The sequence below is a fragment of the Neoluteolibacter marinus genome (assembly GCF_014904755.1).
GTDB lineage: Bacteria > Verrucomicrobiota > Verrucomicrobiia > Verrucomicrobiales > Akkermansiaceae > Haloferula > Haloferula marina.
In genome coordinates this window covers 1-57411 of record NZ_JACZFQ010000033.1, presented here as the reverse complement: position 1 = coordinate 57411, position 57411 = coordinate 1, and the positions used below count along the sequence as shown (strand labels likewise).

At 65.6% G+C, this 57411-nt stretch carries 49 protein-coding genes and 1 tRNA gene (1 of these 50 only partly in view); 31 read left to right on the top strand and 19 right to left on the bottom strand.

Going from position 1 to position 57411, the window contains the following annotated elements:
• Positions 1–1589 carry the 3' portion of a PAS domain-containing protein gene (locus IG178_RS08570; protein ID WP_193212123.1) on the top strand. 625 nt of this gene lie to the left of the window's left edge, so 1589 of the gene's 2214 nt are visible here — the last part of the coding sequence; its start codon lies beyond the left edge, outside the window; it ends in the stop codon at positions 1587–1589.
• 94 nt (positions 1590–1683) lie between these two features.
• Positions 1684–2124 carry a response regulator gene (locus IG178_RS08565; RefSeq protein ID WP_193212122.1) on the top strand — a complete coding sequence of 147 codons (441 nt, stop codon included), beginning with the start codon at positions 1684–1686 and terminating at the stop codon, positions 2122–2124.
• An 89-nt stretch (positions 2125–2213) separates the two neighbouring features.
• Here the strand turns inward: IG178_RS08565 and IG178_RS08560 are convergent, their stop codons facing one another.
• Positions 2214–2924, bottom strand: coding sequence for a hypothetical protein (locus IG178_RS08560; protein ID WP_193212121.1), 711 nt, complete (start codon positions 2922–2924; stop codon positions 2214–2216).
• 129 nt (positions 2925–3053) lie between these two features.
• On the opposite strand from IG178_RS08560, the gene IG178_RS08555 reads away from it, so the two are divergent.
• The 5 genes from IG178_RS08555 to IG178_RS08535 all read left to right on the top strand — a co-directional run bounded on the left by IG178_RS08555 (position 3054) and on the right by IG178_RS08535 (position 8781).
• Positions 3054–5093, top strand: a complete 2040-nt coding sequence (locus IG178_RS08555; protein WP_193212120.1) for a hypothetical protein — start codon at positions 3054–3056, stop codon at positions 5091–5093.
• Between the two features lie 46 nt (positions 5094–5139).
• Positions 5140–6117: a hypothetical protein gene (locus IG178_RS08550; RefSeq protein WP_193212119.1), complete on the top strand. Its 978-nt coding sequence runs from the start codon at positions 5140–5142 to the stop codon at positions 6115–6117.
• A 66-nt stretch (positions 6118–6183) separates the two neighbouring features.
• Positions 6184–7251, top strand: coding sequence for an HD domain-containing protein (locus IG178_RS08545; RefSeq protein WP_193212118.1), 1068 nt, complete (start codon positions 6184–6186; stop codon positions 7249–7251).
• Positions 7252–7302: 51 nt separating this feature from the next.
• The gene (recO, locus tag IG178_RS08540) at positions 7303–7881 is read left to right on the top strand and encodes a DNA repair protein RecO (protein WP_193212117.1); all 579 of its coding nucleotides are present in this window, start codon (positions 7303–7305) and stop codon (positions 7879–7881) included.
• 9 nt (positions 7882–7890) lie between these two features.
• On the top strand, positions 7891–8781 hold the full coding sequence (locus tag IG178_RS08535; protein ID WP_193212116.1) for a tetratricopeptide repeat protein: 891 nt from the start codon (positions 7891–7893) through the stop codon (positions 8779–8781).
• On the opposite strand, the gene IG178_RS08530 is transcribed toward IG178_RS08535, so the two are convergent.
• Positions 8782–9585 (bottom strand): hypothetical protein, encoded by an 804-nt coding sequence (locus tag IG178_RS08530; RefSeq protein ID WP_193212115.1) that lies wholly within the window; start codon positions 9583–9585, stop codon positions 8782–8784.
• A 138-nt stretch (positions 9586–9723) separates the two neighbouring features.
• Here IG178_RS08530 and IG178_RS08525 point away from each other — a divergent pair, with 138 nt between their 5' ends.
• Positions 9724–10596: a cation diffusion facilitator family transporter gene (locus IG178_RS08525; protein ID WP_193212114.1), complete on the top strand. Its 873-nt coding sequence runs from the start codon at positions 9724–9726 to the stop codon at positions 10594–10596.
• On the opposite strand, the gene IG178_RS08520 is transcribed toward IG178_RS08525, so the two are convergent.
• The gene (locus IG178_RS08520; RefSeq protein WP_193212113.1) at positions 10597–11253 is read right to left on the bottom strand and encodes a dioxygenase family protein; all 657 of its coding nucleotides are present in this window, start codon (positions 11251–11253) and stop codon (positions 10597–10599) included.
• Positions 11254–11335: 82 nt separating this feature from the next.
• Between IG178_RS08520 and IG178_RS08515 the strand changes: the two genes are divergently transcribed.
• A complete protein-coding gene (locus IG178_RS08515; protein WP_193212112.1) occupies positions 11336–11800 on the top strand; it encodes a very short patch repair endonuclease in 465 nt (154 codons plus the stop codon).
• A gap of 21 nt (positions 11801–11821) precedes the next feature.
• Here the strand turns inward: IG178_RS08515 and IG178_RS08510 are convergent, their stop codons facing one another.
• Positions 11822–12571, bottom strand: a complete 750-nt coding sequence (locus IG178_RS08510) for a rhomboid family intramembrane serine protease (protein WP_193212111.1) — start codon at positions 12569–12571, stop codon at positions 11822–11824.
• Between the two features lie 42 nt (positions 12572–12613).
• Entirely contained in the window at positions 12614–15352 is a 2739-nt protein-coding gene (locus IG178_RS08505; RefSeq protein WP_193212110.1) for an RCC1 domain-containing protein, read from the bottom strand.
• A 513-nt stretch (positions 15353–15865) separates the two neighbouring features.
• Between IG178_RS08505 and IG178_RS08500 the strand changes: the two genes are divergently transcribed.
• On the top strand, positions 15866–16570 hold the full coding sequence (locus IG178_RS08500) for a hypothetical protein (protein ID WP_193212109.1): 705 nt from the start codon (positions 15866–15868) through the stop codon (positions 16568–16570).
• 17 nt (positions 16571–16587) lie between these two features.
• Here IG178_RS08500 and IG178_RS08495 read toward each other — a convergent pair whose 3' ends face one another.
• Positions 16588–17406 carry a hypothetical protein gene (locus tag IG178_RS08495; RefSeq protein ID WP_193212108.1) on the bottom strand — a complete coding sequence of 273 codons (819 nt, stop codon included), beginning with the start codon at positions 17404–17406 and terminating at the stop codon, positions 16588–16590.
• A gap of 256 nt (positions 17407–17662) precedes the next feature.
• On the opposite strand from IG178_RS08495, the gene IG178_RS08490 reads away from it, so the two are divergent.
• Positions 17663–18172, top strand: coding sequence for a gamma carbonic anhydrase family protein (locus tag IG178_RS08490; RefSeq protein ID WP_193212107.1), 510 nt, complete (start codon positions 17663–17665; stop codon positions 18170–18172).
• Between the two features lie 8 nt (positions 18173–18180).
• Here the strand turns inward: IG178_RS08490 and dinB are convergent, their stop codons facing one another.
• Positions 18181–19215 carry a DNA polymerase IV gene (gene dinB / locus IG178_RS08485; RefSeq protein WP_193212106.1) on the bottom strand — a complete coding sequence of 345 codons (1035 nt, stop codon included), beginning with the start codon at positions 19213–19215 and terminating at the stop codon, positions 18181–18183.
• Between the two features lie 36 nt (positions 19216–19251).
• Positions 19252–20235 (bottom strand): metallophosphoesterase, encoded by a 984-nt coding sequence (locus IG178_RS08480; RefSeq protein ID WP_193212144.1) that lies wholly within the window; start codon positions 20233–20235, stop codon positions 19252–19254.
• A gap of 99 nt (positions 20236–20334) precedes the next feature.
• Here IG178_RS08480 and IG178_RS08475 point away from each other — a divergent pair, with 99 nt between their 5' ends.
• Genes IG178_RS08475 through IG178_RS08455 form a run of 5 tightly spaced genes read left to right on the top strand, consistent with a single transcriptional unit; the run spans position 20335 to position 24023 of the window.
• A complete protein-coding gene (locus tag IG178_RS08475) occupies positions 20335–20793 on the top strand; it encodes a bifunctional nuclease domain-containing protein (protein ID WP_193212105.1) in 459 nt (152 codons plus the stop codon).
• Positions 20794–20847: 54 nt separating this feature from the next.
• Positions 20848–22059, top strand: coding sequence for a M29 family metallopeptidase (locus tag IG178_RS08470; RefSeq protein WP_193212104.1), 1212 nt, complete (start codon positions 20848–20850; stop codon positions 22057–22059).
• Positions 22052–22450, top strand: a complete 399-nt coding sequence (locus IG178_RS08465; protein WP_193212103.1) for a cupin domain-containing protein — start codon at positions 22052–22054, stop codon at positions 22448–22450. The genes IG178_RS08470 and IG178_RS08465 overlap by 8 nt, the downstream gene beginning before the upstream one ends.
• Positions 22447–23175, top strand: a complete 729-nt coding sequence (locus IG178_RS08460; RefSeq protein ID WP_193212102.1) for a methyltransferase domain-containing protein — start codon at positions 22447–22449, stop codon at positions 23173–23175. The genes IG178_RS08465 and IG178_RS08460 overlap by 4 nt, the downstream gene beginning before the upstream one ends.
• Positions 23160–24023, top strand: coding sequence for a S1 family peptidase (locus tag IG178_RS08455; RefSeq protein ID WP_193212101.1), 864 nt, complete (start codon positions 23160–23162; stop codon positions 24021–24023). Before IG178_RS08460 ends, IG178_RS08455 begins: the two co-directional genes overlap by 16 nt.
• Before the next feature lie 2 nt (positions 24024–24025).
• Here the strand turns inward: IG178_RS08455 and tsaB are convergent, their stop codons facing one another.
• Entirely contained in the window at positions 24026–24709 is a 684-nt protein-coding gene (gene tsaB / locus IG178_RS08450; protein WP_193212100.1) for a tRNA (adenosine(37)-N6)-threonylcarbamoyltransferase complex dimerization subunit type 1 TsaB, read from the bottom strand.
• A gap of 168 nt (positions 24710–24877) precedes the next feature.
• On the opposite strand from tsaB, the gene IG178_RS08445 reads away from it, so the two are divergent.
• The 3 genes from IG178_RS08445 to IG178_RS08435 all read left to right on the top strand — a co-directional run bounded on the left by IG178_RS08445 (position 24878) and on the right by IG178_RS08435 (position 26996).
• Positions 24878–26008: a citrate/2-methylcitrate synthase gene (locus IG178_RS08445; RefSeq protein WP_193212099.1), complete on the top strand. Its 1131-nt coding sequence runs from the start codon at positions 24878–24880 to the stop codon at positions 26006–26008.
• A 61-nt stretch (positions 26009–26069) separates the two neighbouring features.
• Entirely contained in the window at positions 26070–26582 is a 513-nt protein-coding gene (locus IG178_RS08440) for a type II secretion system protein GspG (protein WP_193212098.1), read from the top strand.
• An 18-nt stretch (positions 26583–26600) separates the two neighbouring features.
• The gene (locus tag IG178_RS08435) at positions 26601–26996 is read left to right on the top strand and encodes a type II secretion system protein GspG (RefSeq protein ID WP_193212097.1); all 396 of its coding nucleotides are present in this window, start codon (positions 26601–26603) and stop codon (positions 26994–26996) included.
• 746 nt (positions 26997–27742) lie between these two features.
• On the opposite strand, the gene queG is transcribed toward IG178_RS08435, so the two are convergent.
• Complete coding sequence (gene queG, locus IG178_RS08430; protein WP_193212096.1) at positions 27743–28759, bottom strand: tRNA epoxyqueuosine(34) reductase QueG; 1017 nt, start codon at positions 28757–28759, stop codon at positions 27743–27745.
• A gap of 86 nt (positions 28760–28845) precedes the next feature.
• On the opposite strand from queG, the gene IG178_RS08425 reads away from it, so the two are divergent.
• Complete coding sequence (locus IG178_RS08425) at positions 28846–29757, top strand: endonuclease/exonuclease/phosphatase family protein (RefSeq protein WP_193212095.1); 912 nt, start codon at positions 28846–28848, stop codon at positions 29755–29757.
• A 7-nt stretch (positions 29758–29764) separates the two neighbouring features.
• Here IG178_RS08425 and IG178_RS08420 read toward each other — a convergent pair whose 3' ends face one another.
• Entirely contained in the window at positions 29765–30316 is a 552-nt protein-coding gene (locus IG178_RS08420; RefSeq protein ID WP_193212094.1) for a shikimate kinase, read from the bottom strand.
• A gap of 99 nt (positions 30317–30415) precedes the next feature.
• On the opposite strand from IG178_RS08420, the gene IG178_RS08415 reads away from it, so the two are divergent.
• From IG178_RS08415 to bioA, 6 genes are all read left to right on the top strand, one after another.
• Positions 30416–31450 (top strand): L-threonylcarbamoyladenylate synthase, encoded by a 1035-nt coding sequence (locus IG178_RS08415; RefSeq protein ID WP_343225950.1) that lies wholly within the window; start codon positions 30416–30418, stop codon positions 31448–31450.
• 46 nt (positions 31451–31496) lie between these two features.
• Entirely contained in the window at positions 31497–32129 is a 633-nt protein-coding gene (locus IG178_RS08410; RefSeq protein ID WP_193212093.1) for a hypothetical protein, read from the top strand.
• Entirely contained in the window at positions 32126–32659 is a 534-nt protein-coding gene (locus tag IG178_RS08405; RefSeq protein ID WP_193212092.1) for a type IV pilin protein, read from the top strand. The genes IG178_RS08410 and IG178_RS08405 overlap by 4 nt, the downstream gene beginning before the upstream one ends.
• A gap of 9 nt (positions 32660–32668) precedes the next feature.
• Positions 32669–33559, top strand: coding sequence for an ABC transporter ATP-binding protein (locus IG178_RS08400; RefSeq protein ID WP_193212091.1), 891 nt, complete (start codon positions 32669–32671; stop codon positions 33557–33559).
• Complete coding sequence (locus IG178_RS08395) at positions 33556–34404, top strand: ABC transporter permease (RefSeq protein WP_193212090.1); 849 nt, start codon at positions 33556–33558, stop codon at positions 34402–34404. Before IG178_RS08400 ends, IG178_RS08395 begins: the two co-directional genes overlap by 4 nt.
• A gap of 209 nt (positions 34405–34613) precedes the next feature.
• Positions 34614–35897 carry an adenosylmethionine--8-amino-7-oxononanoate transaminase gene (gene bioA, locus IG178_RS08390; protein ID WP_193212089.1) on the top strand — a complete coding sequence of 428 codons (1284 nt, stop codon included), beginning with the start codon at positions 34614–34616 and terminating at the stop codon, positions 35895–35897.
• A gap of 54 nt (positions 35898–35951) precedes the next feature.
• On the opposite strand, the gene IG178_RS08385 is transcribed toward bioA, so the two are convergent.
• On the bottom strand, positions 35952–36611 hold the full coding sequence (locus IG178_RS08385) for an outer membrane protein (protein ID WP_193212088.1): 660 nt from the start codon (positions 36609–36611) through the stop codon (positions 35952–35954).
• Between the two features lie 66 nt (positions 36612–36677).
• On the bottom strand, positions 36678–39164 hold the full coding sequence (mutS, locus tag IG178_RS08380) for a DNA mismatch repair protein MutS (protein WP_343225949.1): 2487 nt from the start codon (positions 39162–39164) through the stop codon (positions 36678–36680).
• 79 nt (positions 39165–39243) lie between these two features.
• On the opposite strand from mutS, the gene IG178_RS08375 reads away from it, so the two are divergent.
• Positions 39244–39663 (top strand): cytochrome b562, encoded by a 420-nt coding sequence (locus IG178_RS08375; RefSeq protein ID WP_193212087.1) that lies wholly within the window; start codon positions 39244–39246, stop codon positions 39661–39663.
• A gap of 71 nt (positions 39664–39734) precedes the next feature.
• Here IG178_RS08375 and IG178_RS08370 read toward each other — a convergent pair whose 3' ends face one another.
• The 6 genes from IG178_RS08370 to IG178_RS08345 form a co-directional block, all read right to left on the bottom strand.
• The gene (locus tag IG178_RS08370) at positions 39735–40391 is read right to left on the bottom strand and encodes a L,D-transpeptidase family protein (protein ID WP_193212086.1); all 657 of its coding nucleotides are present in this window, start codon (positions 40389–40391) and stop codon (positions 39735–39737) included.
• A 60-nt stretch (positions 40392–40451) separates the two neighbouring features.
• The gene (locus IG178_RS08365; protein ID WP_193212085.1) at positions 40452–41795 is read right to left on the bottom strand and encodes a tetratricopeptide repeat protein; all 1344 of its coding nucleotides are present in this window, start codon (positions 41793–41795) and stop codon (positions 40452–40454) included.
• 51 nt (positions 41796–41846) lie between these two features.
• Positions 41847–43364, bottom strand: a complete 1518-nt coding sequence (locus tag IG178_RS08360) for a tetratricopeptide repeat-containing sulfotransferase family protein (RefSeq protein ID WP_193212084.1) — start codon at positions 43362–43364, stop codon at positions 41847–41849.
• Between the two features lie 177 nt (positions 43365–43541).
• On the bottom strand, positions 43542–47408 hold the full coding sequence (locus tag IG178_RS08355; RefSeq protein WP_193212083.1) for a beta strand repeat-containing protein: 3867 nt from the start codon (positions 47406–47408) through the stop codon (positions 43542–43544).
• Between the two features lie 714 nt (positions 47409–48122).
• Positions 48123–49181 carry a M42 family metallopeptidase gene (locus IG178_RS08350; protein ID WP_193212082.1) on the bottom strand — a complete coding sequence of 353 codons (1059 nt, stop codon included), beginning with the start codon at positions 49179–49181 and terminating at the stop codon, positions 48123–48125.
• A gap of 53 nt (positions 49182–49234) precedes the next feature.
• On the bottom strand, positions 49235–50677 hold the full coding sequence (locus tag IG178_RS08345; protein WP_226895167.1) for a sulfatase family protein: 1443 nt from the start codon (positions 50675–50677) through the stop codon (positions 49235–49237).
• 208 nt (positions 50678–50885) lie between these two features.
• Between IG178_RS08345 and IG178_RS08340 the strand changes: the two genes are divergently transcribed.
• The 4 genes from IG178_RS08340 (at position 50886) to IG178_RS08325 (ending at position 57331) form a co-directional block, all read left to right on the top strand.
• Positions 50886–52361: a prenyltransferase/squalene oxidase repeat-containing protein gene (locus IG178_RS08340; RefSeq protein ID WP_193212081.1), complete on the top strand. Its 1476-nt coding sequence runs from the start codon at positions 50886–50888 to the stop codon at positions 52359–52361.
• 78 nt (positions 52362–52439) lie between these two features.
• On the top strand, positions 52440–53204 hold the full coding sequence (locus tag IG178_RS08335) for an SDR family NAD(P)-dependent oxidoreductase (RefSeq protein WP_193212080.1): 765 nt from the start codon (positions 52440–52442) through the stop codon (positions 53202–53204).
• 100 nt (positions 53205–53304) lie between these two features.
• Positions 53305–53389 (top strand) — tRNA-Tyr (locus IG178_RS08330).
• 144 nt (positions 53390–53533) lie between these two features.
• Positions 53534–57331: a DUF4132 domain-containing protein gene (locus IG178_RS08325; protein WP_193212079.1), complete on the top strand. Its 3798-nt coding sequence runs from the start codon at positions 53534–53536 to the stop codon at positions 57329–57331.
• Positions 57332–57411: the final 80 nt, after the last annotated feature.

Genomic DNA, 57411 nt, shown 5'->3' with positions numbered 1-57411 from the left:
TCAGCGAGCTGGTCGATGCCAAACACGACCTCGAGCGCGAGCGCAACATGCTGCGGTCGCTGATCGACGCCTTCCCCGACAAGATCTTCGCCCGCGACCTCGAGCGCCATTACCTGATCGTCAACAAGTCGATGGCCGAGTGGGTCGGTGCCAAGTCGAAGGAGGAAATGATCGGCAAGACCCCCGGCGATTATTTCCCCGACCTCGTCGTGAGGGCAGGCAAGGCGGAAGACACGAGGATGATCGAAACCGGCGAACCGGTGCTGCACCGCGAGTGGGACCTCGAGCTGAAACCCGGCGACCTGCGCCATTTCATCACCACCAAGGTCCCGCTGCGCGACGCGGGCGGCAAGATGTGGGGGATCGTCGGCATGGACCGCGACGTCACCGACCAGCGCCGGGCGCAGGAGAAGGCGGTGCAGGCGGAACGGCGGATGCAGGAGATGATCGACAACAGCCCCGCGGTCATCGCGATGAAGGATCTGCAGGGGCGTTTCCTGATGGTGAACCGGGGTTTCGAGGACCTGTTCGGGCTCGACCGCAAGGACATCCTCGGCTTCACCGACCACGAGATCATCGCCGACAAGGCGGCCGCCAAGAAGTTCCGCGAGCACGACATGATGGTCGCCGAGCGCGGCCAGTCGCTGCAGATGGACGAGGAGCTCTTCGTCGACAACGTCCCCCACACCTACATGTCGGTGAAATTCCCGCTGCGCGACCTGGACGGCGAGATCAAGGCGGTCGGAACCATCGCCACCGACATCACCGACCGCAAGGCCGCCGAGCGGGCGATCCACCGCATGAACGAGGACCTGATGAAGGCCAACGAGGACCTCAAGCGGGCCCAGGAGCAACTGATCCAGGCGGAGAAGATGGAATCGGTCGGCCGCCTCGCCGCCGGGGTCGCCCACGAGGTCAAGAACCCGCTGGCGATGATCGGCATGGGCATCGAGCTGCTCGCCCGCCGCGTGCCGGCCGATGACACCCAGGCCCAGGACACGGTGGAGCGGATGAAGCGCGGCATCGATCGCGCCAAGAAGATCGTCAAGGGCCTCGTCGACTACTCGTCGGCCCGCCAGCTGTCGATGGAGCCGCGCGACCTGGCGGAAGTCATCGGGGACGCGATCACGCTGGTCGAGTACCCGCTGAAGGAGGCCCGGGTGAAATTGATCACCGACCTGCCCGACGACCTGCCCGCGGTCAACGTCGACGCAACGAAGCTCGAGCAGGTGCTGGTCAACCTGATGATCAATGCGATGCACGCCATGCCGGACGGCGGCACGCTGACCGTGCGCGCCTTCGGCAGCACGCTGAGCGGGATCCGCCGCGACGAGGGTGTCCGCACCGCCGGCCACCTGCGGGAAGGCGACCGGGTGGTGCGGATCGAGGTCGATGACACCGGCAGCGGCATCGACGAGGCCCACATGTCGAAGCTCTTCGATCCCTTCTTCACCACCAAGGCCACCGGCACCGGCACCGGCCTCGGGCTCGCCGTCTGCCGCAAGATCGTCGAGCTCCACAACGGCATGCTCGAACTCGAGAACCGCCCCGAAGGCGGCGTCCGCGCGGCGATCACCCTGAAGGCCTGATGCGGACCAGGGCGACCCGGCGTTCCCTGCCAAGCCGTGTCAGCACATTTCCATTCCTTGATGTGGACCGCCAATCCGGTTAGGTTTCAGGATCATGGAAACCACCCGCATTCTGATCATCGACGACGAGCCGGACTTCACCGCCCTGCTCAAGGCCAACCTCGAGGAAGTGGGCAATTTCGAGGTGAGGGAAATCAACGACTCGTCGCAGGCGCTCAACGCCGCCCTCGAGTTTCATCCGGAACTTTGCATCATCGACGTCGTCATGCCCGGCATGGATGGCGGCGACGTGGTCGCCCAGTTCCGCGCCGAGCCGGCCCTGAAGGACACCGCGATCCTGATGCTCACCGCCCTGGTCGAGGAGAATCCCGACACCTCCGACGGCGAAACCCAGACCGGCGGTCTGCCCTTCGTCAGCAAGACCTCGGAGTTCGGCACCATCCTCAGTTGCATCGAGAAGCACCTCGAGGAACATCGGGCCGCCACCGACAAGGAGGAGCCGGCCCGCCCGGTCGAAACCTGGGACCTCGGCTGATGCTCCCCGCGACCCGCTGAGCGTGCCGGCCTCCTCGATCACCCATACGCCCCGCTTCAGGCTCCTCCCTTTTGAGCGGATCGGCCGCCTCAACTGATCAACAACAGGCGCGGCGGCAAGCCGGGCAGGTTGTCGGGCGCGCGGTGCACGCACGGCGGCACCGGACAGCCGGGATAGGCCACGGCGATCCGCCACAAATTCCCCAGCCCCAGACCGATCGGCTTGGCCTGCGGCGCCGCGGCGTAGTGGAGGTCGTAGCAAAGCTCGGCGAGGTACTCCGCGAAGCCCTCGTCATCGTCGCCATCGTATTCCTCCAGCAGGGCCGCCCGGGTGGCGGGGATGTCGATGTGACGGCGTGCCTCCTCGTTGCGAAGGATCTCACTGGCCGGTCCGTGGTAGGTGCAGAGATAGGTGTCCGCTTCCACGGTCGCACGGTCGGCATGGAATGAATAAACGTCCGTCCGCACCACACCCGGCTCGTCGTCGCGGAGATAGTTGCGGATGCAATTGAGCTCCGGCATCAGCCCGCAATGCTCCAGCATCTTCATGTCCTTGAGCATGATGCCAACCGCCGCCTTGCCCGCGGCACCCACCGGCAGGGCCCGCAGCGTCGACTCGTCGAGGGAGGTGATGCCTTCCCCCGCGGCCAGCGCTTCCACCACCTCGCCGAAATCGCCGGCGAGGGGGCGCTCCCAACACAAGGCATTGACCCCGTCCGCAAAGGGGGTGTTGACGAGTTCATCGAAGCTTCCCACCCGCCGGATGCGGGGGTAGTCGGCGGGCAAGCAAAGGCGCGTCATCGGCAAGGCCGCACGAGTAGCCGGCCCCGGCCCCGGCGGCGAGAGCGAATCGGACGGACTCCCGCCCGCCCGCGGACCGGTGAGAATCTCATCGTGGTCACGCGACCCATCCTGCTAGAAGGCACGGCGATGACCCCTGAAGTCGAACGGTTCCTGGAATCGGCCACCCGGCCGCTGGAAGCGCATCCCGCGCTGCGCGACGAGGCGAAGGGGGAGCTGATGGCCCGCGTCAGCCACGGCGCCGTCCCGCTGGAAATGCTGGACCTGTCCGATCCGCTGGCTCGCCTCGAAGCCGCCGGGGCGCGCAGGCGGTGGATCCGCCGGACGGCCTTGCTGGCATCCTTCGCGGCGACCGCCGTGGCGCTGGTGGCGGGCGTCGCGCTGCAGGCCCGCGATGTCTACGTCGCCGGCCAGGCGAACCGGACGTCGAACATGATCCGCTACGGCGGGTACCCCGGCTACAGCCACGGCCGGCCCTTGGATCCTCTCCTGGAATCTCGCCTCCGGCAGCTGGCTCCCGGATTGCCACTGGCGCTCCGGGGAGAAGACGAACCCGCCACCTGGTTGGAGCGGCACCCGGACGACGTGGAGATGCTGCAGGAGCACGTGAGCCGGCAGCTCTTGTCGTCCTCCAACTCGTATCGCAACACCAAGCCGGATCCCCTTGCTCCGGCGGATCAGGCCGCCATCTCGCGGTTGGATGCGGACAATTCCGTCTGGCCCCTGATCGAAATGATCCCGCACCTCGCCCAGGCCACCGGATCCAGCTCCACCCGATTCTACGGGACCACTCCTTCGAGCAAGATCACGGACCCTGACGAGCTGAAAAAGGCCACGGAGCTCTTCTCCAAGGCCGCGGCATGCAGTCGCTATTGTGATCACTCACTTGCCCTGAAACGGCGGATCGTCGCGGCATTTCCCCGAAGCAACACCATCGCCGACGACCTTCTGGTCTCGGGCATGGCCCGACAGGTCTCACCGGTGTTCATGGAGTATTCCAATGATCTCGGCCACCTGATCTACCATGAGAGCCTCCGGCTGACCGATGATCACGACAAGGAAGGACTGATCCGGCTCAAATCCGACTGGGAACAGCTGGCGCGCCTGATCATCGCGGCAGGTGCCCGCGGCGAGGCGGATCTCCTCGACATGATCCAACATCTCGGATCGTGCGCCAATCATCTTGCCGACGCCTTCAGCCGCCTGGGCATGCCCGGGGAAAAGGCCGAAATGGAGACATGGATCACGAGACTCAACGCCACGCGTCCTCCGGGAAACGGGCTCTCCGAGGCGGAGATCGCCGTGGCCGGAGGAGCCCGGCTCGACCGACATCGCGGCGAATTGGCCGGCGTTTCCATGGCCGAGATCATCCCGTCGCTGAAAACCGAGCACGCTTGGTTCGACCATGTCCTTGCCCTGATCCCCGCCTTCATCGCGCTGGTCGCCGCAACCTTGGTTGGATTCGAAGCCTGCCGCCGGTCGAGGATCGTGAAAGGCATGGCCCGCGGCCTGATGCCGCTGTTCCGGTGGTCCGACCACCTGTGGCTCGGCGCGCTTGGCATCGTCCTGCCCTGGCTCTGGTGGTTCGCGGTCACCCGGCTCAGCCCGCTCGGCCTGAGGGACCTGAATTTCGACGACGAATGGACGGCAATCCCGATGATGATCCAGCCCGCCGCCGGATTCCTCCTCGGCCTCACCCTGCTGCTGCAAACCGCGCGCTGGCGCTGGGCTCGGCGCGGTGGTTTCCTCGGGCTGAACCCGCCGCTGGCCTGGTTCGGCTGGCTGGCCGCGGGCCTGGCCGGTGCCGCGCTGCCCGCCGCCGGCACGATCCGCTACCACGGGCTCAACGACGAGCAAAGCGCCTACTTCATGATCGGGGTGAGCGGCATGGCGGGCTGCACCTTGCTGTGGCTGCTGTGGGGAGTGGTGATGAACCTGTTCACGCCCCGGGCCAGCGCCCTGAGGCCGAATCTGGCCATGCGGTCCGCCCTGCCATGGACCCTGGTCGGCCTGCTGACCCTGCTCGCCAGCGCCGGCATCTCCAAGGCGGTCGAGCGGTATTGGTTCGCCCACGACCCTCTCCTGCCGACCTGGACCAGCACGACCCACCAGAACGCCCTCGAGGAAAGGGCGGTGAAGACCCTTGTGTCGGAAATGAAAGGTTTATGATTGGGTCGCCCCCGCCGATGATTCCATCCCCACGCCAAGCCGCCCCATGATGGTTCCCGAATTCTGGGCCGAAGGCCGGGCCCGGCACCGAACTTCCGAGCGGCAGGTTACCGTGAAACGCTTCGGCTGGTCGGACGCGAGCCAGGACGAAGCCCAGGCCATGGCCGAAGAGCGCGCGAACGAAGCGCTGCAGCGCATCCTGGCGGGAGAACCGCTGCCGAAGAACGAACCCAAGATGCCCTACAACGGTGCCGACGGCGTGCCGATCCGGGAAGAAATCCTGGCGCGGCACGGCGACACCATCATCACCCGCAACAGCTACGGGGCTCGCTGCCTGAACACGCCAGATGTGCTGTTCGTGGATGTGGATCTCGCGACCGGCATGTCGATTCGCTATCACCTGTTCAGCTGGTCCCTGATGATCCTGCTCGGCATTGCCTTCGGATGGTTCCACGGTTCGATCACCCGAGGTTTGCAAGCGTTTGGAATCGCATGGATCGCCCGGGCACTCCTCGGGGAGCCCATGGCAAAGCTCCACGCCAGACTCACGGGGAGCCCCCGCGCGCGGATCATGAGGCGAATTGCCGCGTTTTCCGACGGCCATCCGGATTGGCATCTGCATATCTACGAAACCCCCGCCGGTTACCGGATTCTGGCCCTGCATGACGTCTTCGATCCCACGGATGACCGGGTCGCCGACTGCTTCAAAGCCCTCGGAGCGGACCCGACCTATGCCCGGATGTGCCGGAACCAGCGCTGCTTCCGCGCCCGGGTCAGCCCCAAACCCTGGCGGGTCGGATTCGCCCGTCATCTGCGTCCGCGTCCGGGTGTCTGGCCGATCGATCCGGCACGCATCCCCGATCGCGAGGAATGGGTCGCGGAGTACGAAAGGCGCTCGGTGGGCCATGCGGCCTGCCGCTTCATCTCACGGGTTGGGAGTGAGCGTTGCCATCCCGCGGCCGAAGCAGTGCGGACTCTTCACGACGATCTGTCCGGGGCAAACAGCGGCCTCCCGATCGCGTGATCCCATTGCCGCGATCTTCGCCTCATCCGTTCGTGACAGCGGCAGGCATTCGGTGATCCTGCGGGGGTGAAGTTTTTGACCATTTCCGACCTCAAGGAACAGGCTGGCGAGCAGGCGGTCGCGGTGTCGGTCGACTGCGAACTGCAGTCGCGCAGCCAGCGCCAGACCAAGGGCGGCAAACCCTACCTGGTGCTGACCTTCGCGGACGCGACCGGCAGCTTCAACCTGAACGCCTGGTCGGATGCACCGATGTTCGAAGCCGCGTCGGGCATGACCGACGGCACCGTCCTGAGGCTGCACGCCGAGTGGACCCAGAACCAGTATGGCCTCAATGCCGGCAACATCGCCTGGGAGCAGCTGGACGGCGACGCTCTGGAAGATTTTTACGCCGGCGACGCCAAGACCGCCGAGAAACAACGCCGGGACTGGGAGGCCATCCGGACCTTCTGCACCTCATTGAAGGACCCGCGCCTGCACGCGCTGGCGGACCACTTCATCCAGGACCTCGGCGCCAAGTTCCGGCGCGCCGCAGCGGCACGGAAGAACCACCACGCGCGCCGCGGCGGGCTGGTCGAACACGTCGCCCAGATGATGCGGACCGCGGACGTCGTTTGCTCCGCCTATCCCCAGTTGAACCGCGATCTGCTGATCACCGGCGTGCTGTTCCACGACTGCGGCAAGCTTTGGGAAAACCAGTACGCGGAGAAAGGATTCGCGCAGGGCTTCTCGGTCCACGGCGAAATGTTGGGCCACATCCCGCTGGGGATCGAGCTGGTGAACAAGCTGTGGCGCGACGTCGCCGAGGGCCCGGCGGCGAAGGGCTGGCTCACCTTGGAACCGGCCAGCGAAACCGTGCGGCTGCACCTGCTGCACCTGGTTGCCAGCCACCACGGCGAGTATCAATTCGGCTCGCCGACCCTGCCGCGGACGCCGGAAGCCATCGCGCTGCACCACATCGACAACCTCGACGCGAAACTCGAGATGATGAAGGACGCCTACGCCCAAGCCAACCAGCTCGCCGACGGCATCTACGAGAAGCAGTTCCCCCTGCCCGCCAACCTGGTCGAACCGCTGCCGGCGTTCGATGCACCCCCGGCGATCGCAAAATCCTCGGGCACGGGAGAGCTATTCTAACAGAAACCGGCATATCTTTCCCCCGCGGCGAGCCCACGTTCGCACCTCACCATGGACCACGGCCACGGCACTCTGATCCGGCTGACCAAGCTGACCGACACCAGCTGGATCGTCCACTGGTTCACGGCTGCGCACGGGCTGATCAAGACGGTGGCGAAAGGGGCGCGGAACCCGAAGAGCCCGTTCGCCGGCAAGCTGGACCTGTTTTTCGATGCCGAGATCACCTTCGCGCGGTCCCGTAGCGGCGAATTGCACGGCCTGCGCGAGGTCTCGGTCACCAGCACCCGCGAGTCGATCCGATGTGATTACAATGCAATCCTTTTGTCCGGATACTGGTGTCGCCTGCTGGAACTGGCGGTCGAGCTCGACCATCCCGAACCGGAGTTGTGCGATTTGCTGCAACGGGGCCTCGATCACGTCGCCGCCGAGGGCGCTTCGGTCCGCGCCTTGCAATTCTTTGAACAAGAGTTAGCTAGAAATCTTGGCATTGCCCGCGAACGGCGTCACGCGGCGCCCGCGCTGCGGGAAGTGCTCGGCGGATTGCCGCCGCAACGCGCCCAACTGCTGGAAAGGCTGTCGTCTCCGAGGATTTTCCCGATTGCAGAATCTGAAAGCGGTGATTTAAAGTAAATACAAGCCATGGACTCTCCAACCACCACCTTGATCCACATCCTTCGCAATCGCGTCAACGAGCTCGTCGCCAATGGTGATCTCGACGAGGCGGTGCACGCCGCCACGGCTGCCGTTCTCAAGGCGCAGCAGACGTTGACCAGCGACCTCGACAGCATCGACGAGTTCGCCAGCTCGCTCGAGGTGCGCGGCGACGTCTATCGCCAGCTCGGCCGCCTCGAGGAAGCCCGCGACGACTACAAGCAGGCGATCGACCAGCTTGATTCCCGCCCCGACCGCTGCCTTCAGCTCGGCCGCCTGCACGCCGGCTACGGGTCCGTGCACGACCAGCTCGGCAATTCGGAGCGCGCCGCCGAACTGTGGGACCAGGCGATCCACTATTTCGAAACCGCCGAGCCGCCGGCCCGCCTCGACATTGCCGCCATGTCCAACAACCTGGCCTACCTGAAGAAGGCCGCGGGCGACGTCGAGGGTGCCGAAGCCCAGTTCCTCAAGGCACTCGAGATCCTCCATCAGGAGCTCGGCCAGGACCACGAGGAAACCGCAGCGGTCTCCAACAACATCGGCGCGCTCTATCAGTCCGCCGGCTTCTACGAGCAGGCCCGCGAGATGCACATGCTCGCGCTGGACGCCCGCCGCAAGCTCTTCGGCGACACGCATCCGGACTCCGCGCAGTCGCACAACAACCTCGCCCTGGCGATGCTCGCCACGGGCGACAAGGCGTGGGCCCGCCGCCACTTCGAGAAGGCGCTGGTCAGCTTCGAATCGCTTGGCATCGAATACGCCGAGGACATCGAGGCCGTGGCCGACAACTACATCGCCTTCCTCCGCGAGGAAGGGGACGACGCCCGCGCCGACGAAATCGAAGCCCGCGTCCGCGGGGCAGCCCCGGCGGTCTGATCACGACCCGCCGGTCGCAACAGCAGCCCGAGCTGGCATCTTGACCGGGAATTTTTCCCCGGCCAACCAGCGTTCCAGCACCCGCTTGTCGGCCGTCAGTAGTCCTTGCACCCGGTAGTTCGACCGGCGCAGCACCTCGGCTCCCGCGCGGTCTTCATCGACCACGCACCATGGCCGGGAGCCCGAGGAATGGACGAAGCGGAATCCATCCGGTCGCGTCACCAGGAAGGCAACATGGCTGTCCAGGCCGATGATGCGGATGCCCGGTTCGGAACTTTCGATCTCCGCGGCGAAGGTGTCGTAAGGGACGCCGACTCGCAGCACGAGTGACTCCCGCGGCAAAAAGGTCCGCAGGATGTTTTGCGACGGCTGCTGGGCCAGCTTGTAGCGATTCACCTCGAAGCCCGCGTCGCGCAGCACGGTGGCGACGAAGTAGCCGCAGGCGATCTTGCCTCCGCCCGGCCCCTCCGCGGTGCCGTTGAAATCCCAGGGCGTGCCCAGCCAGCAGCGCATCATTTCCGGCATCACCGCTTCCAGGAAGTTGCGCGCTTCGGCCAGCACCCGGTCCTTTTCCGCGGAAGTTCGCGCCGCCGCGTGTTTCGCCGATAGTTCCTTGCGCCAGCGCTGCACTTCCGATTTCAACTTCGCGTAACGCTCAGGATCGGGCGCGGGCGACGACGCCTTGCCCGTCCAAAGCGGCCGCGAGAGCATCCGCCACCGCGCCGCCAAGGGGCCGCGGAAACACCAACCGGTCGCGGCCGCCACGGCCAGAAGGAGGAATGCGGGAAGAAGGAGTCGTTTCACGTGGCGTTCCGCAGTGAACCATCCGCGGGCGCGCCCACGAAGGGCAAATTCCCGCCCAACATCGGGATTGCCTCGCGGGAAGAAAATACCACGCTCCCGTGCGTGGGCGAAAAGCTTCCAGGGGATCAAGCGCGGGCGATGAACTTGTCGCTGGTGGTCGCCGTGGTGCTGCTGATCGTCAAGGTGGTCGCCGCGGCGCTGACCGGCTCGTCGGCGATCTATTCCGATGCCGCGGAATCGGTGACCCACGTCGTCGCCGTGGCCTTCGCCGCCTGGGCCTTGCGGCTTTCCCACAAGCCCTCGGACGACACCCACCACTTCGGCCATGACAAGGTGGCGTTCATTTCGTCCGGCTTCGAAGGAGCGATGATCAGCGCCGCCGCCCTGCTGATCGTCTACCAGGCCGTCCAACAGGTCCTCACCGGCGTCACCATCGCCAGCATGGGGCTGGGCATGATCCTCACCGCCGCGGCCGGGGCCGTGAACCTCGCTCTCGGCCTCACCTTGCTGCAGGTCGGCAAGAAACGCCGCAACCCGATCCTCCGCGCCAACGGCGAGCACGTGCTGGCGGACGTCTGGACCAGCGGTGGCGTGCTGGCCGCACTGGCGCTGGTCCATTTCACCGGTTGGAAGTGGTGGGACCCGATCTTCGCCGTGCTGGCCGGGGCCAAGCTGCTGTGGACCGGCGCGCGGCTGATGCGCGAGAGCTTCGGCGGCCTGATGGACGAGGCCGACCTGACCGTCGAACAGGAACTTCGCGACTGCCTCGACGAGGAATGCGCGCCGCGCGGCCTGACTTACCACAACCTGCGCCACCGGCACTCCGGGCGCTTCCACTGGGTGGAGTTCCACCTGGTCTTCCCCGACGCCTGCGGGCTGAGTGAGGCGCACGAAACCGCGACCCGGCTCGAAGGCAAGGTGGCCGCCCTGTTAGGTCCGGATGCACGGGTGATCTCCCACCTCGAACCGCGTTCGGCGGAGCACCTCGAGGAGCGCTGGGAGGTGAAGTGATCAGGCCGCGGGCGTGAAGCCCATGACGATGTCGAAACGGGCGGCCAGTTCGCCGGTCTTGACCCCGGGCAGCGGCGCGAAGTCCACGATCACCGAGGCGCGCTGTCTCTCGTCGCGGATGCCGCGGATCACGCCATCGCTTTCGTTCTGCTTCTCGCCCTTGATGTAGCACTGGGTCGTCCACTTCTCGCGACCCTTCATCTTCACCGCGAAGTGGATGTGCGGCGTGCGCCCGGGATAGGCGACCGGTTTGATCGTGCGGAAGTAGTACTCGCCGGTCGAGCCGGTCATGAAGCGGCCGAAGCCTTGGAAGTTGGCGTCGCGCTTCGCGGCACCGTTGCTTCCCTTGTGGAGATAGACGCCGTGGTGGTCGACCTGCCAGATCTCGACCAGGGCGTTGCGGATCGGCTCTCCCTTGATGTCGGTGACCCGGCCGCTGAGATGAGTGACCTCACCGAGCGCCGGGGTCAGGCCGTCGTTGAGGATGAGCAGGTCGTTGTCGGTGTCGAGCGGCAGGTCGACGGGATAAAACGGCCCTTCCGTCTGCTTCGGGGTCAGCGTCAACGCTTCGGCAAAGGCCCCCGGCACCCACAGCCCGGCGGCGCCAAGGGCGAAGTTCCGGACAAATCGGCGGCGGGACGAAGGCGGGAGATTCATGGGATCAAGCTGCCTCCGTGAAACCGCGGCGGCGAGCAAAAGTCTCGTTGCCCGGCGGCCGATCGGCGACGCTATTGCCCGCATGGCCGACATCTGGACCCCGCAGAAGCGCTCCGAGGTGATGTCGCGGATCCGCGGCGGCGACACCAAGCCGGAGTTGCTCGTGCGGTCGATGCTGCACCGTCTCGGCTACCGCTTCACCGTCCACGGGCCGCGCAACAAGTCGTTGCCCGGACGCCCCGACCTGGTGCTGCCCCGCTACCAGGTGGTGATCTTCGTCCACGGTTGCTTCTGGCACGGCCATGACAACTGCCCGGACTTCAAGATGCCAAACTCCCGGCGGGACTGGTGGGAGGCCAAGATCGAGGGCAACCGCCGGCGCGACGCCCGGGTGGAGAAGGAACTCTGCGAGCTCGGTTGGCACGTCGTCACGCTGTGGGCCTGCGCGGTGAAGAATCGCTCTGCCCGCGAATGGCTGGAGTCCCGGCTCCCGGCCTTGATCGGCGGAACGCCCGGCCACCTCTCGTCGAAGGTGGCGGAACCCTGACCTCCATCCTGGTCCCGGTCATCACCAGTACCGGCGCGACGCCGGGTCATGCTGGTACTGGCGTCGGAACACGCTGTCGGGTTCCGACTTCATCCTGGCCCGGGCCACCAGACCCATCGCCACGCCGGCGACGAACCCGCCGATGTGCGCCGCATAGGCAACCCCGCCGCCCCCGGTTTCATCGGTCACGGCGATCGAGCCGGCTCCATTGATGAACTGCATCAGGGCCCACATCCCGATCACGAACACCGCGGGCAAGGAGACGATGCGGAAGAAGAACACCGCGTTCACCCGGTTGCGCGGGAACAACACCAGATAGGCTCCGAGCACCCCGGAGATCGCCCCCGACGCGCCGAGATTCGGGATCACCGAGCCCGGATCGGTGGCGATCTGCGCGAAGGTCGCGACGATGCCGCTGACCAGATAGAAGACGAGGAACTTCAGGCCGCCGAAGCGGTGCTCCACGTTGTCGCCGAAGATCCACAGGTAGAGCATGTTGCCGCCGAGGTGGGCCCAGCCGCCGTGCATGAACATCGCGGAGAACACCGTCAGGAAGATCGGCGACGGTCCCGGCGTCTGCGGGATTCCTCGTACTTCCCCGACCAGATCCCGGCCGCTGGTGATTTCCGCCGGAATGACGCTCCAGCCGTAGGTGAAGGCCGGATCCATCAACTGCCACAGGAACAAGGCCACGTTCGCGGCCAGCAAGCTGATGCTCACCCACGCCGGATGCAAGAGGTGGCGGTCGTCGTCGCTGATCGGGAAAATCATGATGTCGGTGTCCCCTCCGGACTCATGGCGTGCCTCTCGTGGTTACGGTGGAGGATTCCCGACGTGCACCCGGAAGAAGCGTGCGTCTGCGAAACTGTCGAATGAGACATCCAAACGCTTGGTCGGCGAATCGGCAACAAATCCTGAATCCGGCACCGTGATCCATGCATCCATGTCCGCGGAAACCGCGACGTGGTAGCGGCCTCCCACGCTCAAGCTTGATAGACACAGGGCCAGCTTCCCGGCACCGACATCGACATCTGCGACGGTGACTTCCGGGATTTCGGGAAGGAGCACCGCAAACGAAAAATCATTGGCATACAACGCAATCGCTGCGTCCGCTTCTTCCGGGACGGTGGGCTCCTCGAGCTGACCCCAGGTGACAACTTTGCCGTGATCGTCCAGAGCACCGAATCCAAAGAGGGTCGCAGCGACCGAAACGATGCCTGAAGCCAAATCCGAGGACACCTCTGACGAATCGCCACCATCGAAGGCTCTCCCCCAGGTCGCAACGGATCCATCGCCTTTCAATGCGGCAAGGGAATAGAGATTACTCACCAGTTCACTGACGCCCGACTCCAAAACACCATTTGGAAAATCTGTCGGAACCGTCGTCAAAACACTGCCACCTGAGGTAAGAACGGACACCAGGAACGACGAATCGAACCTGACAGTCATCGCCTTTTGCACCTCTCCAGTCACCGTCTCGGCAGGAAAAACCGGATCAGTGTAACTACTCACGGGCAGGCGATAGAGCCCGTCCGACTTCATACAAAGTCCAGACCCGGCCGCAGGAAAAAACCGGGAGGCTCCTGAAGCAACATATTGGGTTTGGGAAGAGGCCCAGCGGATGACGGAACCGTCAGTTTTCAGCGCGACAAAGCCGCCGCCGTCGGCATGAACCGACACCACTCCGGATGACAAGTAGCCTGTTGGATCATCCGGATTCCCGCCATAAGCCGCGCTCCCCCAGCAGACCACCGAGCCGTCGAATTTCAATGCAGCAAAGGCCCCGCCGTATCCCACCCGCGCATAGTTGATCACGTGGCGGTCGCTCCGCGTCGCGACCACATCGACCACGCCCGAAGTCAGCTTCGCGGCGACGGCGGACATGTCCCCGCCCGATTCCGGGTGCCCCCAGGCCACGACTGATGTGTCATCCTTGATCGCCGCGAACGCGGCGTAGCCGGCAACAACGCAATCCACACCTTCTTCCAGCTCCGCCGACACCGCCGACCCATCGCCACCCCAGCCAGGCCGCCCCCAGGTCACCACCGATCCATCCTCCTTCAGGGCGGCCATGGCGCCCCGATTGATGATCACATCGACTACCCCGGCGGAGAGCAGCGGCCGGACGGAGGTCGAATCGGACGTCGAGGCCAATCCCCAGGACACCGCGGAACCGTTATCCCGAATGGCGGCGAACCCGTTGTAGCCCGGGATGATCCGCGCGAAGCCGGAGTTGGCACCGTCAAGGATAGCATCTCTGCGACCGTACGTGACGACCGGACCATCAACCGTTGTCGCGAAGAACGTACCGCCCGCCGCCAGGACCGAGGTCGCCCGAATGTCAGAGAAAACCGATGCCTGGTCCTCCGTCGCCGGCCATCCCCAAACCACCAGACTTCCGTCACTCTTGCGGGCAGTGAAAGAAGTCGTGGACGCTGTGATCGACTCGACCCCGGAGTCCAGCGACGGATTCGATGAGGTGTCACCCCCGTATTCCGGGTCGCCCCATGCCACAACCGATCCGTCCTGTTTCAGCGCAGCGAACGCCCTGCCAGTTGATTTTACATCAACCACACCGCCTGACACTCCCCCGGCAACCCCGCTTGAATCCCCGCCGTTCGAAATCAAGCCCCAGCTGATCACCGAGCCGTCTTCCAGCAGCAAGGCATTCGCATTTTCGCTGGCGACAACCTTCACCACGTCGTGAACAGGGCCCGACGGAGCCGCGATTTCCGGGTATCCGAGGAAACGGACGCCGTTGGAGGCGACGACGGAACCGTCCAGCTTCCAGACCACCAACCCGAGCCCGGACAGGGAAAGATCGGCGACACCGATCAGACAACTAACGGGGAAGTCCGAGTTTTTCTCGTAGCCCCAAACGACCACCGAGCCATCGTTCTTCAATGCCGCGAAGCTGCTCCCGTCCGTTTCGATCTTTGCCACTTCCGATGAAAGCTGAGCGGCAACAAGCGCCGGGGGCATGACTTGAGAACCGCCCCACATGGAGACGGAACCGTCGGTTTTCAAGGCCACAAAGCCGCTGGTGCCGGCGCGGATGCTTGTGACTCCTCCAGCCAACGAGGAAGCCACCGCGCTCGAATCGCCTCCAGAATTCGCGTTTCCCCAGGTGACCACGGAGCCGTCCGCCTTCAGGGCCGCAAAGGCGGAGAAAGTCGCCGAAATCTCGACGACACCGCCTTCCAGCTGCGCGGCGACCGCCGATGAATCACCTCCGCCCTCGAAGGTCCCCCAGGTTACAACAGAGCCGTCCGCCTTCAAGGCCGCGAACGAATACGAGTTCGCGCTGATCGACACTACCCCCGACGCCAAATCTCCAATCTTGTCCTCGTAGGGAACTTCCAACCTCCCTCCCCACCCCGTCACCGATCCATCGCTTTTCAGCGCGGCGTATCCTCCCATGGAGGCCATAACCACCTGCTGGACACCTTCGAGATCCGGGGTGTGGTCAAATAGTTCACCTCCTTGCGTTTCAGAGCCCCAGCTGGCGATCCGCGCGGCGTTGCCGATGGAAATCATCGCGATCCACGCCATTGACAGCCACCATGTACCCCCTTTGGCAGGAAGTCCGCGACTGCAAACGAAATGGGCCACGGTAGCTTTTTGACGCGGAAACATTGATAGGGGGGATGGGTCAAGACATCCTCAACTTGGGCAGCCATTCGACCTGCCACAAGGCATTTTCATTTACCACACAAGACAGATAACATTTCTGCGTGGTCGAAATCCGCATCAACCCACCACTACAGGAACAAGGCCACGTTCGCGGCCAGCAAGCCGATGCTCACCCACGCCGGATGCAAGAGGCGGCGGTCGTCGTCGCTGATCGGGAAAAACACGTTGGCACTCTCCTCTTTCAGCCGCTCACACGTCGATGGATTTCCGATGCGGCGGCCCTCGGCCTACGAACAGCCGATTTCCCAATGGGGACTTGCCGCGGCCAAGCACCGACTCCCACCCGAAGTTCATCGCCGAAAACATCGCGGGATCCGGGAACCACAAATCTCTCGATTCCGATATCTGTGATGCCAGAATCGCGCTTGATCCATGAAAACGACAACCCTCGCCACCCTTCTTCTGCTGAGTCCCCTGCGCGGAGACGAAGAACCTTTCACTTCGCTGGCCGAAGATTATGCGGCCAAAGCGCGGACCGTGGAGCAAATGGACCGGATCGTCCTGAAGGACGTGAGGATTCAAAACCAACCGCTCCCGGATGCCGTTGCCCATCTGCGGGCAAAAGGGCCGGATGGTGAAGTGAACCTGGTGGATTTCGAAATTGTGCCCCGCTTCAGCAGCGACGACCCGTTTCGGCCGGGTGATTGGGAGGAGCCCAGTGTGACTTTTGAATCTGCTTCCATTTCCTTCGCGCGAGCCATCGATCAAATGTGCAATACCTCGAAGCTTCGATGGCAGATCAAGATCGACGGAAAAGCGAAACCGCTACTCCGAATCGAGCCGGAGGAAATGGCCATGCTGGATGACGAGGCTGATCTTCCCGTTGCCGAGCCTCCGCTCGACCTGAAGAAACCCGGGCAAAGAGACCTGCTGATTTCCTACTGGTATCTCAACATGCGAAGAGTGGTGGATAGCTTGGAAAGTCACACGGGACACCGATTCAAGCCGGTCGCAAAGTTGGATGCAGGCCCGGTCGAGATTCTCGAAGAGCAAGCCGCCTTCTTGAAGGCGTTCCTCGAGGAAACGGAACGAATTGCGAACGACGGCAGACCGGCGGACGACGGCACCGACCGCTAGGCCACACGACCCGGCGATCAGCACAGCCGCACCATGTCCTTGATGAATTGCCCCCAGAGGAACAGTAGCCCGCGGAACGAATATTCGAAAAAGCCGTCCCCGGTTTCGCGGATGATTCCCGCTTCGAGGTTGTGGCGGATCTGGGTCTTCATCTCGGCCTCGATCGAGTCCTCGATCAGCTCGGGGTCCGGAACGCGCAGGGCATCCGCACGGACGCCCGCCTTGCGCAGGAATTCATGGTGGTCGCGGAGGATCTGGTGAAAGCAGTTGCGCTCGCAGGGGACGTGGTTCCAGCGCATCTGCGGCGGACACTTCAAGGTCGCGGAAAACGGGAAGTTGGTGGTCCGCCACAACCTGCCGGCATCGTCGCGCGAGGTCACCGAGATGAAGGCGAAGGCGACGTCGCCCTGCTCGCAGAGGCAAACCGCGCTCACCGCCCGCTCCTCGGGATGCCAGAAGAGGCGGAAGAACTGCTTCATGCCGCCCCATTCCCAGCCGCAGTCGTCGACATGCTCGAACCCGGCCTCCTCCATCGCCCCGGTCGCCTCGACCGCGTTGGGAAAGAACGCCGGGTCGGGCACCTCGCCGCTGCGCAGGCGGTTCTCCATCGGCAGGCGCATCCGGCGGATCCGGGTCAGCAGCTCGATCCACGGCAGGAAGAACCACAGCGCCACCCCGATCAAGCCGCCCCAGTGGCTTCCCGTGAGGTAGTAGAAGGCCAGGAAGCTCGCGACGAGGAACATCAGCGCCCCGAGTTTCCGCCATACGGCCCTGCGTGCCGATCGCAGGCCGATCGCTAGCACGAAGATTCCGAGGACAATGAGACAGGAGCGCATGGATTTCCGGAAGGGCGGAAACCAAACGCCCCGAGCCCCGGCGTCAAGGAAGACGTTCCAGCGCGGTTGATTGCCGACTCCGACTTGTCCGCGTGATTGCCCGCGCTGTCCAGCGATTCATCCGGCCCCTGCGGGTAAACCTGTAAGCATCGCCATCGTGGAATCACGCACCAGCACCGCCCCGTGACGGATCCGCCATCGCGGCGGGGAATCGGCCTCGCCACGTCCGCCCGTCGCCCTCACACTCCGCGGCGTCATGGCCATCGAGCTCTACGAAGGAATCGCACCGCGGATCGCCAGCTCCGCCTTTGTCGCGGGCAGCGCCGATGTGATCGGCCGCGTCACCCTCGGCGAGGAAAGCAGCGTCTGGTACAACGCCACCGTCCGCGGCGACATCAACGAGATCGTGATCGGCCCGCGCTCGAACGTGCAGGACAATGCCGTGATCCACCTCTCGGACGACCACGGCACCTACCTCGGCGAACTGGTGACCGTCGGCCATTCCGCCATCCTCCATGCCTGCACGGTGAGGGACGAGGTGCTGGTCGGCATGGGCGCCATCGTGCTCGACGGCGCCGAGATCGGCGAGCGCTCGATCATCGGGGCCGGCGCCCTGGTGACCGGGGGCACGGTGATCCCGCCCGGCTCGCTGGTGCTCGGGTCCCCGGCGAAAGTGGTGCGCACCCTGTCCGCCGACGAGCAGGCGAAGGTGAAGACCTGGGCCGAGAAATACGTCGTCCAGTCGCGCAAGTTCCTGGCCCGCTGAGCGGCCGCTCAAAGCAGCTCGAGCTGCTGCTTTTCCTCCGGGTCGCGGAAGCGCACGCCGACGCCCAACAAGCGCACCGGCTTGCCTTCGCCGCGCTGCCAGGCCTCCGCCAGCAAGGTCTCGAAGATGTTGGCATCAAGGACCGCATTCGCCCGTTCCGCCGTGGTGCGGGTGAAATCCGCGAACTTCATCTTCACCACCAGCGAGCGGATCTCGCGGTCGTCGTGGCGGGCGACATCCTCCGCGAGGCCTTCCAACATGGAGTGCATCGGCGGCCGCAGGTCCTCCAGCGTCGTCAGGTTCTCGGTGAATGTGTTTTCACTGCTGACCGACTTGCGGATCCGCTCGGACTCGACCTCGCGGGCGTCGATCCCCCGGCACAATTCCCACAGCTCGAGCCCCCAGCGGCCGAATCGCCGGGCCATCTCGATTTTGTCGAAGCGCTGCAGGTCGCCGCAGGTGCTCACGCCGAGGGCTTCCAGCCGGGCTCGCATCTTCCCGCCGACGCCCCACAGCTTGCCGACCGGCAGGTCTTGCATGAAGGCAGCCACCCCGTCGGGACCGACCTCGTGCTGGCCGTCGGGCTTGTTCCAGTCGCTGGCGATCTTCGCGATCAGCTTGTTAGGGCCGATGCCGGCCGACGCGGTGAGCCCCGTTTCCTCGCGGATCTGGGTGCGGATTTCCCGCGCCACGGCGGCCGCCGAGGTCCGGAGATGCGACAGGTCGAGGTAGGCTTCGTCGAGCGACAGCGGCTCGATCCGTTCCGTGAAGCGCCCGAAGATCGCGCGGATCCTGGCGCTCTCCGAGCGATAGAGGTCGAAGCGCACCGGCACCAGCACCAGCCGGGGGCAAAGTTCGAGCGCCTTGAACACCGGCATCGCCGAGCGGCAGCCGAACTTCCGCGCCTCGTAGTTCGCGGTGGTCAGGACCCCGCGGCGGCTGCTTCCGGCCACGCCGACCGGCTTGCCGCGCAGCGAGGGATCTTCACGCTCCTCGATCGCCGCGTAGAAGCAATCCATGTCGATGTGGACGATCTTGCGCATGCGGCCGCCGCCACGATGCCACGGGCGGCCCCGGGGTCACGCGAGAATCTTCCAGTCGTGGTTCACGCCCTTGGTGAAGGCGTGGACGATCTTGCCGTTCGGATCGACGTGGCGGATCGTCATTTCCCCGCCGCGGACCGAGAGGTGGGTGAAACCGTGGACGTCGAGGACCGTCGAGCCGGCCCTGGCTTCGGCGGAGTCGTAAAGGCGGGCACCGCCGCCGCCGGAGAGCACGAACGAGGTGCGCAGGCCCTCCAGCTCCATGTGCTGGAGATCGTGGTCGTGGCCGCAGAAATAGGCGTGGACGCCGTGCTTCTCGAGCAGGGGGCCGAGGGTTGCGACGAGCTCCGGCGTGTCGCCGTGGTTGGCGTCGGAATAGATCGGGTGATGGCCGGCGACGATCGTGAACGGCGCCCGCTCCGAGGCCAATTCCTTCTCCAGCCACAGCAGCTGGGCCTCGCGCTCGTCCTCCTGCATCCAGCACGGGCGGTTGTCGCCGTGCACGCGGCGGTTGATGGACTCCCAGTTGGTGTCCAGCATCAGCATCGTGAGTTCCGGGAAATCGACGCGGTAGAACTTGGCGGGACAGGTCCAGCGGGTCCGGCGATTCAAGGACTTGGCGTAGCCGAGCTGCACCAGCTCGCCGCCGCGGTTGTCGTGGTAGTCATGGTTGCCGAAAATCGCCCAGCACGGCCCCGGGAAATCCTTGGCCGGATACATCTGCGAATAGCCTTCCATCCAGCGCTTTGAGGTCAGGCCGCCGGGCATGGCGCCGTAGAAATTGTCACCCAGGAACATCACGCCGTCGGGCTTCTTACCGAGGCCGGCGGCATAGCGGGCCATCCCGCGAGCCACCGCCTTCTGGCGTTCGTCACCGGTGCCGAAATCCCCCAGCGCCAGCAGGTCGAGGCTGCCGGCCGCCGGCCGCGACTGGCCGAACAACTCCGGACCGTGCCCCAGCAAGGCGCTCGAGCAAAACAGGGTCTTGAGCGCCCGCCGGCGCGTCATCGGGATTTCCATGGCGGGCAGGAACGTCGCCAGACACCCGGATTTTGCAAGGATCCATGCCTTCGCCGCTTTCATCTTGGATTCCACGGACGACCGGGCGAGAAAGGCCACGTGCCCGATCTTGTCCGCGTCGAACCCATCGCCCTGCTCCCCACTCCCGCCGGCTGCGCCGTGTTCCTGGGCGACGGCAACAAATCGATCGTCTTCTACATCGACCTCGCCATCGGCGCCTCGATCAATTCCGCGCTCGCCGGCGAGACGCCGCCGCGGCCGCTGACCCACGACCTCTACCTGCTCACGCTGCAGGCGTTCGGCGCCCAGGTGAGCCGCGCCGTCATCGTCGCCATGGAGCAGGAAATCTACTACGCCCGCCTCATCCTCGACGCCCAGAACGAGATCATGGAGCGCAAGATCGTCGAACTCGACGCGCGGCCCAGCGACTGCATCGCGGTCGCCGTGCGGGCCGGGGCGCCGCTGTTCGTGGTCCGCGAGCTGTGGGAGTCGCTCGACGACATGAGCTCGGTGCTCCAGGACATGCGCGACAAGGGCATGGACCTCGGCAATGGCTGACAGCGGGGAAAACTCCCCTTGCGCGTTCGGGCTTCACTCCTAATTTTCGGGACCATGCCCACCGCAAGCCTCCCCTCATACCTGGCAGAGGACATCCTGCTGCACCCCGAGAAGCGCGAGTTCCCGCCCTTCGACCTGGTCCGCCTGCTCGGCACCGTGTTCAAGCCGACCCAGGGATGCCGGGTCTGCATCCTCACCGACTTCGACGAGCCGGCGGAACTCATCAAGGATTTCAATTTCCTCCAACAGGAGGGCTTCCCCGTGCAGAAGAAGGCCCACGAGGCCTTCTACCTCGGCCTCCGCAACGGCGGGCTGGAGAAGCTCGGCATGAGCGGCGGCGAGATGCTCGCCTACAAGTGCACCCACGGCTCGAACCTCGATCTCGAGGACGAGGTCTGGGACACCGACGGCCGCCAGCTTTCGCTCGAGGCCGACATTTATCCCCACTACGACCTCATCCTCTGCATTTCCACCTTCTCGGCCACCGCGCCGCTGACCGCGAAGTGCAAGGTCCACGGCTTCCGCGGCGCCACCCTCCACGGCGTCAATGACATCATCCTCGGCTCCGGCCTCGCGGTCGACTACCAGGAAGTCTCCACCGACGCCGAGAAGATGCGCCTCGCGATGACCGGCGCCGACGAGGTCGAGATCGACTTCGAACTTGAGGACGGCCGGGTGATCACCGCCTGGCTCGGCCTCGGCGGACAGGAAGCCCAGAAGTCGCACGGCCTCTGCCAGGGCGAGAAGCCCGACATCGCCAACCTGCCGGCCGGCGAGGTCTACTTCGTCCCGCGCGATGCCCGCGGCCACTTCCCGATGAAATACGAGGACGGCACGCTCGGCGTGCTGACCGTGGAAAACCGCAACATCATCAAGTCCGAGCTGATCGAAGGAAACCAGGCCACCATCGACGCCCACAACGCCCGCCTGCAGGACGACCCGATGACCGGCACCCTCGGTGAACTCGGCTTCGGCACCCAGGTGCTGCCGGTTTCCTACGCCGACATCCAGGACGAGAAGGTCCTCGGCACCTGCCACCTTGCCACCGGCCGCGACGACCATCTCGGCGGCGACATCGTCCCGGACATGTTCAAGAAGCACGAGAACTCGACCCACGACGACATCCTGTTCGCGCCGCACAAGACGCCGAACTTCAACATCCGCCAGGTCCGCATGAAGCGCGGCGACCAGGACGAGATCCTGATCGAGAATTTCCGCCCGGCCCGCTACCTGATGGACGCCCTCGCCACCCAGAACGATGTCTGATCCGGCGACCGGCGCGAAGCGCTACCAGCACGTCGAGTTCAGCGAATTGCCCCCGGTCGAGTGTTGCTGCGGCACCACCCGGCGGGCCTTCGCCGACCTGCCGGATGCCCCGGCATCCGCGCACTACCTTGAGGTCAAGGACGAGCCGACCAGCCACTACCATCTCAAAACCACCGAGATCTACGTGGTGTTGGAAGGCGAGGGATTCCTCGAACTCGATGGCGAACGCGTGCCGGTCAAGCCGCTCAGCACCGTGATGATCCGCCCCGGCTGCCGGCACCGCGCGATCGGCCGCATGAAGATCCTCAACATCCCCGTGCCGAAACATGACGACGCCGACTTCCACTACGACGAAGGGGCGGCGAAACCCGGGGAAACGCCCGTCCATTGAGCGCCAATCCCTACGAGAGCGAGCGCCTGCTCGCCGAATACCTGCTGTTCCACTACGGCACGGCCGACGAGATCCTGCCCGCGACCGCCCCGGCGGGAATGCGCGACGCGCTCGACTTCGCGGTCCGCACGACCCGCCATTTCTCCCCGGGCCGGGCCTCCCGTTCGCTCGACCTCGGCTGCGCGGTCGGCCGCTCGACCTACGAGCTGTCCCGGACTTCGGAGGAGACGATCGGCATCGACTTCTCGCAAAACTTCGTCCGCGCCGCCACGGCGCTGGCCACGGGGCCGCTGCCCTACCAACGGCTCGACGAGGCTCACCGCCGCACCCCGCTGGTCGCCTCGCTGCCGCCGGGACTGCCCGCGGGCCAGGTCCACTTCGAGGCGGGCGACGCCATGGACCTCCGCCCGGATCTCGGCACCTTCGACCGCGTCCACGCCGCCAACCTGCTGTGCCGGCTGACCGAACCGCAGCGCCTCCTCGAGCGCCTGCCCTCGTTGGTCCGGCCCGGCGGCGAGCTGGTCCTGGCCACCCCCTGCACCTGGCTGGGCGAGTTCACCCCGCCGGAGAACTGGCCGGAAGACAGCACCCGGGCTTGGCTGGAAGACGCCTTGGGGCCGGACTTTGTACAGATTTCCTGCACAGAAGAAGCCTTCCTGATTCGCGAAACAGCGAGAAAATTCCAGTGGACGGCATCGCTGCTGACGGCATGGCGCCGAAAGTAGCTTCCGCATTCAAACCCCTGCTCGTCCTCCTCTCCGTCTCCGCGATCGCCCGCGGGGCACCGCCGGTGATCAACGACAGCGCCCTGCTCGCCTCGTTCCAGAAAGGCGTCGGCGCGTTCGCCGGCAAGGACGGGATCCCGTCCGCGGACGACCTCGCCAAGTCCTCGGCGGGCGAGATCGCGCCCGGCGGGAAGCTCGACGTCCCGGCCGCGCGGGCCGCGGGCGACCACTACAACGAACTGAGCAAGTCGGTCTTCCTCGTGGGCTCCGTCTACAAGTGTGAGAAGTGCGATCACTGGCACAGCGGCGGAATCGCGACCGCCTGGTGCCTGTCGGAAGACGGCCTGATGGTGACCAACGCCCACGTCTTCGCCAAGGCCAAGGGCGCCGGCATGGGCATCTGCGACCGCGACGGAAAGTGCTATCCGGTCACGGAAGTCCTAGCGGCGGATCCTCATGCCGACATCGCCTTGTTCCGGGTCGATGGCGAGGGCTTCCAACCGCTCGCGCTCGGTACCGCCGCCGAGGTCGGCACCGACGTCAGCGTGATCAGCAATCCCGACCGCCACTACTTCACCCGCACCTCCGGCGAGGTCTCGCGCTACTGCCAGACGCCCGCCCACGGCGACAAGAAAGCCACCACCTGGATGTCGATCACCGCGGACTACGCGCGCGGCTCGTCCGGCGGCCCGGTCTTCAATCCCGCCGGCGAGGTGGTCGGCATGGTCGCCACCACCCAGACGATCTACTACGGGTCGGACAAGGCCAACGACCAGGGACCGGTGCAGATGGTGGTGAAGAACTGCGTGCCGGTGGACGCGATCCGCCGCCTGCTCGCCCCCGAGTAAGCCTACTTCCGCAGCAGCGGGTGGCCGCCCTTGGCCTCGGTCACGTGCGGGGGACGCAGGTAGACCGGCTGGGGCGGAATGACCTTCAAGCGGTCCCTCGTTTCCGGAGCCAGCCGCATCCACGCCGCCGCCAGGGCCAGCGCGTCGGGTTGTTCGATCCGGACCGACGCGACCAGCGCCTCCGGCAGCCCGATCCGGCCCGCCGGCTCGAGCGAAAACACCGGCTTCCCGGCATCGAGCGCCGCGCGGACTTCCTCCGCCAGCTCTTCCACCGGGCAGAGGACGGGCTCGTTCCAAGGGTGCTCCGCGCCCACTTCCAGCCGCCAGGCGCTGCCGCGCCGGGCATCGCCGATCGCCAGCGCCGCTCTGTCCCGGGTCGCCGGCACCGCCATCAGCGAGGTCAGGCCGACCGCCGGGCAGCCGTGGACCAGGGCGACCCCCTGGCCGGCGGCGATCCCGACCCGCGTCCCGCTATAACTCCCCGGCCCGGTGCCCATCACCACCTCCGCGAGCCGGTCGTCGCCGGCGAGACAGGCGAGCGCCCGCTCGAGCGGCTCGAACAACATCGCGTTGTGGTTGCGGTCGCTGGTGAAGGAGTCCTGGCAAAGCACTTCGCTGCCACGCATCAAGGCCAGCGAGGCACGTGGCGTGCTGCTTTCAAGGAACAGTCGAAGGGCGTCCGGCACGCCGCCCAGCATCTGGATTCCAACCCGTTCCGCAACCCCTCAATCGGCGCAAATCCCTTTCATTCCGCGGCTTTCCACCCTCTGAGGGTTTCTCCCTTGCAGCCCCCCGCCCGACCCGCTTTGTTCCGTGCAAATAAGCACCCGAAACTACGTTTTAATCCTAGACCCATGACCGAATACGCCAAAGGCCTCGCCGGAGTGATCGCCAATGAATCCGCCCTCAGCAACGTGGAGGGTGCCGAAGGCCGCCTGAGCTATGTCGGCTACTCCATCAACGACCTGGTGGAGCATTGCAACTACGAGGAAGTCGTCTTCCTCCTCCACAAGGGCCGCTTGCCGAACCAAAGCGAGCTGGGCGCGCTCGAAAAGCGCCTCCGCGGCGATCGCGAGCTGCCGCAGGGGGTCATCGATTTCCTCAAGAATGCGCCGAAGGAAGCCAATCCGATGGATGTCGTCCGCACCGGCGTTTCGATGCTCGGCCTCTATGACGACCGCGCCGCGATCGGCGAACCCGACCTCCCGAACGTCGAGGAAGTCGGCCTTTCCCTGGTCGCCAAGGTGCCGATCATCGTCGCCGCCTTCCACCGCTTCCGCCAGGGCCTCGAATTGCCGCCGATGCGCGACGACCTCTCCGAGGCGGCCCATTTCCTCTACCTGATCAACGGCGAGGCCCCGAGCGAGACCGCCACCAAGGTGCTCGACGTCGCCTACATCCTCCATGCCGACCACGGCATGAACGCGTCCACCTTCTCCGCCCGCGTCACCGTCGCCACGCTCTCGGACATGTATTCCGCCATCACCTCGGCGGTCGGCACCCTCAAGGGTCCGCTCCACGGCGGCGCCAACGAAGGCGTGATCCACATGCTCCAGGAGATCGGCGAACTCGACAAGGTCGACGCCTGGGTCGAGGACAAGCTGACGAAGAAGGAAAAGATCATGGGCATCGGCCACCGCGTCTACCGCGTGCTCGATCCCCGCGCCCCGCACCTCCGCAAGCTCGCCATCCAGCTCACCGAGGAACTCGGCGAGCCCAAGTGGATCCAGATGTCCGAGCGCATCGCCGGGATCATGCGCGAGCGCAAGGGTCTCAACGCCAACGTCGATTTCTACTCGGCCACCGTCTACTACTCGCTCGGCATCCCGACCGACCTGTTCACACCGATCTTCGCGATCGCCCGCACCTCCGGCTGGACCGCCCAGGTGCTCGAGCAGCTCCGCGACAGCCGGCTCTACCGCCCGCTCACCCTCTACGTCGGCCCGACCGAGCTGATGGAGGTGAAGCCGATCGGCGAGCGGTGAAGCCGCCGTCGCTCACGATATCAAACCGCCGTCCCGACGCGACGGCCTGAAAAAACCCCGGGTGCTGCCCGGGGTTTTTTTGTTGGGCGGAAATGCCTCAACTTTGTCGGAAAGTTCAATCGAGGCGTCGCGCGAAGAGGCAGTTTCCTGCTTCGATGGTTTTCTACCTGGGAACCGAATGAAACACCTTCCCGATATGATTGCGGTCGCTGTGATGGTCCTCACCGCTGCGGTTTTGATGGGCTGGCTGATTCCTTTCCCTGGCGAGGGCGCCCACATCGCCCCCGCCCGCAGTGAATTCCAGTCCCTCAGCTCGGCACTCAAGACCTACAAAATCAATGCAGGCCACTATCCGACCACGGAACAGGGCCTCCATGCCCTCGTCGAACGTCCGACGGTCGCACCATTTCCGAGGGATTGGGTGAAAATCGCCAAAAGCGTTCCCACCGATCCATGGAAAAACGAATACCGGTATCACCGGCTTCCCGATGACGATCCGCGGGGATTTGAGATCATTTCCCTCGGACCGGACGGCGTGCCGTCGGATGACGACCGTTCGTCGCTCGACGAGTGAACACTGGAATCCGAACCCATGCTCCGTTCGTTCTCCTATTCCTTTGTCGCGATGATCGGCTGCCTTGTCCTGTGGTTGGGATTCGATTGTTTGATCAGTGGCGGGGTGGGTTCAAAACCCCAACGAGTGCTGGCCGACTTCCAATCCATCAGTTCGGCACTCAAGACGTTCAAAACCAATGCAGGTCACTATCCGACCACGGAACAGGGCCTCCATGCCCTCGTCGAACGTCCGTCGGTTGCTCCCCTACCGAGGGATTGGATGAAGATGGCCACGAAGGTTCCCACCGATCCCTGGCAAAACGAGTACCGGTATCGCCGGCTCCCCGAAGACGATCCGTGCGGCTATGAGATCATCTCCCTCGGCCCGGACGGAATTCCGTCGGATGACGACATTTCGTCGCTCGACGAGTGAACGCGGACCGTTGCGGCCCGCTGTCCCAAAGGGACAACCTGAGATAGCCCCGGGCACCGCCCGGGGTGCTTGGCATCAGAGCAAGGGCACCCTGAAGGGGTGCGACGGAGCCGCGACCCGACATTCAGCCCCCCATCACCCCTTCAGGGCTCCTCTTCCCTTGGGTCCAACTTCCCGGGGCTGCGCGGCGCTTGCCCCGGGCTCTCTCAGATCGCCCTATTGGGGCGCGGACGAGGCTAGGGCAACGCAATCTTTCCCTCCACAGACCGGTATCGCCGAGCCCGCCACCCCAGTATCCCACCCCAGGCAATGACGTAGCCGAGCACGAGGTAGGGGTACGGAATGAAGGCTTGGTAGATACCTCGCGTTTGCCCTGCAAAGCCCTCCAATAGCGTCTTCATCTCTCGCGCTTCCCCCGAAGTTAGCTCGTAGTTGGAAGACCTAAGTCTCCAGGCGCCGGAGGCGGCGTCGCGGTTTGCATACAGGATCACCTCGCCACCCATATGGCCAACCGCTAAGATCCAACGACCGTGTACCCCGACCGAGGCAAAGTGTTGCATCGAGGAGCACCAACCCCAAAAAAGGAAGACGAAGCCGGGAAGGCCGAGCCAGAGGGACTTGGAGCGCCATATACGGAACCGCACGACTCGGAATAACAGCCCTCCGGACGGAGGCAAGGCCGCGAAGCACGTGAATGCCTTGGGGGCCAGCCACCTTTCCATTCAGCCGGGGGCTGACGCCATCTTTCAAGGATCGACCCGTTCGCTGATCTTCCGCACGGCCCAGCGTGCATGCTCCGCGATCAGCGGATCGGGATCTGCAGCGGCAGCCTCGAGCGCCGGCAGATCCTCGGCCGTGCCGGTGTTACCAAGGACCACGCAGGTATTCCGCAGGAAGCGCGGGCGCTTGATGCGCTTGATCGGCGATTTGGAAAACAAGGCGCGGAACCCGTCGTCCGTTAGAGCGAGGAAGTCGCGGGGCTTCAGGGCGAAAACGGCCTCGCGGGCGTGGAAGCTCGTCTCTTGCGAAAGCTTGGCGAAGCGGTTCCAAGGACAGACGTCGAGGCACTCGTCGCAGCCGTAGAGCCGGTCGCCGATGGCTTCGCGGAACTCTTCCGGGATCGGCCCCTTGTGCTCGATCGTGAGGTAGGAAATGCAACGCCGGGCATCGACCCGGTGCGGCGCGGTGATCGCCTTCGTCGGGCAGGCGTCGATGCAGCGGGTGCACTTGCCGCAGTGGTCGCCGAAGACGGGATCGGCCGGCAGGTCGAGGGTCGTCAGCAGCTCGGCGAGGAAGAACCAGGTTCCGATCTTCGGGTGGATCTGCACGGTCGACTTGCCGTTCCAGCCGAGCCCGGCCTCGCTGGCGTGGTCCCGTTCCAGGACCGGGCCGGTGTCGACGTAGTAGCGCTGGGTGCCGCCGAGCGCGGCCATGCCCTCGTCCATCCGCTTGAGCATCTTCACGATCAGGTCGTGGTAATCGTCGTTCCACGCGTACTTCGCGATCCGGTAGCCGTCGGCGGGATTCGGGCCCGGATAGTAGTTCAGCGCCAGGCAGACGACCGACCGGCAACCGTCCAGCACCTCGCGCGGGTCGCAGCGGCGCTCGGGCGTCCTTTCCAGCCATGCCATGTCGCCGTGGCAGCCGTCGGCGATCCATTCACGGAATGCCCCGGCATGCTTCGCCTCGGCCGCGGCGGCAATCCGGCAGTCATCGAAGCCGACCTCGCGGGCGAGCTGCTTGATGACATCGGCGGGTTGCATGGGAAGAAGCATGGGGCGGGACGGCGAATGCGCCAAGCGCGGTCGCGCGGTTTGACAGATCCGGCCGGCCCGACTTGTCTCCGGGCATGAATTTCAAAGGCATCCTGGCCGCCTCCGCGTGGCTGCTGCTCGGTGGTCCCGCGCTCGCGACGATCGTCGGCACCTTCAACATCCGCTACGACAATCCGGGGGACGCCAAGGAAGGCAACCAGTGGAGCCGCCGGGCACCGGTGGTCGCCTCGCTGATCCAGTTCCACGATTTCGACCTGATCGGCACGCAGGAGGGCTTCCATCACCAGATGGAGGACCTGGTCCGGCTGCTGCCGGAGTACGGCTGCTCGATGCACGGCCGCGACGACGGCAAGGACAAGGGCGAGCACATCGGCATCTTCTTCAAGCGCGACAAGTACGAGCTGCTCGAGGACGGATGCTTCTGGCTGTCGGAAACCCCGGACGTGCCGAGCAAGGGCTGGGACGCCGATCTCAAACGCCTTTGCGGGTGGGCCAAGCTCAAGCGCAAGTCCGACGGCAAGCCGGTCTTCATGTTCGGGCTGCACCTCGACCACCGCGGCAACCGCTCGCGCGAGGAAAGCGTCAAGCTGGTGCTGCGGAAGATCGGCGAGCTGGCTGGCGACGCCCCGGTGTTCCTGGTCGGGGATTTCAACACCGACCAGACCACCGCGGGCTACAAGACCGTGATGGCGTCGGGCCGCTTCGACGATCCCTACGAAACCGCGCGGATCCGCTACGCCCTGAACGGCACGCCGAACCGCTTCGACGCCAATGCCAAGACCTCGAACCGGATCGATCACGCCTTCGTTCCCAAGGGCATGCCGGTGAAGCGCTACGGCGTGTTGACGGATTCCTACCGGGTGCCGAAGGGCGAGAAACCGGAGGAGAGCCAGTCGCGCAATTTCCCCAAGGAGGTGAAGTTCGAGGACCACGTGGCCCACTTGCCCTCGGATCACTTCCCGGTGCTCGCCGAGACGATCGACTGAGCGGCCCTCAGGGCTTGGCCGCGAAGTGGTAGCGGGCGCTTTCCAGGATCCCGCAGGCGATCTCCTCGGTTTCCAGCCCGGCCGTGTCCAGCTCCAGGTCGGCGATGTCGTGGTAGAGCGGACTCCGCTCCGCCAGCAGCGCGGAGATCTTTTCCAGCGGGTTCTCCGTCTGCAGCAGCGGCCGGTCGCGGTTGCGGGCGGTGCGCTGGAGGATCACGTCCGCCGGTGCCTGCAGCCACACCACGTAACCGAGCTTCGAGAGCAGCCGGCGGTTGTGCTTGCGGCCGACGATGCCGCCGCCGGTCGCGATGATCCGCCGCGGGGTGCCGGGCGCGGAGAGTTCGTTGAGCACCGCGCTTTCCATCTCGCGGAACGCCTGCTCGCCGCGCCGGGCGAAGATCTCGGTGATGGTCATCCGGGCCTTCTCCTCGATCAGCTGGTCGGTATCGACGAGCGGGTAGCCGAGCATGCCCTGGAGCTTGCGCCCGATCGTGGACTTCCCGCAGCCCATCAAGCCGATCAGCACGATGTTCTTGGGCAGCCCGTCCGCCGGATTCATGGGATGACGGTAGCGGCGGCCGGAGGGGCCGGAAAGATCCAAGTGCGCGGGCAGCATTCCGGACTCGCCCGGCCCGCGGGACCGCGCCAGACTCCGGCCGTGTCCGAGACCCGCATCCTGTCCGCCGACGAAGAAGAAATGGAAGACGCCGTGCGCGAGGCGGCGAACCTGCTAGACGCCGGGGAAGTCGTCGCCGTGCCGACCGAAACGGTCTACGGGCTCGCCGCGGATGCCTTCAACGCGGATGCCGTCGCCAAGGTTTTCGCGGCCAAGGAGCGGCCCGAATTCGATCCGCTGATCGTCCACATCGCTTCCTTCAAGGAGCTCGAGGACGTCGCCGCGGTGCCGGAGGACATCGCGCCGGTGGTAAAGAGCCTGGCCGGTGCCTTCTGGCCGGGACCGCTGACCCTGGTGCTGCCGAAGACCGCCAGGGTCCCCGACCTGGTGACCAGCGGCCTGCCGACCGTCGCCGTGCGCCAGAGCGGCAACCTGATTTTCCGCGCCATCGGCAAGCAGCTCGGCCGGCCGATCGCGGCGCCCAGCGCCAACCGCTTCGGGCGCATTTCCCCGACCTCCGCGAGCGCCGTGGAAAAGGAACTCGGCGGCCGGATCCCGCTGATCGTCGACGGCGGCGCCTGCCGCGACGGCCTTGAAAGCACGATCATCGCGATCGAGCCCCGCGAGGACAAGAAACCGCTGATCCGCATCCTGCGCGCGGGTCCGGTGACCAAGGAAGACCTGCAGAAGTATGGCAAGGTGGTGATCGAGAAGCGCATCACCGACCGCCCCGACGTCCCCGGGCAACTGGAGAGCCACTACGCCCCGGTGACCCCGCTGCTGATGTTCGCGAAGCCCCAGGACTTCGTCCCGGAGCCGGGCAAGAAATACGGCCTGCTGAGCTACCGCGGCGACCCCAAGGCCGGCTACATCGACGCCCACGATTGGGAGGTCGTCGAGGAGCTCAGCCCCGGCAGCGGCAAGCTGATGGAGGCGGCGGTGCGCTTGTTCTACGTCATGCGCTCCCTCGACGAGGCCGGCCTCGATGCCATCGTCGCCGAGCCGGTGAGCGAGACCGGCCTCGGCGTCGCGATCAACGACCGCCTGCGCCGCGCCTCGGCCAAGCCCGCGGACTGAGCGGTCGCTTGCGCCGCGGGACTTTCCGCCTAGTGTCGGGGCAATCATGCGGCGCAACCGAGTCCTGATCCAATCCCTCCTCCTCGTCGTCCTCATCTGGGGCGTGGTGGCCGGCCTGCGGGCGATCGCCGGATCCAAGCGGATCACCGCGGCCAAGGTCGAATCCGAGATCGAACAGGCGGCCTTCGACGACTGGTCGGCCTACGACCATCCGCCCGACCAGTCCGCCGCCATCGCCCGCGACAAGTCGCTGCGCGGGATCGCCACCCTGGTCAACCGGCTCGATTTCGCGGAGCGCGAGAAGTCCCGCGACAACCGGGCCACGGAGCAATTCTTCCGCAAGCTCAGCGGCTACGAGAAGAAGCTCTTCGTCGACCTCACCGTGCGCGAGTCGATGGGCAAGTTCATGGAAGCGCTCGACGCGCTGCCACCGGAAAAGCGCAAGGAATTCGTGGAGAAGGGCATGAGCGAGATCCAGAGCGGCAAGACCGAAGAGGAAATGGCCCGCGCGCGGGAGCTCGGCGACGACCTGTTGGAGACCATCGCCAGCGAAGGCATGCGGGCCTATTTCGAGAAAGCCAGCACCGACACCAAGCTCGACCTCGCGCCGCTGATGGAGTCGATGAACGAAGTCATGCAGGGCCTGCGCGGCCAGGAGTTCGGCCCGGGATCGCGATGAACTCCCCCGCCCGCCGCCGCGGCCAGGCCTTCACCCTGACCGAGTTGATGATCGTCCTGGCCATCCTCGCCGCGGTGACCGCGATCGCCCTGCCGGTCGGACGTTCGGTGCTGGCCCGGTCCCGCCAGGCGGCGTGCCTTTCCAACCTGCGCCAGATCGGCACCGGGCTCGAAGCCTATCTCCAGGACAACGCCCAGTATCTGCCCGAGATCGCCGCCGGCAGGAAGACCCGCAACGACGACACGCCGGTGCTGGAAACCGTCCTCGCGCCCTATCTTCCGGGCTCCGCGGTTTTCCACTGCCCGGCCGACCACAAGGAATTCGAGCGCAGCGGCTGCAGCTACATCTGGAACCTCAGCCAGAGCGGCCGCCACCGGCTCAACCTGGAATTCTTCGGCAAGTCCGGAAACGACCAGCGGATCCCGCTGGTGATCGACAAGGAAGGATGGCACCCCGGCGAGTCGGGCGTGAATTTTCTCTATGCCGACCTGTCTGCATCCAGCAAGGTCCAGTTCGGTGTCACCCGTTAGAGTCTTCCCATGCTCGAAGTTTCCGGCCTCAGCAAATCATTCGGCGGCAAGCAGGCGCTTCACGACGTCTCCTTCCGGGTGGAACGCGGCGAGATCCACGGCCTGCTGGGCCATAACGGCGCCGGCAAGAGCACCACGCTGGGCATCATCCTCGGCATGGTGGAACCCGACCGCGGCGACGCCCGCATCGGCGGCATCTCGGTGCAGGACAACCACGCCGGCGCCCTGTCCCAGGCCGGCGCGATCTTCGAAAGCCCCGCCTTCTACGACTACCTCAGCGGCTGGGAGAACCTCCGCATCCTCGCCAACTACTCGATCGGCTTCGACCCGGAGAGGGCCCGCCGGGTGGTCGAGGAGGTCGGCCTCACCGAGCGCATCAAGTCCAAGGTCGGCTCCTACTCCCACGGCATGCGCCAGCGCCTGGCCCTCGCCCAGGCCTTGCTGCCGGAACCCCACGTCCTGCTCCTCGACGAGCCGACCGACGGCCTGGATCCGGAAGGCATCAAGTGGTTCCGCGACTTCATCCTCGAGCTGCGCAACGTCCGCGGGATGACCGTCCTGTTCAATTCCCACCTGCTCGCCGAGGTCGAGCAGATGTGCGACCGGGTCACGATCCTGAACCAGGGCCGCCTCGTCCACGAAGGCTCCCTCCAGGACCTGCGCGACGAGGACCCGGTCTACGAGGTGACGCTGGATCCGTGGCAAGGGGCCTGCGAGTTCCTCGAGCTGAACGGGGCCCGGATCCTCGCGCCCGGACGCATCTCCCTGCCACCGGAGCTCGATCCCGCGATCATCGTCGCCGCCCTCGTCGGCACCGGCGTCCGCGTCTCCTCCTTCGCGCCGGTGCGGAGGTCGCTGGAAGACCTCTATCTCGAAATCACCTCCCGCCACGGATCATGAAATTCCTCCGCCAGCTCCGCGGGGAACTCCGCAAGCTCTTCGGCCGACGCCGGACCTACATCGGCTACTTCGTCTTCCTCGCAATGGAGGCGATCATCCTGTTCGTCTTCAAGCTGGAGAAGACCCAGGACGGGATGCGCGACCTGATCGAGCGCAACGGCTTTGGATTCAGCCAGTACTACAGCTCCCTGACCGTGACCTACATGGTCATGGGCCTCAGCATGTTCCTGCTCGGCTCCATCTACTTCGCGCTGGTGTCCGGCGACATCGTCGCGAAGGAGGCCGAGGACGGGAACCTGCGGCTGGTCCTCGCGCGCCCCGTGTCCCGCCTGCGGATCCTGTCGTTGAAATATGCCGCCGTCTCCATCTACACGATCACCTTCGTGCTGTTCGTCGGGATCACCGGCTACGCGATGTCGGTGGCGGCCCTCGGCTGGGACGGCGGCCTCTTCGTCTGGAATTACAAGATGAAGGTGTTCTCCGTGTTTCCCGACTGGTGGAGCGGGATCGGCCGCATCGGCCTGGCGGCGCTGGGCATCGGCGTCAGCATGATCACCCTTTCCTCCATCGCCTTCACCTTCTCCTGCTTCAAGATGAAGCCCGCCGCCGCCACCATCATGGCGCTGAGCATCCTCTTCGTCGACCTGGTGCTGCAGGAGTTCCCCTTCTTCAAGCCCTACGAGCAGTACTTCGTCACCTGGCGGATGAGCTCCTGGGTCTACCTGCTGGAGACATCCATCTCCTGGCCGAAGCTCGCGATGTCCTACCTCTTCCTCTTCGGTCTGAACGCGACGCTGTTCCTGATCGGCTACACCGCCTTCCGCCTGCGCGACTTCAAGACCTGAAGGCACCCCCTGAAACGACCTGCGGGCGACCGGCGGGTTCCCGGGGGTCGCCGTCCCCGGAATCGCCGATCGCCCGCGAGAGGGGAAAATCGTGGTTCGCTTGCGAACGTCAGCAGATTCGCACGACTCCCGGGATTCCGGCATTACATGATCGCGTAGGGTGGAAGCTTTTCTTTCCAGCGGCGGATCCGCGCCCGATGCTGGCGCCGATGCGCGACGACACCCGCCGCTGGACCGAGGCCGACAAGCGGCACTGCTGGCACCCCTTCACTCCCCAGGCGGCGTGGACCGCGGGTGAACCGCTGGTGATCGTCCGCGGCGAGGGGGCCTGGCTGTGGGACTCCGAGGGCCGCAAGTATCTCGACGGCAATTCCTCGATCTGGACCAACATCCACGGCCACCGCCATCCGGCGCTCGACGAGGCGGTCCGCCGCCAGCTCGGCGACGTCGCCCACACCTCGTACCTCGGTTTCGCCAACCCGCGGGCCAGCGAGCTGGCGGAGAAGCTGTGCGCCTTCTTCCCTGCCGGAACCCTGGAGCGGGTGTTCTTTTCCGACGACGGGTCCACGGCGATCGAGTCGGCGATGAAGATGGCCATCCAGTTCCGCCAGCTCACGGGAGAAGCGGGCCGCGACGGCTTCATCGCCTTCGACCAGGCCTACCATGGCGACACCCTGGGGGCCGCCTCGCTCGGCGGCGTGTCGCGTTTCCACGACCGCTTCCGCAAGCACGGTGCCGAGGTGACTTTCGTGGCGGGAATGGATGCCCTGAAGGATCTGCCCGGCGAGGTTGCGGCCAAGGCCGCGGCGGTGGTCATCGAGCCGCTGATCCAAGGGGTCAACGAGATGCGGCCGTGGCCGGCCGGCATGCTGCGCGAGCTGCGGCAGTGGTGCGATGCCACCGGCGTCCAACTGATCCTCGACGAGGTGATGACCGGCTTCGGCCGCACCGGGAGAATGTTCGCCTGCCATCACGAGGATGTCATCCCCGACTACCTGTGCCTCGCGAAAGGGTTGACCGGCGGCTACCTGCCGATGGCGGCCATGCTGACCACCGGACGGATCTACGACGCGTTCCTGGGCGACGATTCCCGGGCTTTCTACTACGGACACAGTTACACCGCCAATCCCCTGGGTTGCGCCGTGGCCTTGGCGAGCCTCGGGGTCTTCGAGACGGAACAGACGCTGGAACGGCTGCAGCCGATGATCGCCCGGATGGCGGAGCGGCTGGCCCGCCTCAAGGCGGGACACCCCCGCGTGCACGAGATCCGGCAGTGCGGGTTTGTCGCCGGCATCGAGATCCGGCAGGCGGACGGCACCCCCTTCCCGGCCGCGGAACACTTCGGCGCCCGCGTCTGCACCGCGGCACGCGACCATGGCCTGCTCACCCGGCCGATCCGCGACACGATCGTGCTGATGCCTCCGCTCTGCACCGGGCCCGACGAGCTGGATCACGCGGTTTCCGCGCTGGATCACGCCTTGGCTACGACATGAAAAACCGGCATTCCCGCGAGGGAATGCCGGCTGCAGAGGGGAACCCTAAATCCGTTAGAAATTGAAGCGCAGCCCGCCTTCGACGAGGAAGTCGCTGTCGATGTCGGCGAGCCCCGAGAACGGGGCACCGGAGAAGCTCGAGTCATCGAGGTAGATCCATCGTGCTCCGCCGTAGAGTTCGAAGGACTCGGTCACATCGTAGTTCAGCCCGGTGAAGATCTGGGCACAGAACACCTCGTCGCTGTCCGAGATGTACGGGTCGGTGAAGAACGCGTAGTTGGCGTAGCCCTCGAATTCGGTGAACGCCACCCCGGCACCGGCGCCGATGTAGAAGTTGAGGTTCGGGGCGATTTCACGCTCCAGTTTGAAATTCAGGGTCACCGGCACGAAGGAGAACTCCGAAACCAGCGGGGTGGTGACCACCGCGGCGGTGATGCTGGGATCGACGATCGCCGCGGACGTGTCGGTCTCCGCGTAGCCGACTTCCAGGAAGATCGCGGAACGCCAGCCGCCCCAGTCGTAGGGGGTGTCGACGCCGATGTGGCCGTGGAACATCAGTTCCTCCGCATCGATCAGGTAGCCGGCGCTCGCTCCCGCGAACCATTGCCACAAGCTGGGCTCGGGGGCTGGAGGCGGGGGAATCACTTCCTTCGCGGGGGATCCGGCGAATGCCGTGCCAGCGGCCAACAACAGGGCGACGATTGGATTTTTCATGGTCCCTATTTCATAGCGCCAACCGGGAACCCGGCGCAATTCTCAATTTGCCCGCCCCCGGGCCCCTCACAACTCCCCGAACAGGTCCATCTGCGGCTGGTTCGCCGCCGGCAGCGACTGCTGGCGGGTGTTCTTCGCCTTGGGTCCCTGCTTCTTGGCCTCGGGCTTGGTCGAGTGCAGCTCGAGGTGCGACAGGATCGTCTTGGCCCTCTCGATGATCGGCTTCGGCAGCCCGGCGAGGCGTGCCACCTGGATGCCGTAGCTTTTGTCGGCGGCCCCCGGCAGGATCTTGCGCAGGAAGATGATCTCGTCGTTCCACTCGCGCACCGCGACGTTGAAATTCGCCACCGCCGGCCGCGTGTTGGCGAGGTCGGTCAGCTCGTGGTAGTGGGTCGCGAACAGGGTGCGGCAACCGACGACGTCGTGCAGGTGCTCCGCAACCGCCCAGGCGATCGACAGCCCGTCGAAGGTCGCGGTGCCGCGGCCGATCTCGTCGAGGATGACCAGCGAGCGGTCGGTGGCATGGTTGAGGATGAGCGCGGTCTCGTTCATCTCGACCATGAAGGTCGACTGGCCGCGCGAAAGGTCGTCGGATGCACCGACCCGGCAGAAAATCCGGTCGACCATGCCGACCACCGCGTCCGAAGCCGGCACGAAGGCCCCGGTCTGCGCCATCAGGGCGATCAGAGCGACCTGCCGGATGTAGGTCGATTTGCCCGCCATGTTAGGTCCTGTTAGAATCTGCAGCAGCGAATCGTCCGGATCGAAGGTGCTGTCGTTCGGCACGAACTTCTCGTCGACCAGGGTCTGCTCGAGCACCGGATGGCGGCCGTTGGCGATGGCCAGGTTGCGCGAATCCTCCAGCACGGGCCGGACGTGGCCGTGGAGCTGGGCGGTTTCGGCCAGGCCGCATAGGACATCGACCTCGGCGATGCCCGCGGCGGTCTTCTGGAGTTCGTCGAGCCGGGTGCAGACCTGCTGGCGGAGCTCGAGGAAAAGCTCGGTTTCGAGCTTCTTCGCCCGCTCCTCGGCTCCCAGCACCTTGTTCTCCATCTCCTTCAGCGCCGGGGTGATGTAGCGCTCGCAGTTCGCCATGGTCTGCTTGCGGGTGTAGTCGTCCGGGACCATCGCGAGCTTCGACGAGGTCACTTCGATGAAGTAGCCGAAGACGTTGTTGAACTTCACCTTCAGCGAGTCGATGCCGGTCCGCTGGCGCTCTTCTTCCTGGAGCTTGGCGATCCACGACTTGCCGTCGCGGGACAGGGCCCGGAGTTCATCGAGCTCGGACGAATGGCCGTCGCGGATCATCCCGCCGTCCTTGAGGTTGGCGGGCGGTTCGTCGGAGATCGAGGCCTCGAGGTGTTCGACCAGATCCGGGAACGGCCGGATCTCGGCGCAGGGCGACGACAAGCTGCCGAGGTCCTCGAGGAGGGCCGGGATGTGGGCCAGCGAGTTGGCCAGCGCCTGCAGGTCGCGGGCATTCCCGGCGCCTTGGGAAAGCCGCCCGACGGTGCGCTCGATGTCGCGGATGCCCTGCAGCGACTCGCGGCACTTCGAGAGGATGAAGGGCTGGGCCAGCAGGGCGGCGATGAAATCATGACGGACGCCGAGGGCCTCCCGGTCGCGCAGCGGATGAAGGATCCAGTCGCGCAGCAGGCGCGCGCCCATCGGGGTCTTGGTGCGGTCGAGCACTCCCAGCAGCGTGTGCTTCTTCCCCGACCGCGAATCGATCAGGTCGAGGTTCCGCTGGGAGGCGGCGTCGATCAAGACGTGCCGGTCGTTCTCCCGCACCCGCAGCGAGCGCAAGTGGTCGCAAGGACGTCGCAGCTGGTGGATAAGGTAGTGAAGGATCGCGCCGGCGGCGGCGGTCGAGGCGGGGGCATCGGCACAGCCGAAGCCGTCGAGGGAGTGCACGCCGAAGTGGTCGCAGAGCATCTGCCGCGCGGGGTCCGGCAGAAAGGCGTAGCCGTCGTAGGGTTGGGCGGCCGGATAGCCGCCGAACTGGGATAGCTGTTCGTCCGAAACCAACAGCTCCGACGGCGTCAGCCGCGCCAGCTCGTCGTCGAGCTGGGCCTGGTCGGCGAACTCGGCGACGGTGAACTCCCCGGTCGAATGGTCGACGCAGGCCAGGCCCCGGGCTTTCCCGAGCAGGAAGACCGCGGCCAGGTAGTTGGGCCGCTGGTCGTCGAGGAGATGACTCTCCAGCACCGATCCCGCGGAGATGATGCGGGCGATCTCGCGCTCGACGATTTTCCCCGGGCTGGGCTCGCTGGTCTGTTCGGCGATGGCGACCCGCATGCCGGCCTTGACCAGCTTGGCGATGTAGCCGTCGGCGGCGTGGTAGGGCACGCCACACATCGGCACGGTATTGCGCTTGGTCAGGGCGACGTTGAGGATCGGCGCGGCGGTCTTCGCGTCCTCGAAGAACATCTCGTAAAAGTCACCGAGGCGGTAGAGCAGCAGCACGTCGGCGGGCAGTGATCGGCGCATGGCCTGGTACTGCGCCATCATCGGGGTGAGCTTCGGGCCGGACATCTGCGGCGGAGCTTGCACGGCGGACCGGGGGGCCGGAAGCCGGAAGTCTGCCGATCCCTTGACAGGCGTGCGGGCCTCGCGCTGTATGCCCGTGCGTATGAAGAAACTCTTTTTTCCCGTGATGTTGCTGGCCACCGCCTGCCTGGTTCCGACGCCGGTCCGCGCCGACGATGACTCGCCGTTGGCCAAGCAGATGGAGTCCCTGGACGATGCCTACAAGGGCTTCCGCCGCGAGAAGGACCCGGCCAAGGGTGCCGCCCTGGCGCGCGAGGCCCAGGACGCCGTGCTCAAGGCGGTGCCGATGGTCCCCGGCCTGATCGAGTCGATGCCCGACGGCGAGGACAAGGCCAAGGCGATCGCCGCCTACCGCACCCAGATGGGCCAGCTCTTTGTCGCGCTTTGCGAAGTCGAGTCCGCCTTCGTGGCCAAGGACCTCGACAAGGTCGCCGAACTGGTCAACACGCTGAAGAGCCAGAAGAAGAAGGGCCACGACGAGTTCATGGAAGACGACGAGTGATCGTCCTCGCTCCGGATCATGAAAAAGCCCCGGTCGCGCGATGCGGCCGGGGCTTTTTCGTGATCTGGAGTTTACTCCTGCACCGAAACCGGGGTGCCGATCTTGGTCTTGCCGTAGACGATCGGCATCACCGCCCGGGGGCCGCGGATGCAGGCGTGGGAAACCGGGTATCGGGAGCGCGGGATGTTGCCGATGTGGTGGCCGACCCCGTCCCAGGTCAGGCGCATCCAGTAGGGCATCGGCGCGCCGACGAACTTGCCGCCTTCCGGCACCGCGTCGGGCGTCTCGCCATCGACCAGGTTTCCTTCGGCGTCGTAGACCTTGCCGTAGGCGTTGGAAGACTTGTCGGTGACCTTTTCGAGGATCTTGTAGTTCCCCGGCGGCGTCGGCCGCGAGCGCTTGCCGCTGGAGACCGGGTAGTCGATGACCACCTCGTCGCCCTTCATCAGGAACGCGCGCTGGATCGGCAGCGAGACCACGATGCGGGAGTTCTCCGGATTGGTTTTCGGGAGCAGCTGGTCATTCTTCCAGACCTTCATGGTCTTCGGGTAGTCCGGTTCGGCCCGGAAATGGTCGTAGCTGCCCGGCGGGAAGGGATTGAAGGGTTTGCCTTGGGAATCGACCGGCTTGCCATCAGGACCGAGGGTCACGGACTTGTTGGCACAGCTGGCCAAAAACAGCGCCAGCACGCTGGCGATAACGCTCAGAAGGGACGTCGGATGATTCATTAGGCTGCCTGCGGCGCGGCTCTATAGCCCGACTTCGGGCAAGACGCAACCTCTTAGCCCCTAACGGGGATCGAGGGAATCGGCCCGCTGCAGCAGGGCCTTTGCCGCCTCCTCGTTGCGCTTTTCCGCCTGCCAGATGCCGGCCAGGCGCCGCAAGGCCGCGGCGGTCTTCTTTTCCGCCCCGGCTGGGAAGGCGCGGATCGCCCTTCTCAGCCGCTCCTCGGCCGCCGCGGTCTGGCCGCCTTCCAGCAGCGACTCGGCGAACTCGCACAGGAACTCCGGGTCACCGGCCGGGCCGTCCTCGCCCGACATCGCCTCCGCCTCGCGGAACAGGCGCGACGCCTGGTCGCGGCTCTCCGGATCGCGGCGGGTCGCCACCGCCAGCTTGACCAGCAGCCCGGCGTCGTCGGGATGGAAAAACACCGCTTTCTCCAGCAGCAAGCGCGCCTCCCGGGAGCGGTCGGCCGCGAGGAACTCATCGGCCAGATCCAAAAACTCCGACGCGCTCCCGCCACGGATCGTCAGCACCTCGGCGGCGTGCGGCAGCGCTTCCGCCACCCGCTCCTGCTTGCGGTAGAGCTTGGCCAGGGTCTGGTGGGCCAGGTCCTTGCGCGGATCGATCTCAAGCACCTCGAGCAGCGCCTTCTCGCCGTCGTCCTGACGGTCGAGCATCAGCAGCATGACCGCCCGCTTGATGCGCAGGTCCAACGACCAGGGGGCGGCGGCCACATGCGCTTCCAGGATCCCGGCTGCCTCCGCCAGGCGCCCGGTGCCGCGGAAATGCATGCTCGCCTCAAGCGCGAGGTCCGGGTCCGCCGGCACTTTCCGGCAAGCCTCGCGGTAGAGAGCGTCCATCCGGGCCAACGCCGCGGGGTCGTCCTTCGGGAACAAGGTCCGCGCCATCCCGGCGGCCGCGACGGCGTCGTCCACGCCCTCGGGATCCGCGGCCAGCGATTCGAACAAGGCGGTCGATTTCTCGCGCTGGCCCAGCGACTCGTAGGTCCGGAACAGGCGTTTCTTCACCGCCAGGCTCCGCGGGAATTCAGCGAGGGAATTCTCGAGGGTCTCCAAGGCCAGCTTCGCCACGAAATCATCCCCGGGAGCACTGTCGCGGAGGAAATCGGCATAGGTGAGATGCGCCCGCAGGTACCGCGGATGCGCCGCGGCGAACTCGCGGTACAGCGTTGATGCTCCCTCCAGGTCCCCCGCCCCCCGCCTCAGTTCCGCGACCCGGTCGGTCAGGAAAAACGCCGTGGGATCCGCCGCCCGCGCCGCTTCGAAAGCCGCCGCCTCGGCTTCGCGGTCACCCCGCTCCCGCGCCAGCACGCCGCGCGCGAAGTCGAGCTGCGGCGATGCCGCGGCAGCCAGCGACAGGGTGATCCAGGGAAGCGCGACAATCCTCATGCGAGGACGGTAGGAAAACCCATTCCCCTGCCGAGGTCAAACGCCCGCCGGTCACGCGTAGCCGAATGCCTCGAGATAGGGAGCCAGGGCTTCCTGGTGGGGTTCCAGGGCGCCGGCGTAGGCCTCCCAGCGACCGACCGCCTTCGCGTACACCGGTTGCGTGACATCATGATAAGTTGGCGCGAAGACCACCTTGCGGCGTGCGGTTTCAAAGAAGCGCATCTGCTCGTCCCGCCATTCCAGGCCGAGGAAGCCGGTCAACCTGCGGCCCTCCGCTTCGGTGTTCTTCACCACATCCTCGTAGCGGCTCTCGATCCAGTCGAACCCGCCCACATCCCGCAAGCGCAGCCAGGCGTCCATCAGGTCCTTGTAGTGCTTCACCGTCCGCTCCATGCCGAGGAAGTTCACGTTGGTGGCGTTCAGCATGATGTTCAGGAAAAAACAACTGATGACCACGTCCCGCGGATCCCTCAGCGCGATGATGACCTTGAGTTCCGGAATGACCCGCAACATCACGTTGAGCGAGGCGGTCGGCGACGGATTCTTGTCCAACAAGACCTTCGCGGACGACGAGCCGGACACCTCGCGCAGGAGGCTTTTCACGTAGCGCCGCCGCATGTCCGCGCGCACTTCGGGGGCAAGCCGGTCCAGCGCCGCGGCGGCGGTCTCCCCCTCGCCGGGAACCAGCGCGGGATCCGAGAGGATCTCCTGGCTGACGGCGACCGACTCGTCGAGCGCGAGGAGCCCGGGATGGGCGTCCAGGATCTGCTCGACCAGCGTCGTGCCGCTGCGCGGGTGTCCGCCGAGGAAGGCGTGCCGGTATTTGCCTTCCCCGACCGCGGCAGCCTCCCGCCACGACCGGATCATGGCCGGGGTCAAGGCATCCAACTGTTCGCGCCGGCTCCCCTGCGTCTCGTCGTAGGCCTTTTCCAACAAGGACGTGTCGGTGATCGTGCGAACCAGCTCCTTGGCCTCTAACAGGCATTTCATCGCCTCCGCGTGCTGTCCCATCCGGTCGAGCACCGCACCTAACAGATGCCGCGCGGAGTACTTCACGTAGGGGTATCGCGGCCCGTCCTTGATCAGGTCCCGCAGCTTGCGCTCCGCTTCCTCGTGGTCGTTGCGCCGGTGCAGCAGGAAGGCTTCGAAGTAGCGGGCCTGGTCATCGTTCGGGAACTTCGCGAGACATTCGCGGATGCACTCCCACGCCTCGTCGAAGCGGCGCTCCTTTTCAAACCAGACCGCCAGGTTGATCCGCGCGTCGACCAGTTCCGGATCGACCTTCATCGCCCGCTCGTAGCAGGCACGGGCATCGTTCAACTGGCGGAGGTTCTGGTACTGCTGGCCGATCATCCCCAGCAGCGAGGCGTTGCTGCCGGCGAACTCCCGGGCCCGGCGGTAGGCCTTGTTCGCCAGCGGGAAATCGAGGGCACCCGCCGCGGCGTTGCCGAGTTCGAACCACAGCGTGGCGAGCTTCGGATAGCGCCGGATCAGCACCTGGTAGCCGTCGAGAGCGAGCGCCGGCTGACCGCCCAGCAACTGCGCCTGCGCCTTCCTCCAGCGCTCCATATCCTTCGGCGAACACGGTGCCGCCCCCCACTTGCCACGCATGCAACCAGCTAACTCCCCGCGACTTGGGAATGCGAGCCGCAAATCCCCGCGTCGCTCGGCCATGCCGTGAAAAACAAAACCCGGCACCGGTCGAACCGGTGCCGGGTTTGGAAGGAACACGCGAGGTGCCGGAGCTCAGGGGCCGGTGACCTCGAGGCGGATGAAGAGGCTGCCCTCCCCGACCGGCGGCGAGTAATCGAGGCTTGCACCGATCGTGACCTCGCCGACCGGAACGGCCGTCCAGTTGATCAGGTCGGGTGAAGTCTTCACCACGAAGTCGGTGCCGTAGGTGCCGGTGTAGCCGGCGCCTTTCGGCCAGCTGACGGTGCCGCCGACCAATCCCGGATTAGCGGTGAATCCCGGGCCGGACTCGCCCATGAAGTACTCGATCCCGTTCTCGACGCCATCGAGGTCATGGTCCTGATCCATCGTTTGTCCCGGGGCGTTCGCCGACGACCAGGCGAGGAACCCGCTCGGTCCGCTGCCCACGGTCACCACGCCGGTGCCGGCGAAGCGGACGTCGTCCTTGAACGTGGCCGACGAGCTGCTCGAACCCCAGGTTCCGGCCGCTTGCTGGACGTTGCCGAAGTAGAGCGTGTCGACGTTCTGGTTGTTGCCGTTGAGATCGAGGAAGGCCCCCGCATTGATCTGCAGCCTCACGTTGGTGCCGATGCAGTCGACGGCACCGCAGATCACGGAACCCGCCAGGATCCTGACATGCTTGGTGTTGGCGGTGGCAGCGGCATTGAGGCGCAGCGATCCGGTCCCGCGCTTGTAGAAGCCGTTGCCCGCGTGATCGACATCCAGGGGGCCGTTGAGGGTGAAGTCGCCCGTCGCGTTGTTGGCGCCGCTGGCGATGTTCACGCTCATGCCGTAGCCGCGGCTGACGAAGCTGATGTTCGAATCGGTCGCCGACCCGGACGCCGCCGCGTTGCACAACAGGCCGGTGGAGTTGATGTCGAAGATGCCGATGCTTGCGACCCCGCTGCCGTACTGGCGGATCGTGGTCGGGGCATCGAGCAACTCGAGCGTGCCGGAGACGTTGTAGGAGGTGCCGCCCTTGAGGTAGAGCCCGGTGGTGGCCGCCGCCCCGTCGCCGTACAGCTTGAGGTTGGTGTTGGCGTAGCCGCCGCCCGTCGTGTAGCCGAGACGAAGGGTGGCGCCGCTTTCCACCACGTAGGGTGCGTCACCGGTCTTCGACTGCACTTCCAAGGTCCCTTCCACGACCGAGATCGGCGTGGTCAGGGCCAGGCCGCCGGTCACCGTGAGGGTTTCGGGGCCGGACTTGGTCAGCGTGCCGGTGCCGGTCACACTCCGGTTGAAGCTCATCGGGCCCGAGGTCGTGTTGATCTCCAGCACGGCGTTGTCCACGATTCCCCCGCTGAGGAGGCTGGCGTCGGTATCGAGCAGCTCCAGGGTGCCACCGTTGATGATGGTCGCACCGCTGTAGGAGTTGTTGTTGGAGACCGTCAGTGTCCCCGCGCCGTTCTTGGTCAGGGTCGTGGTGCCGGCGATCGCGCCGCTGCCGCTGAGGGTATAATCCGTGGTCTCGTTCGCGAAGACCACGGCCGTCGGATTGACGGTCGTGTTGAGGGTAACGGCGGTGGTGGCCGCGGTGTCGTCGAAGGTCACGATGTCGCCCTGCTGATAGTTGCTCGGGCTCCAGTTGCTGGTGGCATTGATGTCCCAGACACCGTTGGTGGCCCCGGTCCACAGGACCTGGGGGATCGTCACCGCGGTGACATCCAGGTAAATCAACCCGCTGACATCCGTGTCGTCGACGATCGTTCCGGTAATGCCGCTCGGCAGGGGCGCGAAGGTGATGTCGTTCGCCCCGTCGCTGGTGCCGCACTTGATCAGCGGATACTGGCCGACGCTCGGCGCGACGCTTTCGACCACGATGGTGACCGGGCTGTCGAGGTAGAGGAACGAAGTATCGATCAAGGCGGTCGTGGTGCTGTTGACGCCGCTGAAGGTCAGGGTGTTCATCCCCGACGGGTTCAGGTAGTCGGTGCCGACGGCGAAGGAACCGGTGGTCTTGATCGTCGACGTCTCGCCCGCGGATTCAACCTTGAGGGAGGTGTCGTCGTTCATCTGGAACGCCCCGGAACTGGTGATGTTCCCGGTGACCACCAGCGTGCCCTCGTTGAGGGTCGTCTTCATGTTGGAGCAGACACCGGCCAGGGTGGTGGTGCCGGACCCCGAAAACGACAGTGTCCGGTTGTTGCCGGTGATCGGAACATTGATGCTCAGGTTGCCGCTGTTGGTGATGGGCAGGATGTCGGAGGGGTTGCTCTCGCGGATGATCAGGGTGCCGTCGGAGATGCTGGAGTCACCGCTGCTGTTGATCTGGGAGCCGCCGCCGAAGGACCAGTTGGTCCCGGCCACGCCGCTCAAGGCACCGTCGACGAGGGTGGTGTCCATCGCCCACACCGCGTTGCCCGTGGTGTTGCAGTGATAGGTGCCGCCCAGGACGTTCAGCGTGTAGCACTGGGTTTGGTAGCCGATGACCCCGGTCGCCAGGGCGTTCACGGTGGCGCCGCTGTTGATGGTCAGGCTGGTGCCGCCCATACCCTTGTTGAGATCGGCGATGCCCTCGTTGATCACGACGGCACCGGTGAGGCCGGTGTTGTTCGCCGTGGCCAGGGTCAGGCGGCCGCTGCCTTCCTTGGTGTAGCCATTGCTGCCGCTGATGGTGGAAGTGATCGTGGCATCGGCATTGGCGGTGAGGACCGGTGAGGAAGCCCCGCCGAACAAGGTCAGCGTGCCACCTTCAATCGTGTAGGTGCCGCTGCCAGCCGCGTCGAAGGTCAGCCCTCCGGCGGTGATCGGTCCGGACTGGGTGATCGTTCCCGCCGCTCCCGATCCCGCGCCGAACACGGCGATGTCGGACGAGCTGAATGCCACGTTGCCCGAACCGTCCCACCAGTTGGTGGCGGTGGTGTCCCAGGTCCCGGCGCCATCCTGTGGCCCCGCGGCTCCCGTGTTGGCGTCCCAGGTCAGGGTTGCCGGGGTGAGGACGTTCACGGTGAGGGTCTGGCCGGTGGCGGTGAAGCCGGGGAAGCTGGTGCTGGTCGCGACCAATTCGTAGGTGCCGGCATCCGCGGGCGTCGCCGCGGCCACGGTGAGGTCGGTGCCGGTCTCGCCGGGGATGTCCACGCCGTTGTGTTTCCACTGGTAGCTGATGGTTCCCAGGCCGACGGCACCGCCGTGCAGCGTGAAGGGGCTTCCGGCGAAGATCGAACTCGTGCTCGGGTAGCTGGCCGAAACCACCGGTTGGTCGGTGATGATGATGCCGGCGATCACCGACCGCTTGCCCGACGTTTGCAGCTGTGGGTTGATGTCGATCGAGTCGCTGGTGAAGGTGCTGCTGGGCGCACTCAGGCCGACCGTGCCGTCGCCCGAATAGTAACCGTCGCTCGCCGGTCCATCCACGAAGTAGGTGGTGTAGGACTTGGTGGAGGTCGTCACGCCGTCGGTGAAGTCGACGTCATCGAACTCCATGACCCCGCGGTTGGCCGCGATCGTCTGGACCACGTAGCCACTTGGGAACTTGGCCGCCAATCCGGAGATGGTGACCGAAGGCGCATCGCCGTCGGTGCCGCCCGCCCCGTAGCCGCTGGTGATGATCGACCAGGTCACCTCGTCGTTGCCGGGTGCCACGGTCTGCGGCACGAATCCGGAAACCTGCTCCCCGATCGCCGTCTCCCAGGCATTCGGCGCGTAGATATCGGCGCTCAAGCCGCCGCCAAACGGCAGGGAGGTGAGCGCGATGGGAATGCCATAGCCGCCGTAACCGCAGGAAAGCGGATCGGTGTCCGACCAGTCGCTGAGGGCCACCCCGAACGCGTCGGCGGTCACCGGGAAGCCGGTCGTTTGATAGCCCGCGCCGACCTCGGGGACTCCGCCCGTGTGGTAGTAGAACGACTGGAAATTCAAGCCCACCGTGGATCCGGCCTGGGCCGCGCCAAGCATCAGCGCCGCCGCGGGAACGGCCAACATGTTCTGTCTTATCGTCGAATCGTTTGGTTTGTTCATACTCTCTTCATTGGGTGGCTGCTAACCGTGGGGTTTTTCATCGGGAGGATTCACGGCTCGGGAACGACCGGTCGGATCATGACGCGGCGGCCCCTCGCCCCGGGACGACTGGCAAATGGCTCGATTCCGGCCACCGGACGGCGGCTGGAGCCGCTCGATCGGCCGTGGCCATCGAGTCGAGCATCTTGCAAAATCGTCACAAAATTGGTCATAAAGACGCTTTTAATGACGATCCCCTAATCAAGCCCGAGGGTCGTCGTCGATCTTTTTCGGCAATTCGGCTCATTTTTATGCATAAAAAATGCCAAAGAATGGCATTTTTACCGAAATACTGCCCCTGGATCAGACTCTGCCAGAGTCCCCCGGAATTTCGCAACTGACTGAGCAAGAGTCATCGCGATGGATCGAAGACCGATTCACCTCTCTCCGATCACTCGTCAGGGCCCAAGAATCGTTCCCAGCTTGTTGCCGGCAGCCGTCGCCGGAGCATCCGGCAAATCGGCGATTAGGGTGGCGCCCCGGCAATACAACATCGCCGGACCCCCTGGCCCCTGGGGCAAGGAACACGGCGAGCCCCGGGCGCGCGCATCGGGGAAACGACCCGATGCGCCCGATCCTCCTTTCTCAAACGGCGACCGCTCCTCCGCGCCACGGCGGACCCGCGATCCCCGTCACCCCTCAAAACTTCCAGTCGCCCTTGTCGAGGTCGCAGACACAGGCGACGAGCAGGTCGATGGCCGCCTGCAGGTCCTTCTTGTTCACCGTCTCGATCGTCTGGTGGATGTGGCGGGTCGGCACCGAGACCGCGCCGGCGATCGAACCGCCCGGCACCATCCGCTGCAGGCCCGCGGTGTCGGTCCCGCCGGCGGCGAGGATCTCCGGCTGCCACTTGATCTTGTGGGCGTCAGCGACCTTCTTCATGTAGGCGACCATGCGGTAATCGCAGATCACCGAGCTATCCATGATCTTGATCCCCGCGCCTTCGCCGAGGCTGGTGCAACGCTCTTGCGGCGTCGAACCGGGCACGTCGTAGGCGATGGTGGTGTCGAGGCCGAAACCGAAGTCCGGCTTGATCTCCATCGCCGACACGTTTGCCCCGCGCAGGCCGACTTCCTCCTGGACCGTGAACACGGCGTAAAAGTCGTAGGCCGGCTTCTTGCGTGATTTCTTCAAGGTGCGCAGCGCCTCGATCAGCAGGAAAACGCACACGCGGTTGTCGAGCGACTTCACGTTCACGCAGTCGCCGAGTTCCAGCAACGGGCTCCAGCGGGTGACCGGGTTGCCGACTTCCACCAGCTTCGACACCTCGCTCTTCGACATGCCGGTGTCGATGAAGTAGTCGGTGATCTTCGCCGGCTTGTTGCGCTCTTCCGGCTGCATGATGTGGGTCGGCTTGCTGCCCATCACGCCCAGCACGTCCTTCTTGCCGTGGATGATCACGCGCTGGGATGTCAGCGTCTTCGGGTCGAAGCCGCCGACCGGGTTGAAGCGGACGAAGCCGCGGTCGTCGACGTGGGTGACGATGAAGCCGATCTCGTCCATGTGGGCCGCGGCCATCGAACGCTTCTTGCTCGAGCGGCCCTTCTTCAACGCGATCACGTTGCCCATGTTGTCGACCCGGACCTCGTCGGCGAGGCCCTCGATTTCCTTGAGGACCAGCTCGCGGATGAGCTTCTCGAATCCCGGCGCGCCGGGGGCTTCACAAACACGGGAGAGAAGTTCGACGTTGATCGACATGTAGCGGACGCTACGGGGCCGGCATTGGCGGTGGGAATCAGAAAACCACCGGATTAACGGGATTTTTCACCCGCCGGGGAGGACAGCAGCGAGGCGAACACGGAGCGCAAGTCGAGCGGATCGCCGGTTTCCTGCTGAATCTCCAGCAATTCCTCGAAAAGCTCCGCCGCGAGCGCGTCGCCGCCGGGAGTGCCCGCGAGGTCGGTCTTCTCGTCCGGATCCGCGGCCAGATCGAAGACCCGCGCCACCTTCACCGCCGGATAGAGGATCAGCTTCTTGCCATCGCATTCGATCATCCGCTGCAAGTCCCGGTAGGCCCCGGTGACCGCCTCCCGCGGCTTGCCCTTGCCTTCCCAGTGCGGCCGCAGGTCGCGGAAATCGACATCGTCCGCCACTTCCGCCCCCGCCAGCTTGAGAACCGTCGGCATGGCATCCTGGAGATAGACCGGCGCCTCGACCTTGAGGCCCGACGGAACTCCGGGCCCGGCGACGATGAAGGGCACGCGCACGCTGGCGTCGTAGAGGTTCTGTTTCCCCAGCAAGCCGTGCTCACCGCAGGACAAGCCATGGTCGGCGGTGAAGAAGATATAGGTGTTCGCCGCGGCCCCGCTGGCCGCCAGCTCGTCGAGGATGCGCCCGATCTGGGTGTCGAGGTAAGTAACAGCCGCATAGTACTCGCGGCGGTGGGTCTTGACGGCGAAGGGCGTGCGCGGGAACGGCGCGAGGTTTTCGTCGCGCAGGCCCTTGGCGGCGCCCATCGCGGCGCGATGCGGGTACAGAGGCAGGAAGTTCGCGGGCACCTGCACCCGCGACAGGGGGTAGCGGTCGAGATACTCCTGCGGCGACTGCCGCGGGTCATGGGGCGCATTGAAGGCGAGATACATGAACCACGGCCGCTCGTCCTTGCCACCCAGGAAGGTCGAGAAGTCATCCGCCATCACCGCACTCCAGTGCTTTCCGCCGGCCCAATAGCCGCCCTCGGCGGGATCGCTGGCGCTCCACGGGTCGGGCTGCCCTTCGACCGGACGGAAGTAGGCGTTCTTGCCGTCCTTCGGCATGCCGCCCGCCCGGAAGTGGCCGATCTCGCCGAAGACCTTCTTGTGGTCGGCCTGGACGTGCCACTTGCCGGCAAAGCAGGTGCGATACCCGCGCGCGGCAATCTGTTGGGGCCACATCCGCCCCTTCGCGACGTAGTCCTGGTTCAGGCGCGGCTCGGCGTCGCGGGCACGCCACAGCTGCCGGCCCGTCATCAGCATCGTCCGGCTCGCCACGCAGATCGCGCCGTGCCAGCCACCGGAGTTGTAGGCATGGGTGAAGGTCGTGCCGCGCGCTGCCAGGCGGTCGAGGTTCGGCGTGTCGATGTCCTCGCTGCCGAGGGACCGGACCGTCTTCCAGCTCATGTCATCGGCGAACAGGAAGAGGATGTTCGGCTTGGATTCCTCCGCCCGGGCGCAGGCGAGGAAGGACATCAGGACAAGGACCGTTCGCAGCATCATGGCTCCTCCTTACCGGCTGACCGCGGGCGGTCGATCATTTCTCCCCAAGAATCCGCGGCGCCGGCGAGTTCATGCCTGTGAACGGGATCGCGACGGCGGAAACGCGCGGCCCCGGGAAGTTTCCGCGAATCGGGAAGGCCACCGGCCTTCGCAACGCCCGCGGCCTCGTGCCGGCGGGTCCATGTCTCCTCGTCAACCCATTCGCACCATGAGCCTCCATGCCTCGCTCGACCCCGTCGCGCAACGCGCCCTCGCCGTCCAACGCCGCCGCTCCACCACCACCAGCATTGTCGCCGCCATTCTCGGCGTGGTGTTGATCGGCCTCTGTTTCGCCCTCATCGCCTTGAAGACGGTGCTGGTCGAACCCGTTGGTTTCACCGTCAGACCAGCGCCGGAAACGATCATCGACCCACCGGATCGACCGACCGTTCCCCTCACCCGCAACCCGACCGCCCCCCGCCAATCGGCGGCAATTCTGCCAGTCGCCATGACCCGGTCTCCGCTTTCGCTGCCGGAAATCGACACCCCGGCCGAGGACCCCGGATTCCCGGCGGGCGACGGCGACGACTTTGCCGAAGGCTGGGCCGGAAGCGGCGGCGACGGCAATTTCACCCCCATCGACGGGTCGCTGCGCAAACGCTGCTCGGCCGAGGACCGGCTCGCCCAGCTCGCAGCCGGCGGCGGCACCCCCGCGATCGAGGACCACGTCGTGCGGGCCCTGCGCTACCTCAAGCAGACCCAGGCCGCCGATGGAGCCTGGGGAAACAAGCACCGCGCCGCAATGGCCGGCTTCTCGCTGCTCGCCTACCTCGGCCATTGCGAGACGCCGCTGTCGGAGGAGTTCGGCGACTCCTGCCTGCGCGCCATGGTGTTCCTCATCGATCGGGCGGCACGCCAGGACGGTCGCTTCCCCGAACACACCGGGCGGGAGTGGCCCTACGAGCAGGCGATCGCCACCTACGCCCTCGCCGAGGCCCGCACCTTCTGCCAGGCGATGGGACTGGAGATCCCCGGTCTCGACGAAACCGTCCGGACCGCCGGCCAGATGATCATCGACCGCCAGCACCGCTCCGGGGGCTGGGACTATGGCTACGAAATCGATAGTAGCCGCGGCGGCGACCTGTCGATCACCGCCTGGCACATCCAGGCCCTGAAAGCCTGCAAGCTGAGCGGGATCGGTTTCGACCGGCTCGACCGCGCCCTCAGGCGTTCGCTCGATTATGTCGAGCACCGCCAGGCGGCGGACGGCAGCTTCGGTTACTCCGGGACCACCCCGGCCGGCGGGCTCGAGCGGCCCAGCCTCACCGGCGCCGGCATGCTGTGCCTGCAGATGGGCGGACGTGCCGGCTCCGCCCCGGTCCGGCGCGGCGCGCGCCAGGCCCTCGACCATTCGCCGTTCCGCTGGGACAGCCCGGACTGCGATCTCTACGCCCACTACTACCTCGTCCAGGCGATGTTCCAGCGCGGCGGCGCGGACTGGTCCGCCTACCAGCCGCGCATCCGCGACAGTCTCACCGCGCGGCAAGGACCCGACGGGTCGTGGCCGCGGCCCGGCGACGGCGGCAAGATCCACGCGGCCGGGGCGATGTTTGCCGAGGATTCGCCGAGCGGACGGCACTATCGCACCGCCTTGGCGACCCTGATGCTGGAGGTGTATTACAGATATTTACCCGCCACCCGTTGATCACCAATGACCTGATATTTCGCACCGCCGCGCAGCTTGCGCTTGGCCTGATGGCGGAGGGTGGATATGGCCAGAGGCATGCGAAACCTCCCCTTTCGTCTCGACGGCCGCGTCGCCTGGGTCACCGGATCCAGCCGTGGCATCGGGCGTGCCATTTCCGAGCAACTCGCCGCGGCCGGTGCGCGCACCGCGGTGAACAGCTTCCTCAACCCGGACCTGGGCAAGGAAGTCGTGGCCGGGATCGAGGCCGCCGGAGGCGAGGCGATGCTGCTCACCGGCAGCGCGATGGACGAAGGGGAAGTCGACCGGATGGCCGGTGAGATCGAGTCCCGCTTCGGACCCATCGACATCGTCATCGCCAACGCCACGCCCCCGCAACCGATGAACAAGGTCGAGGACTACAGCTGGGAAGACCACCAGGCGATGATCGAGGCCTTCGTCAAAAGCCCCTACCTGCTCGCGAAGCGGCTCTTGCCCTCGATGAAGGAACGCCGCCACGGCCGCATCATCAACATCACCAGCGAGGTCTTCCTCACCGGTGCCCCGGACTTCAGCGCCTACGTCGCGGCCAAGGGCGGCCAGATCGGCTGGAGTCGCTCGATGGCCAACGAACTCGCGCCGTACGGGATCACCGTGAACACCGTCGCCCCCGGCTGGATCCCGGTCGAGCGCCACGACGATGTCTGCGACCGCGCCAAGTCCCGCTACCTCGCGACCATCCCCTTGGGCCGCTGGGGCAAGCCGGCCGACGTGGCCCACGCGGTCGCCTATTTCTGTTCCGAGGAGGCCTCCTTCGTCACCGGCCAGACCCTCGTCGTGAACGGCGGCCGCACGCTTTCGTGAGGTGGCGGACGGAGGAAATCCCCCATCCGCGGAAGATGCAGGATTTTCCCTTGCAAAAGCCACCCGCCCTCCTTACTTCTCCGCCCCCGCCGACAAAAAAGGGTAGGTGGCCGAGTGGTTAAAGGCGGCAGACTGTAAATCTGCTCTCATTGAGTACGCTGGTTCGAATCCAGCCCTGCCCACCATCCTCTTCACGAGGATGCGACGACAAGAAACGCGATCCCCCTCGGGGGATCGCTTCTTTTTTGCCCCGGCGGCCCGATCTTCCGCGCCGGAGTTGAATTGAAGCTGGCGCCCGGCCCATGGACCGGAAAGGTTCGGCACAACGTATGTTGGAGTCATTCAAGAAGTTCATGGGTCTTGGCAGCCATCCCTCGAATCCCGAGGGGCTCCCGGAACCGACGTTGAAGCTGCTGCGCGAGGAGTTCCAACCACTCGACAAACTGCAAGCGGGTCTGGCCGGCCGGGTTCTAGGCCATGTGGTCGACGGCACCGGCGACGACGTGCTACTAGCCCTCAGGGGCTTGCCGGACGCGGGAGGACTACTCCGCATGTGCACCGTTTCATCGACCACCCACTCCAGCCGCCAGAACAAGCCGCCGCGCTGTCGGCTCACGGAGGAGCCGGGGAAAACAAGCGCCGCCGTGCTCCTGCGGCTCGGCCAGATCTACCGGGCGATGTTCGAGGCCGCACCGTCGCCATCGTTCACCTCGGAACACCTGCCGGCCGAGTTGCGCTGGCTCGAGGTTCTCTTGTGCGAACTCTCCTGCTACTGCCCCTATCATTGGTACTACTATGGCGGTGAAAAGAAGCCCTATGGCCACATCTCCGATTTCCGGGCGATGTTGCGATCTGGCGGTCACGCCGATGACGCCTTGGCGCGGCATTGCCTGTATCAGCCGAATCCACGGTCCACTTCCTGGAAGAGTCGCGACGACCTGCGGGGGATCGAGGGACTCGGCGACTACCTGGCGGAGTATCCGGAGTTGATCCTGGAAAGCCTCGGCGACGGGAATGCCGCCCAACGGGAATCGCGCCTCGAACTCCTGCAAGGAGTCGGCCTGCCCCTGAACCCGGACCTGCTCCGCGGGGTGGCGGGCCTCGCCGTCGGTCCGGCGAAGCGCTTGCGCGAACAGGCGCAGGCGTGGCTTCACTCGGTCGCCGTCGATCAAGCCCCCGTGAGAGAAGAGTTCCGCCGGCGGGTCACCGACGGAAGCCCGGCCGAACGCAAGCTGGCCGCCGCCTTGGTGCTGCAGGACGAAGGCACCGAGGTCATCGGGTTCCTGCGTGATTGCCAGGAGAAGGAAACCGTCAAGTCGGTGGCAGCAGTGCTCGAGAAGCTCGTCAGTACCGGGGCCGCCGTGAACGCCGCGGAGGCCACCGCCAGCGATGTCCCGGCAATCCCTCCGGCGAAAGCTTTCGAGCGCTCCGTGAAAGTAACCGCGGAGATCAAACGCGACCTCCTCGCCACCATGGACCGGCTGAACGCCGATGCCATCCGCCGCCATGCCGAGCAGTGGGACCGCACCGACCCAAAATGGCGGAAGGGCAAACGGGACCTGCCGCCACCGGTCGATACCAAGCAACTCGACCGGTGGGTCGAGATGCTGGCGGGCGAACGGGAGATCGGTGGAGCCAAGATCTTCACCGGGCACTTGAACTGGCAAATCCTGCCCTCGCTGGAAAAGGAGGTGGCCGGATTCTTCGAACGGACCCGGCTCCCGCTCGTCGCCCGGATCCGCCTGATGAGGCTGTTCGGCATCACGACCGATCCCAGACGATCGGGTGCGGATGGCTGGAACTGGACCACCTTCGACATGGCGGTGGCGTTCCTCTCGGCCGGGATTCGGGAGGATGGCTGCGCGGGGCTGCGTGACCTGGCGGCGGCCTTCGAGGCGGCCGGGGTGGACCCGGGACTGGTGGGCACGCTTTACACGGAGGCCCGTTGGGGCAAGCCGTGGAACTGCCTCGATCTCGGGGCCGACCAGATCTGGCCCTACTTCGCCGACCGCCTCGGCGCCCTTGAGGCCGGACTCGGGTTGCGGCCGCTGGAGATGATTTCCGACTACCTGAGGCCGGAATACGCGAAGCACGCCTACCAGATCCTCGCGACCTTCCCGGTGCCGCCCGTGTCCCTGCTCCCCGCGCTCTGGGAGCGTGCGCTGGAGGGCAAGAAGGTCGAACTGAAGATGGCCCAGGAATGCCTGACAGGCTCCCCGGGCAGGGACAGCCGGATCATCGAGGCACTGCAGGACGGGAAAAAGTCGGTCCGCACCGTCGCCGCGGAATGGTTGGGCGAACTGCGGGTCGCCGACGCCGAGACCCCGCTGCTCAAGGCCATTGCCAAGGAGAAGGCGGACGAACCGAAGGCGGCGATGATGGAGACACTCGAGAAACTCGGCGTTGACATCGAGCGCTTCCTCAACCGCAAGCAACTGCAGGCCGAGGCGGAGAAGGCCCTCGCCAAAGGCATCCCGAAAGGCCTGGAGTGGTTCCCCTTCGACCGCTTGCCGGAGATCCGCTGGGAAAAGAACCGCCAACGCGTCCCGGACGCCGTCCTCCGCTTCCTGATCCTCCAGGCTTTCAAACTGAAGAATCCCGAGCCCGGGCCGCTGCTCCGCCGCTACGCCGGCCTGATGGAACCGCAGGGACGCAAGGCCCTCGGCGACATGATGCTGCAGGCGTGGCTCGCGGAGGACACCCGGCCGGCGCATACGCCCGACGAGGCGGCCGCGCTGGCCGACCGCGACACCGCCCAGATGAAGTCCTACGCGGCTTCCCACCCGCAGTGGTACAGCGGCTGGAACGAGGCCAGCCACCGCGCCGCGGTCTATCGCCACTACCTCGAGGAATGCATGGCGTCGGCGAACCCGAGCAAGGGGGTGCTCGCGGTGGCGGGCGCCTGTTGCGACGCCGGGGCGGTGGCGCCGGTCGCAGCGTATTTGAAGAAATACTACGGTCGCCGTATGGCCCAGGGCAAGGCGCTGCTGCGAATGCTCGGCTGGATCGACAAGCCGCTCGCGATCCAGCTGATCCTGTCCATTTCCACCCGTTTCCGTACCAAGGGCATCCAGAACGAGGCCGGATTGATCGCCGACGAGATCGCGAGCCGCAAGAACTGGACCCGGGACGAAATGGCCGACCGGACGATCCCCTCCGGCGGCTTCGAGGAAGACGGCACCCAGGTCATCGACTACGGCTCGCGTCAGTTCACCGCCCGGCTGCTCGACGACTTCTCGATCGAGCTGCGCAACGGCGAAGGCCGGGTGATCAAGGCCTTGCCGGACGCCACCAAGGCGGAGGACGCCGACGAGGTGAAGCTGCTCAAGAAGGGCTTCAGTTCGGCGAAGAAAGAAATCAAGGAGGCGCTCAAGATGCAGAAGGAGCGACTCTACGAGGCGATGTGTACCGGACGGGAGTGGCGCTTCGAGGACTGGGACATGTTCCTCAACCGCCACCCGGTGGTCGGCCGCTACTGCCAGCGGCTGGTGTGGAGCGCCGCCCGGAATGGCGAACCGCTCGGCCAGTTCCGGCCGATGCCGGACCGGACCCTGACCGATGCCGACGACGAAGCGGTTGCACTGGAGCCCGACGACCTGGTGATGCTGGCGCATCGCGCGAGGATGGAAGAACCCGCGGTCGCCGCCTGGCGGACGCACCTCGAGGACTACGAGGTGCCGCTGTTGTTCCCGCAACTGGACGTCGAGCTGTTGGAGCTCGGCGGGGATGCCCGCAAGCGCGACGAGATCCTCGATTTCGAAGGCCACCTGATCACCACCTTCCGCCTGCGGGCGAAGGCCGGGAAACGGGGCTACACCCGCGGCCAGGCGGAGGACGGCGGCTGGTTCTACACCTACCACAAGCGCTTCCCGGGATTGGGTATCGAGGCGGTCATCGAGTTCACCGGCAACGGCTTGCCGGAGGAAGACCGCACCGTCGCACTGACCAAGCTGGCGTTCACCCGGCTGCCCCAGGACGACGCCGCGAACTCGGCGTGGAACCTGCGGCCGTTGCGCCTGGGCGAGCTGCCGCAGGTGCTGGTCAGCGAATGCTGGAACGACCTGCAGGCCATCGCCGCCGACGGCACCGGATTCGATGCCGACTGGCGCAAGAAAAGCGAGTTTTGAAATCATGAACACCGACCAGTCGATCCGGCCACCCGCGGAAGTGGTCTTTGCGGAAGAACTCGCGGCCCTGGCCACCCATG

What these genes read in the sequence shown, in the direction of transcription:
- IG178_RS08350 (WP_193212082.1), bottom strand. Translation starts at nt 49,181, where the DNA reads ATGTCGATCAACGTCGAACTTCTCTCCCGTGTTTGTGAAGCCCCCGGC.
- IG178_RS08510 (WP_193212111.1), bottom strand. Translation starts at nt 12,571, where the DNA reads ATGATTTTCCCGATCAGCGACGACGACCGCCACCTCTTGCATCCGGCG.
- IG178_RS08375 (WP_193212087.1), top strand. Translation starts at nt 39,244, where the DNA reads ATGAAGAAACTCTTTTTTCCCGTGATGTTGCTGGCCACCGCCTGCCTG.
- IG178_RS08520 (WP_193212113.1), bottom strand. Translation starts at nt 11,253, where the DNA reads ATGAATCTCCCGCCTTCGTCCCGCCGCCGATTTGTCCGGAACTTCGCC.
- IG178_RS08420 (WP_193212094.1), bottom strand. Translation starts at nt 30,316, where the DNA reads ATGAATCCGGCGGACGGGCTGCCCAAGAACATCGTGCTGATCGGCTTG.
- IG178_RS08560 (WP_193212121.1), bottom strand. Translation starts at nt 2,924, where the DNA reads ATGACGCGCCTTTGCTTGCCCGCCGACTACCCCCGCATCCGGCGGGTG.
- IG178_RS08550 (WP_193212119.1), top strand. Translation starts at nt 5,140, where the DNA reads ATGATGGTTCCCGAATTCTGGGCCGAAGGCCGGGCCCGGCACCGAACT.
- IG178_RS08465 (WP_193212103.1), top strand. Translation starts at nt 22,052, where the DNA reads ATGTCTGATCCGGCGACCGGCGCGAAGCGCTACCAGCACGTCGAGTTC.
- IG178_RS08365 (WP_193212085.1), bottom strand. Translation starts at nt 41,795, where the DNA reads ATGAGGATTGTCGCGCTTCCCTGGATCACCCTGTCGCTGGCTGCCGCG.
- IG178_RS08505 (WP_193212110.1), bottom strand. Translation starts at nt 15,352, where the DNA reads ATGGCGTGGATCGCGATGATTTCCATCGGCAACGCCGCGCGGATCGCC.
- IG178_RS08525 (WP_193212114.1), top strand. Translation starts at nt 9,724, where the DNA reads ATGAACTTGTCGCTGGTGGTCGCCGTGGTGCTGCTGATCGTCAAGGTG.
- IG178_RS08495 (WP_193212108.1), bottom strand. Translation starts at nt 17,406, where the DNA reads ATGCGCTCCTGTCTCATTGTCCTCGGAATCTTCGTGCTAGCGATCGGC.
- IG178_RS08515 (WP_193212112.1), top strand. Translation starts at nt 11,336, where the DNA reads ATGGCCGACATCTGGACCCCGCAGAAGCGCTCCGAGGTGATGTCGCGG.
- IG178_RS08395 (WP_193212090.1), top strand. Translation starts at nt 33,556, where the DNA reads ATGAAATTCCTCCGCCAGCTCCGCGGGGAACTCCGCAAGCTCTTCGGC.
- IG178_RS08335 (WP_193212080.1), top strand. Translation starts at nt 52,440, where the DNA reads ATGCGAAACCTCCCCTTTCGTCTCGACGGCCGCGTCGCCTGGGTCACC.
- dinB (WP_193212106.1), bottom strand. Translation starts at nt 19,215, where the DNA reads ATGCGCAAGATCGTCCACATCGACATGGATTGCTTCTACGCGGCGATC.
- IG178_RS08340 (WP_193212081.1), top strand. Translation starts at nt 50,886, where the DNA reads ATGAGCCTCCATGCCTCGCTCGACCCCGTCGCGCAACGCGCCCTCGCC.
- IG178_RS08345 (WP_226895167.1), bottom strand. Translation starts at nt 50,677, where the DNA reads ATGATGCTGCGAACGGTCCTTGTCCTGATGTCCTTCCTCGCCTGCGCC.
- recO (WP_193212117.1), top strand. Translation starts at nt 7,303, where the DNA reads ATGGACCACGGCCACGGCACTCTGATCCGGCTGACCAAGCTGACCGAC.
- IG178_RS08445 (WP_193212099.1), top strand. Translation starts at nt 24,878, where the DNA reads ATGACCGAATACGCCAAAGGCCTCGCCGGAGTGATCGCCAATGAATCC.
- IG178_RS08555 (WP_193212120.1), top strand. Translation starts at nt 3,054, where the DNA reads ATGACCCCTGAAGTCGAACGGTTCCTGGAATCGGCCACCCGGCCGCTG.
- IG178_RS08435 (WP_193212097.1), top strand. Translation starts at nt 26,601, where the DNA reads ATGCTCCGTTCGTTCTCCTATTCCTTTGTCGCGATGATCGGCTGCCTT.
- IG178_RS08360 (WP_193212084.1), bottom strand. Translation starts at nt 43,364, where the DNA reads ATGGAGCGCTGGAGGAAGGCGCAGGCGCAGTTGCTGGGCGGTCAGCCG.
- IG178_RS08325 (WP_193212079.1), top strand. Translation starts at nt 53,534, where the DNA reads ATGTTGGAGTCATTCAAGAAGTTCATGGGTCTTGGCAGCCATCCCTCG.
- IG178_RS08490 (WP_193212107.1), top strand. Translation starts at nt 17,663, where the DNA reads ATGGCCATCGAGCTCTACGAAGGAATCGCACCGCGGATCGCCAGCTCC.
- IG178_RS08410 (WP_193212093.1), top strand. Translation starts at nt 31,497, where the DNA reads ATGCGGCGCAACCGAGTCCTGATCCAATCCCTCCTCCTCGTCGTCCTC.
- bioA (WP_193212089.1), top strand. Translation starts at nt 34,614, where the DNA reads ATGCGCGACGACACCCGCCGCTGGACCGAGGCCGACAAGCGGCACTGC.
- IG178_RS08370 (WP_193212086.1), bottom strand. Translation starts at nt 40,391, where the DNA reads ATGAATCATCCGACGTCCCTTCTGAGCGTTATCGCCAGCGTGCTGGCG.
- IG178_RS08565 (WP_193212122.1), top strand. Translation starts at nt 1,684, where the DNA reads ATGGAAACCACCCGCATTCTGATCATCGACGACGAGCCGGACTTCACC.
- IG178_RS08535 (WP_193212116.1), top strand. Translation starts at nt 7,891, where the DNA reads ATGGACTCTCCAACCACCACCTTGATCCACATCCTTCGCAATCGCGTC.
- queG (WP_193212096.1), bottom strand. Translation starts at nt 28,759, where the DNA reads ATGCAACCCGCCGATGTCATCAAGCAGCTCGCCCGCGAGGTCGGCTTC.
- IG178_RS08400 (WP_193212091.1), top strand. Translation starts at nt 32,669, where the DNA reads ATGCTCGAAGTTTCCGGCCTCAGCAAATCATTCGGCGGCAAGCAGGCG.
- IG178_RS08385 (WP_193212088.1), bottom strand. Translation starts at nt 36,611, where the DNA reads ATGAAAAATCCAATCGTCGCCCTGTTGTTGGCCGCTGGCACGGCATTC.
- IG178_RS08425 (WP_193212095.1), top strand. Translation starts at nt 28,846, where the DNA reads ATGAATTTCAAAGGCATCCTGGCCGCCTCCGCGTGGCTGCTGCTCGGT.
- IG178_RS08405 (WP_193212092.1), top strand. Translation starts at nt 32,126, where the DNA reads ATGAACTCCCCCGCCCGCCGCCGCGGCCAGGCCTTCACCCTGACCGAG.
- IG178_RS08355 (WP_193212083.1), bottom strand. Translation starts at nt 47,408, where the DNA reads ATGTTGGCCGTTCCCGCGGCGGCGCTGATGCTTGGCGCGGCCCAGGCC.
- IG178_RS08480 (WP_193212144.1), bottom strand. Translation starts at nt 20,235, where the DNA reads ATGGAAATCCCGATGACGCGCCGGCGGGCGCTCAAGACCCTGTTTTGC.
- IG178_RS08455 (WP_193212101.1), top strand. Translation starts at nt 23,160, where the DNA reads ATGGCGCCGAAAGTAGCTTCCGCATTCAAACCCCTGCTCGTCCTCCTC.
- IG178_RS08500 (WP_193212109.1), top strand. Translation starts at nt 15,866, where the DNA reads ATGAAAACGACAACCCTCGCCACCCTTCTTCTGCTGAGTCCCCTGCGC.
- IG178_RS08470 (WP_193212104.1), top strand. Translation starts at nt 20,848, where the DNA reads ATGCCCACCGCAAGCCTCCCCTCATACCTGGCAGAGGACATCCTGCTG.